Annotated in this window: 55 protein-coding genes and 1 riboswitch (1 of these 56 running past the window's edge); of the genes, 21 read left to right on the top strand and 34 right to left on the bottom strand. The window is 67.3% G+C overall.

Annotated features, from left to right (window positions below; translation table 11 throughout):
• The 3 genes from B6S44_RS29665 to B6S44_RS15120 form a co-directional block, all read left to right on the top strand.
• On the top strand, window positions 1–191 hold a 191-nt coding region (locus B6S44_RS29665; protein WP_206735171.1), incomplete at its 5' end, for a hypothetical protein.
• Between the two features lie 213 nt (window positions 192–404).
• Window positions 405–896, top strand: coding sequence for a (2Fe-2S)-binding protein (locus tag B6S44_RS15115; RefSeq protein ID WP_129157724.1), 492 nt, complete (start codon window positions 405–407; stop codon window positions 894–896).
• Window positions 893–4,426 (top strand): molybdopterin cofactor-binding domain-containing protein, encoded by a 3,534-nt coding sequence (locus tag B6S44_RS15120; protein ID WP_129157725.1) that lies wholly within the window; start codon window positions 893–895, stop codon window positions 4,424–4,426. Before B6S44_RS15115 ends, B6S44_RS15120 begins: the two co-directional genes overlap by 4 nt.
• Before the next feature lie 631 nt (window positions 4,427–5,057).
• Here the strand turns inward: B6S44_RS15120 and B6S44_RS15125 are convergent.
• Genes B6S44_RS15125 through ugpB form a run of 5 tightly spaced genes read right to left on the bottom strand, consistent with a single transcriptional unit; the run spans window position 5,058 to window position 10,009 of the window.
• A complete protein-coding gene (locus B6S44_RS15125; RefSeq protein WP_129157726.1) occupies window positions 5,058–6,137 on the bottom strand; it encodes a sn-glycerol-3-phosphate import ATP-binding protein UgpC in 1,080 nt (359 codons plus the stop codon).
• Window positions 6,138–6,144: 7 nt separating this feature from the next.
• Window positions 6,145–6,993, bottom strand: coding sequence for a sn-glycerol-3-phosphate ABC transporter permease UgpE (gene ugpE, locus B6S44_RS15130; RefSeq protein ID WP_126114339.1), 849 nt, complete (start codon window positions 6,991–6,993; stop codon window positions 6,145–6,147).
• The gene (locus B6S44_RS15135; protein WP_129157727.1) at window positions 6,993–7,751 is read right to left on the bottom strand and encodes a creatininase family protein; all 759 of its coding nucleotides are present in this window, start codon (window positions 7,749–7,751) and stop codon (window positions 6,993–6,995) included. Before B6S44_RS15135 ends, ugpE begins: the two co-directional genes overlap by 1 nt.
• Window positions 7,751–8,632 carry a sn-glycerol-3-phosphate ABC transporter permease UgpA gene (gene ugpA, locus B6S44_RS15140; protein ID WP_126114337.1) on the bottom strand — a complete coding sequence of 294 codons (882 nt, stop codon included), beginning with the start codon at window positions 8,630–8,632 and terminating at the stop codon, window positions 7,751–7,753. Before ugpA ends, B6S44_RS15135 begins: the two co-directional genes overlap by 1 nt.
• A gap of 60 nt (window positions 8,633–8,692) precedes the next feature.
• Window positions 8,693–10,009: a sn-glycerol-3-phosphate ABC transporter substrate-binding protein UgpB gene (ugpB, locus tag B6S44_RS15145; RefSeq protein ID WP_129157728.1), complete on the bottom strand. Its 1,317-nt coding sequence runs from the start codon at window positions 10,007–10,009 to the stop codon at window positions 8,693–8,695.
• A 202-nt stretch (window positions 10,010–10,211) separates the two neighbouring features.
• On the opposite strand from ugpB, the gene B6S44_RS15150 reads away from it, so the two are divergent.
• The 3 genes from B6S44_RS15150 to B6S44_RS15160 all read left to right on the top strand — a co-directional run bounded on the left by B6S44_RS15150 (window position 10,212) and on the right by B6S44_RS15160 (window position 14,380).
• Window positions 10,212–11,390, top strand: coding sequence for a fumarylacetoacetate hydrolase family protein (locus B6S44_RS15150; protein WP_129157729.1), 1,179 nt, complete (start codon window positions 10,212–10,214; stop codon window positions 11,388–11,390).
• Window positions 11,387–12,409 (top strand): proline racemase family protein, encoded by a 1,023-nt coding sequence (locus B6S44_RS15155; RefSeq protein ID WP_248309614.1) that lies wholly within the window; start codon window positions 11,387–11,389, stop codon window positions 12,407–12,409. Before B6S44_RS15150 ends, B6S44_RS15155 begins: the two co-directional genes overlap by 4 nt.
• A 285-nt stretch (window positions 12,410–12,694) precedes the next feature.
• Window positions 12,695–14,380, top strand: coding sequence for a hypothetical protein (locus B6S44_RS15160; protein WP_129157731.1), 1,686 nt, complete (start codon window positions 12,695–12,697; stop codon window positions 14,378–14,380).
• On the opposite strand, the gene thiE is transcribed toward B6S44_RS15160, so the two are convergent.
• The 15 genes from thiE to B6S44_RS15235 all read right to left on the bottom strand — a co-directional run bounded on the left by thiE (window position 14,381) and on the right by B6S44_RS15235 (window position 29,302).
• Window positions 14,381–15,049 (bottom strand): thiamine phosphate synthase, encoded by a 669-nt coding sequence (thiE, locus tag B6S44_RS15165; RefSeq protein ID WP_129157732.1) that lies wholly within the window; start codon window positions 15,047–15,049, stop codon window positions 14,381–14,383.
• Window positions 15,046–15,813 carry a hydroxyethylthiazole kinase gene (locus B6S44_RS15170; RefSeq protein ID WP_129157733.1) on the bottom strand — a complete coding sequence of 256 codons (768 nt, stop codon included), beginning with the start codon at window positions 15,811–15,813 and terminating at the stop codon, window positions 15,046–15,048. The genes thiE and B6S44_RS15170 overlap by 4 nt, the downstream gene beginning before the upstream one ends.
• Before the next feature lie 40 nt (window positions 15,814–15,853).
• Window positions 15,854–16,825 (bottom strand): HesA/MoeB/ThiF family protein, encoded by a 972-nt coding sequence (locus B6S44_RS15175; RefSeq protein ID WP_129157734.1) that lies wholly within the window; start codon window positions 16,823–16,825, stop codon window positions 15,854–15,856.
• Between the two features lie 14 nt (window positions 16,826–16,839).
• Window positions 16,840–17,610: a thiazole synthase gene (locus tag B6S44_RS15180; protein ID WP_129157735.1), complete on the bottom strand. Its 771-nt coding sequence runs from the start codon at window positions 17,608–17,610 to the stop codon at window positions 16,840–16,842.
• Window positions 17,611–17,614: 4 nt separating this feature from the next.
• Entirely contained in the window at window positions 17,615–17,812 is a 198-nt protein-coding gene (thiS, locus tag B6S44_RS15185; protein ID WP_129157736.1) for a sulfur carrier protein ThiS, read from the bottom strand.
• Entirely contained in the window at window positions 17,781–18,782 is a 1,002-nt protein-coding gene (gene thiO, locus B6S44_RS15190) for a glycine oxidase ThiO (protein WP_129157737.1), read from the bottom strand. The genes thiS and thiO overlap by 32 nt, the downstream gene beginning before the upstream one ends.
• Before the next feature lie 5 nt (window positions 18,783–18,787).
• The gene (gene thiC, locus B6S44_RS15195) at window positions 18,788–20,665 is read right to left on the bottom strand and encodes a phosphomethylpyrimidine synthase ThiC (RefSeq protein WP_129157738.1); all 1,878 of its coding nucleotides are present in this window, start codon (window positions 20,663–20,665) and stop codon (window positions 18,788–18,790) included.
• Between the two features lie 77 nt (window positions 20,666–20,742).
• A riboswitch (TPP riboswitch) is annotated at window positions 20,743–20,846 on the bottom strand.
• Between the two features lie 102 nt (window positions 20,847–20,948).
• Window positions 20,949–21,149, bottom strand: a complete 201-nt coding sequence (locus B6S44_RS15200) for a putative motility protein (protein ID WP_129157739.1) — start codon at window positions 21,147–21,149, stop codon at window positions 20,949–20,951.
• A gap of 82 nt (window positions 21,150–21,231) precedes the next feature.
• On the bottom strand, window positions 21,232–21,513 hold the full coding sequence (locus tag B6S44_RS15205) for a hypothetical protein (RefSeq protein ID WP_129157740.1): 282 nt from the start codon (window positions 21,511–21,513) through the stop codon (window positions 21,232–21,234).
• Window positions 21,514–21,636: 123 nt separating this feature from the next.
• Window positions 21,637–22,755: an OmpA family protein gene (locus B6S44_RS30135; protein ID WP_349236375.1), complete on the bottom strand. Its 1,119-nt coding sequence runs from the start codon at window positions 22,753–22,755 to the stop codon at window positions 21,637–21,639.
• 1,242 nt (window positions 22,756–23,997) lie between these two features.
• On the bottom strand, window positions 23,998–24,891 hold the full coding sequence (locus B6S44_RS15215) for a polysaccharide deacetylase family protein (RefSeq protein ID WP_129157741.1): 894 nt from the start codon (window positions 24,889–24,891) through the stop codon (window positions 23,998–24,000).
• A gap of 119 nt (window positions 24,892–25,010) precedes the next feature.
• Window positions 25,011–26,732: a dipeptide ABC transporter ATP-binding protein gene (locus B6S44_RS15220; RefSeq protein WP_129157742.1), complete on the bottom strand. Its 1,722-nt coding sequence runs from the start codon at window positions 26,730–26,732 to the stop codon at window positions 25,011–25,013.
• Window positions 26,729–27,607: an ABC transporter permease gene (locus tag B6S44_RS15225; RefSeq protein WP_129157743.1), complete on the bottom strand. Its 879-nt coding sequence runs from the start codon at window positions 27,605–27,607 to the stop codon at window positions 26,729–26,731. Before B6S44_RS15225 ends, B6S44_RS15220 begins: the two co-directional genes overlap by 4 nt.
• Window positions 27,607–28,578 (bottom strand): ABC transporter permease, encoded by a 972-nt coding sequence (locus tag B6S44_RS15230; RefSeq protein WP_129157744.1) that lies wholly within the window; start codon window positions 28,576–28,578, stop codon window positions 27,607–27,609. Before B6S44_RS15230 ends, B6S44_RS15225 begins: the two co-directional genes overlap by 1 nt.
• Window positions 28,579–28,600: 22 nt before the next feature.
• Window positions 28,601–29,302, bottom strand: coding sequence for a creatininase family protein (locus B6S44_RS15235; RefSeq protein ID WP_129157745.1), 702 nt, complete (start codon window positions 29,300–29,302; stop codon window positions 28,601–28,603).
• A gap of 95 nt (window positions 29,303–29,397) precedes the next feature.
• Between B6S44_RS15235 and B6S44_RS15240 the strand changes: the two genes are divergently transcribed.
• The 11 genes from B6S44_RS15240 to B6S44_RS15290 all read left to right on the top strand — a co-directional run bounded on the left by B6S44_RS15240 (window position 29,398) and on the right by B6S44_RS15290 (window position 41,417).
• Window positions 29,398–29,949, top strand: coding sequence for a MarR family winged helix-turn-helix transcriptional regulator (locus B6S44_RS15240; RefSeq protein WP_164985839.1), 552 nt, complete (start codon window positions 29,398–29,400; stop codon window positions 29,947–29,949).
• Complete coding sequence (locus B6S44_RS15245; RefSeq protein ID WP_129157747.1) at window positions 29,946–31,550, top strand: ABC transporter substrate-binding protein; 1,605 nt, start codon at window positions 29,946–29,948, stop codon at window positions 31,548–31,550. Before B6S44_RS15240 ends, B6S44_RS15245 begins: the two co-directional genes overlap by 4 nt.
• A gap of 171 nt (window positions 31,551–31,721) precedes the next feature.
• On the top strand, window positions 31,722–32,672 hold the full coding sequence (locus B6S44_RS15250) for an isoaspartyl peptidase/L-asparaginase family protein (RefSeq protein WP_129157748.1): 951 nt from the start codon (window positions 31,722–31,724) through the stop codon (window positions 32,670–32,672).
• Window positions 32,669–33,709: a ketopantoate reductase family protein gene (locus B6S44_RS15255; protein WP_129157749.1), complete on the top strand. Its 1,041-nt coding sequence runs from the start codon at window positions 32,669–32,671 to the stop codon at window positions 33,707–33,709. Before B6S44_RS15250 ends, B6S44_RS15255 begins: the two co-directional genes overlap by 4 nt.
• Entirely contained in the window at window positions 33,682–34,437 is a 756-nt protein-coding gene (locus tag B6S44_RS15260; protein ID WP_129157750.1) for an SDR family NAD(P)-dependent oxidoreductase, read from the top strand. The genes B6S44_RS15255 and B6S44_RS15260 overlap by 28 nt, the downstream gene beginning before the upstream one ends.
• Window positions 34,438–34,570: 133 nt before the next feature.
• Window positions 34,571–35,695: a TIGR03364 family FAD-dependent oxidoreductase gene (locus B6S44_RS15265; RefSeq protein WP_129157751.1), complete on the top strand. Its 1,125-nt coding sequence runs from the start codon at window positions 34,571–34,573 to the stop codon at window positions 35,693–35,695.
• The gene (gene phnX, locus B6S44_RS15270; RefSeq protein WP_129157752.1) at window positions 35,692–36,531 is read left to right on the top strand and encodes a phosphonoacetaldehyde hydrolase; all 840 of its coding nucleotides are present in this window, start codon (window positions 35,692–35,694) and stop codon (window positions 36,529–36,531) included. Before B6S44_RS15265 ends, phnX begins: the two co-directional genes overlap by 4 nt.
• Window positions 36,532–36,751: 220 nt before the next feature.
• Entirely contained in the window at window positions 36,752–37,960 is a 1,209-nt protein-coding gene (locus B6S44_RS15275) for an ABC transporter substrate-binding protein (protein WP_129157753.1), read from the top strand.
• Between the two features lie 105 nt (window positions 37,961–38,065).
• Window positions 38,066–39,958, top strand: a complete 1,893-nt coding sequence (locus B6S44_RS15280; protein WP_129157754.1) for an ABC transporter permease — start codon at window positions 38,066–38,068, stop codon at window positions 39,956–39,958.
• Window positions 39,955–40,716 carry an ABC transporter ATP-binding protein gene (locus B6S44_RS15285; RefSeq protein ID WP_129157755.1) on the top strand — a complete coding sequence of 254 codons (762 nt, stop codon included), beginning with the start codon at window positions 39,955–39,957 and terminating at the stop codon, window positions 40,714–40,716. Before B6S44_RS15280 ends, B6S44_RS15285 begins: the two co-directional genes overlap by 4 nt.
• Window positions 40,713–41,417 (top strand): ABC transporter ATP-binding protein, encoded by a 705-nt coding sequence (locus B6S44_RS15290; RefSeq protein ID WP_201303087.1) that lies wholly within the window; start codon window positions 40,713–40,715, stop codon window positions 41,415–41,417. The genes B6S44_RS15285 and B6S44_RS15290 overlap by 4 nt, the downstream gene beginning before the upstream one ends.
• A gap of 255 nt (window positions 41,418–41,672) precedes the next feature.
• On the opposite strand, the gene B6S44_RS15295 is transcribed toward B6S44_RS15290, so the two are convergent.
• The 5 genes from B6S44_RS15295 to B6S44_RS15315 are packed head-to-tail and all read right to left on the bottom strand — an operon-like array spanning window position 41,673 to window position 44,729.
• The gene (locus B6S44_RS15295; RefSeq protein WP_129157757.1) at window positions 41,673–42,470 is read right to left on the bottom strand and encodes a MetQ/NlpA family ABC transporter substrate-binding protein; all 798 of its coding nucleotides are present in this window, start codon (window positions 42,468–42,470) and stop codon (window positions 41,673–41,675) included.
• A 43-nt stretch (window positions 42,471–42,513) separates the two neighbouring features.
• Complete coding sequence (locus B6S44_RS15300) at window positions 42,514–43,179, bottom strand: methionine ABC transporter permease (RefSeq protein ID WP_129157758.1); 666 nt, start codon at window positions 43,177–43,179, stop codon at window positions 42,514–42,516.
• Window positions 43,169–44,278: a methionine ABC transporter ATP-binding protein gene (locus B6S44_RS15305; RefSeq protein ID WP_129157759.1), complete on the bottom strand. Its 1,110-nt coding sequence runs from the start codon at window positions 44,276–44,278 to the stop codon at window positions 43,169–43,171. Before B6S44_RS15305 ends, B6S44_RS15300 begins: the two co-directional genes overlap by 11 nt.
• 7 nt (window positions 44,279–44,285) lie before the next feature.
• Entirely contained in the window at window positions 44,286–44,480 is a 195-nt protein-coding gene (locus B6S44_RS15310) for a hypothetical protein (RefSeq protein WP_129157760.1), read from the bottom strand.
• Between the two features lie 9 nt (window positions 44,481–44,489).
• Window positions 44,490–44,729 (bottom strand): hypothetical protein, encoded by a 240-nt coding sequence (locus B6S44_RS15315; RefSeq protein WP_129157761.1) that lies wholly within the window; start codon window positions 44,727–44,729, stop codon window positions 44,490–44,492.
• Between the two features lie 465 nt (window positions 44,730–45,194).
• On the opposite strand from B6S44_RS15315, the gene B6S44_RS15320 reads away from it, so the two are divergent.
• Window positions 45,195–45,920 carry a hypothetical protein gene (locus tag B6S44_RS15320; protein ID WP_129157762.1) on the top strand — a complete coding sequence of 242 codons (726 nt, stop codon included), beginning with the start codon at window positions 45,195–45,197 and terminating at the stop codon, window positions 45,918–45,920.
• Window positions 45,921–45,923: 3 nt separating this feature from the next.
• On the opposite strand, the gene B6S44_RS15325 is transcribed toward B6S44_RS15320, so the two are convergent.
• Window positions 45,924–46,142: a hypothetical protein gene (locus B6S44_RS15325; RefSeq protein WP_248309615.1), complete on the bottom strand. Its 219-nt coding sequence runs from the start codon at window positions 46,140–46,142 to the stop codon at window positions 45,924–45,926.
• A 118-nt stretch (window positions 46,143–46,260) separates the two neighbouring features.
• Here B6S44_RS15325 and B6S44_RS15330 point away from each other — a divergent pair, with 118 nt between their 5' ends.
• Entirely contained in the window at window positions 46,261–46,647 is a 387-nt protein-coding gene (locus tag B6S44_RS15330) for a SpoIIAA family protein (RefSeq protein WP_129157764.1), read from the top strand.
• A gap of 143 nt (window positions 46,648–46,790) precedes the next feature.
• Window positions 46,791–47,087 (top strand): hypothetical protein, encoded by a 297-nt coding sequence (locus B6S44_RS15335; protein WP_129157765.1) that lies wholly within the window; start codon window positions 46,791–46,793, stop codon window positions 47,085–47,087.
• Window positions 47,088–47,251: 164 nt separating this feature from the next.
• Here the strand turns inward: B6S44_RS15335 and B6S44_RS15340 are convergent, their stop codons facing one another.
• The 5 genes from B6S44_RS15340 to B6S44_RS15360 form a co-directional block, all read right to left on the bottom strand.
• Window positions 47,252–47,890, bottom strand: a complete 639-nt coding sequence (locus tag B6S44_RS15340) for a thioredoxin family protein (RefSeq protein WP_129157766.1) — start codon at window positions 47,888–47,890, stop codon at window positions 47,252–47,254.
• A 40-nt stretch (window positions 47,891–47,930) separates the two neighbouring features.
• Window positions 47,931–50,054, bottom strand: a complete 2,124-nt coding sequence (locus tag B6S44_RS15345) for a protein-disulfide reductase DsbD family protein (protein WP_206735172.1) — start codon at window positions 50,052–50,054, stop codon at window positions 47,931–47,933.
• A 174-nt stretch (window positions 50,055–50,228) separates the two neighbouring features.
• On the bottom strand, window positions 50,229–51,284 hold the full coding sequence (gene rfbB, locus B6S44_RS15350; RefSeq protein ID WP_129157767.1) for a dTDP-glucose 4,6-dehydratase: 1,056 nt from the start codon (window positions 51,282–51,284) through the stop codon (window positions 50,229–50,231).
• Complete coding sequence (rfbC, locus tag B6S44_RS15355; protein ID WP_129157768.1) at window positions 51,281–51,859, bottom strand: dTDP-4-dehydrorhamnose 3,5-epimerase; 579 nt, start codon at window positions 51,857–51,859, stop codon at window positions 51,281–51,283. The genes rfbB and rfbC overlap by 4 nt, the downstream gene beginning before the upstream one ends.
• A gap of 73 nt (window positions 51,860–51,932) precedes the next feature.
• Window positions 51,933–53,075: an anhydro-N-acetylmuramic acid kinase gene (locus tag B6S44_RS15360; RefSeq protein ID WP_129157769.1), complete on the bottom strand. Its 1,143-nt coding sequence runs from the start codon at window positions 53,073–53,075 to the stop codon at window positions 51,933–51,935.
• Window positions 53,076–53,194: 119 nt separating this feature from the next.
• On the opposite strand from B6S44_RS15360, the gene B6S44_RS15365 reads away from it, so the two are divergent.
• On the top strand, window positions 53,195–53,545 hold the full coding sequence (locus B6S44_RS15365) for a PepSY domain-containing protein (protein WP_129157770.1): 351 nt from the start codon (window positions 53,195–53,197) through the stop codon (window positions 53,543–53,545).
• Window positions 53,546–53,547: 2 nt separating this feature from the next.
• On the opposite strand, the gene B6S44_RS15370 is transcribed toward B6S44_RS15365, so the two are convergent.
• The 3 genes from B6S44_RS15370 to B6S44_RS15380 all read right to left on the bottom strand — a co-directional run.
• Window positions 53,548–53,769, bottom strand: a complete 222-nt coding sequence (locus tag B6S44_RS15370; RefSeq protein ID WP_129157771.1) for a hypothetical protein — start codon at window positions 53,767–53,769, stop codon at window positions 53,548–53,550.
• Window positions 53,770–53,856: 87 nt separating this feature from the next.
• A complete protein-coding gene (locus tag B6S44_RS15375) occupies window positions 53,857–55,440 on the bottom strand; it encodes an ABC transporter substrate-binding protein (protein ID WP_129157772.1) in 1,584 nt (527 codons plus the stop codon).
• Window positions 55,437–55,598, bottom strand: the end of a protein-coding gene (locus tag B6S44_RS15380; RefSeq protein WP_129157773.1) for a serine hydrolase domain-containing protein. It continues 1,365 nt past the right edge of the window; 162 of the gene's 1,527 nt are visible here — the last part of the coding sequence; its start codon lies off the right edge, out of view; its stop codon occupies window positions 55,437–55,439. The genes B6S44_RS15375 and B6S44_RS15380 overlap by 4 nt, the downstream gene beginning before the upstream one ends.

Raw genomic sequence — 55,598 nt, forward strand, 5'->3', positions numbered from 1 at the left:
GGGTCGATGGATCGGCAGGCGAAGACCCTGGCTCACCCACGGGCTTGCTGTCCCTGAGGGTCGTCGGTCTTCCGCCTGCCACCGCACCCGCCAGTGTAGCAGATGAGGCAAAATCAGAGTTACAAGGTGTTCGGACTGAAAACGTTGGCCTGAACCCGACCGCGGGGTTGGCGATTGCGAAACTGGTCTGACCACCTACACCTCACCCTGCCCTCTCCTTACAGGAGAGGGTTCCCCGCGCCTTTCTCGCTCAGGTCGCGTTGCGGCGGCACGGCGTGCCTCCGCCGCTGAAATCCCGCTTGCAGCCCACTTCGCTTTGTCATTATTCTCATTCGTATACGAACGATCTCGGTGGCCGTGACGATCAGGATGAACAGGCGCGCCTCGCCCCGCCTGGGCGAGCCATGAGGGCGACGCGGCGCTTTGCGCTTCGCGTCAACGGCGCGAGCCATGAGGTCGAGGGCGAAGCCCAGACGCCGCTGCTCTTCTTCCTGCGCAACGATCTTGCACTCAACAGCCCGAAATTCGGCTGTGGCCTTGGCGAATGTGGCGCCTGCACGGTGCTGATCGACGGCCAGGCGGCGCGCGCGTGCGCCCTGCCGGTCAGGCTGGCGGCGGATCGTGAAATCGTCACGCTCGAAGGGCTCGGCAGCGTCGAGGCGCCGCACCCGCTGCAGCAGGCCTTCATTGATGCGCAGGCCGCGCAATGCGGCTACTGCATCGCCGGCATGGTGATGACGGCGAAGGCCTTCCTCGATGTTCGCCCTGACCCTAGCGAGACCGAGGTGCGCGAGGCGCTGCGCCATAATCTTTGCCGCTGCGGCACCCATGTCGAGATCGTCAAGGCCGTGATGCTCGCTGCCGAGCGCGGCCGGCAGGACGCGACCACATCATGAGCGAGCCGGCTGCTCCCCTCTCGCGCAAGACGCTGCTGAAACGCGGCGGCGTGATCGGTGTGGTGGCGCCGCGCAAGTGCGCCCCGGCCGATGCCGCGCCTGAGGACGGGCTCGACCTGCATGTCTGCCTGACGGCGGAAGGCCGCGTCCTCGCCTTCAACGGCCATGTCGATCTCGGCACCGGCATCCGCACCGCCCTCGCCCAGATGGTGGCGGAAGAGCTGGATTTCCCGTTCGCCGCCGTCGAGATGGTGCTCGGCGACACCGCCGAGACGCCCGATCAGGGGCCGACCATCGCCAGCGAGACGATCCAGGTCACCTCGCTGGCGATACGGATCGCGGCGACGCAGATCCGGGCCAGATTGATCACCCTCGCAGCCGCGGCGCTCAGCTGCGGCGAGGACGAGATCGCGCTAAGCGATGGCGTGATCTCGCGCAGGGGTGAGGCGGCGCCCGCCATCGCCCTCGACACACTGCTCGCCAATGAGCGCATCCTGTTGCCGTTGGCTGAAAGCGCCGAATTCAAGCAGGTCGATCAGCACAAGCTCGTCGGCCGGTCGGTCGCCCGTGTCGACATTCCGGCCAAGGTCACCGGCAGCTTTGCCTATGTCCATGATGTCCGCGTGCCCGGCATGCTGCATGGCCGGGTGGTGCGCCCGCCCTATGCCGGCATGGATGTCGGCGACTTCGTCGGCAGGAGCCTGATCTCGGTCGATCGCGACTCGATCGCCGATGTGCCCGGAGTCCGCGCGGTCGTGGTCGAGGGCGACTTCATCGGCATCGTCGCCGAGCGTGAGGAATGGGCGGCGGAAGCTGCCTTGAAGCTTAGGACGCAATGGCGCGACTTCACGCCGCCCGACCTCTCCGATCTCGGGCAGGCGCTGCGCACCCACCCCTCGACGCCGCGCCTCCTCGCGGAGGAGGGCGATGTCGAAGCGGCACTGGAGAGCCTCGAGACGCGGCTCGACCGCACCTATGTCTGGCCCTACCACATGCATGGCTCGATCGGCCCGTCCTGCGCCGTCGCCGATGTGCGCGAGGACGGGATCACCGTCTGGACCGGCAGCCAGAACCCCTATCCGCTGCAGAACGACCTTTCCGTGCTGACCGGCCTGCCGAAGGAGCGGATCGACGTCATCCGCTTCGAGGCCGCCGGCTGCTATGGCCGCAACTGCGCCGACGATGTCGTCGCCGACGCGGTTCTGCTCGCGCGCGCGGTGGGGGGGCCGGTGCGTGTCCAGCTCACCCGCGAGCAGGAGCATCTCTGGGAGCCGAAGGGCGCGGCCCAGCTGATCGACATCAAGGGCGGGCTCGGGCCGGGCGGCTCGCTGAAAGCCTATGACTTCCACACCTGGTACCCGTCGAACGCCGCCCCGACCCTGGCGCTGCTGCTGACCGGACGCATCCCGAACCAGCCGGCGGCGCTCAGGATGGGCGATCGCACCGCGGTGCCGTCCTACACCTACGAGAACATGCGATTGACGGCCTATGACATGCCGCCGATCGTGCGGGCGTCCTGGCTGCGCGGCGTCTCGGCCATGCCGAACGTCTTCGCCCATGAGAGCTATATCGACGAGCTCGCGCATGAGGCCGGCGTCGACCCCGTCGAATTCCGGCTGCGCCACATCAATGACGAGCGCGCCGCTGAATTGACGCGGGCGACCGCCGAGCGGGCGAACTGGCAGCCGCATGTCGGCCCGCGCATGGAGGCCGATGGCGACATCCTGCGCGGGCGCGGCTTCGCCCAGGCGCGCTATGTCCATGGCAACTGGCCGGGCGTCGCCGCCGCCTGGGCGGCCTGGGTCGCCGATGTCGCGGTCAACCGCGCGACCGGCGAGGTCACCGTCTCCCGCGTCACCGTCGGCCAGGACACCGGCATGATGGTCAATCCCGCCGGGGTGACGCACCAGATTCACGGCAACGTCCTGCAATCGACCAGCCGGGTGCTGCGCGAGGAGGTGACGTTCTCGCAGACCACCGCCGTCGCCAGCCGCGACTGGGGCTCCTATCCGGTGCTGACCTTCCCGGAATTGCCGGCGATCGACGTCATGCTGATGGACCGGCAGCATCTGCCGCCGATGGGCGCGGGTGAGTCGGCTTCCGTCCCGAGCGCGGCGGCAATCGTAAACGCCGTCTTTGACGCGACCGGGGTGCGCTTCCGCGAATTGCCGCTGACACCGGAGCGGGTGCTCGCCGGCCTCAACGGGACACCGCTATTGAAGGCGCCGCCGCGCGAGCCGGACAGGCGCCTGCCCTGGTGGAGCAAGCTTGGCGCCGCTGTGGCGGGCGCCGCGAGCTTCGCCGCCGTCTCGTTCGCTTTTGCGCCGTCGATCGCGCCGATCGCCCGGCCGGAACCATCGACCTGGTCGGCGGCGACGATCGAGCGCGGTCGCCAGCTTGCGGCGCTCGGCGCCTGCGCGGTCTGCCATACGGCTAAGGACGGCAGCGCTTACGCCGGCGGGCTCGCCCTGCCGACCCCGTTCGGCATGGTGATGACCACCAACATCACACCCGATGTCGAGACCGGCATCGGCAGCTGGTCCTATGCCGCCTTCGAACGCGCGATGCGCGCCGGCCTGCATCGCGACGGCCGCCAGCTCTACCCCGCATTCCCCTATCCGAGCTTCGCCAAGGCGAGCGAGGCCGATCTGCAGGCGCTCTATGCCTTCCTGATGTCGCAGCCGGCGGTGCGGCAGGAGAACGAGCCAAGCCGGCTCACTTTCCCCTTCAACTTGCGCCCGCTCATGGCCGGCTGGAACCTGCTGTTCAACCGGCAAGGCGAGCTGAAGCCCGATCCGACCCGCTCGGCCGAATGGAATCGGGGGCGCTATCTCGTCGACGGACTCGGCCATTGCGGCGCCTGCCACACGCCGCGCAATGCGCTGGGCGCCGAGAAGAGCGGCAGCGCCTATCTCGCCGGCGGCGAGGCGGAGGGCTGGGAAGCGCCGGCACTGACGAAGCTCTCGGCCGGGCCGATCCCGTGGAGCGAGGCGCAGCTCTACGCCTATCTGAAGACCGGCACCTCGCAGCATCATGGCTCGGCGGCGGGGCCGATGGCGCCAGTCATTGCCGAGCTCAGGGAACTGCCCGACGCCGATATCCGGGCGATGGCGAGCTATCTCGCCTCGTTGAACGAGCCTCTACCCGCAGCTGAAGCGAAAGCGCTGGCGGCGAATATCGCGCAACGGACAGCGCGAGCTGCCAACCCAGCAACCTCGCCTGTCGCGCGCCTCTATGAGGGCGCCTGCGCCGCCTGCCATGAGACCGGCCGCGCCGCGCCGCTGCTCAATGCCGGGCCGGCGCTCGGCCTGTCGTCGAAGCTGCATGCGGCGTCGCCCGCCAATCTCGTCAACATGCTGCTCGAAGGCGGTCAGCACGGCATCGGCTCGATGCCCTCCTTCGCGACGGCGCTCGACGACCGGCAGCTGGTGGAACTGGCGGCCTATCTGCGCGGGCGGTTTGCGCCCGGGAAGCCAGGCTGGGAGGGGATCGAGGCGGCGGTGGCGCGGGCGCGGAAGGCCGGGAAGTAGGCGCAAGGATCCTCGACAGAAAACCCCTCTCCCATCCGGGAGAGGGGTTCCGCGTCGCGGTTCCCACGCCCCGCGGGGATAGACCGCAACCTTATCCCCGCCCTTCCAACTTCCCATATAATCGCGGCTATCCCATCCCCGAGGGGCGGCCATCCGGAGGCATGTCGTTTGGCGGGGTGGGTGCGGCGCCTGCGGGCGAGGGTTGCGCCTCGCTCCCGGGAGGTTTCGGGAACCGACCTGGGGACATTACGATCCCTGCGCGAGGAGCTCGCTAGCTGGGCGGCCCGCCGATGACCAACCGCCCGGCCGCCGACGCGACGACCCGATGAGGGACACTGGCGAAGGCGGCGGGCGGGATCGGCGGCCGATCCGAAAGAAGCGCGGCCCGGAGCTTTAAAATCGCCGAAGGCGGAGCGCCACGGGGCGTGCGGAGGGTGGCTCAATCCCTTCGCGCCGCTTCCTGGCTCAATGGAAGCGGATCACCAAACCAGCGCCTCGCGGCGCTCCGCTGCCCCTCATTGCGAGAACGCCCGCGGCATGAGCCTGCGGGCGGGGATGACGCTTGGGCGCCTTCCTTCTCCCCCGAGGGGAGAAGGAGGCTAATCGGAGAGGAGGCTCCCGCGCTCCGCTCTCAGCTCCGCCCGAGCCGCACGCCGCTTTCGGCGTCGAAGACGTGGACCTTGTCGGGGTCGACGGAAATCCAGAGCCGGCCGGGCTGCGCCGCGACCTCGCCGGTCGCCGCCTGCATGACGAAGGGCTTAGCCGCGAGCTGGCCGTGGAAGAGCTGGGTCGCGCCGAGTTCCTCGATGAACTCGACATCGAAGGGCAGCGAGCCGGCGGCGCCCTCCGAGGCGATCTCGATGTCCTCGGGCCTTAAGCCCACCTCGACGGCAGTGCCTACGGCTAAGTCCTCGCGCAGGTCGCGCGCCTGCAGCAGGGCGTCGCCGAGCGCGATGATGCCGGCGCCGTCGACCTTGGCCGCCAACAGGTTCATCGGCGGCGAGCCGATGAAGGTGGCGACGAAGCGGCTCGCCGGCTTGCGGTAGACCTCGGAGGGCACGCCGATCTGCTCGACCTGGCCGCCATTCATCACCACGAGCTTGTCGGAGAGCGTCATCGCCTCGACCTGGTCATGGGTGACGTAGATCGCGGTGACGCCGAGCGCCCGCTGCAGCTTCTTGATCTCGACGCGCATCTGCACGCGCAATTTGGCGTCAAGATTGGAGAGCGGCTCGTCGAACAGGAAGACCTGCGGCTTGCGCACGATCGCCCTGCCCATGGCGACGCGCTGGCGCTGGCCGCCCGAGAGCTGGCGCGGCCTGCGCTGCAGGAAGGGCTCGATCGCGAGGATGCGGGCGGCCTCGGCGACTCGGCTTTCGATCTCGTCCTTGGGCGTGCCGCGATTGCGCAGGCCATAGGCCATGTTGTCGTAGACGCTCATATGCGGATAGAGCGCGTAGTTCTGGAAGACCATGGCGATGTCGCGGTCGGCCGGCTCGACCTGGTTGACGACGCGGCTGCCGATCGCGACCTCGCCGGCCGAGATCGTCTCGAGCCCGGCGACCATGCGCAGAAGGGTCGACTTGCCGCAGCCGGACGGGCCGACGAGGACGCAGAAGCCGCCATCGGGGATGTCGAAGGAGACGCCCTTCACCGCCTCGACGCCGCCGGCATAGATCTTCTTGACGTTGTTCAGCGTGACCTGAGCCATAAGCGGGCTACTTCTCTGTCTCGACGAGGCCCTTCACGAAGAGCCTCTGCATGGCGATGACGACGAGGACCGGCGGCAGCATGGCGAGCATGGCGGTCGCCATGGCCATCTGCCATTCGGTCAGGGCGTCGGAGGTGGTGATCATCTTGCGGATGCCGATGACGATGGTCTGCATCGAGTCCTTGGTCGTGATCAGCAGCGGCCAGAGATACTGGTTCCAGCCATAGATGAACTGGATGACGAACAGTGCCGCGATCGTCGTCAGCGACAGCGGCAGCACCGTATCCTTGAAGAACTTGAACGGGCCGGCGCCATCGATCTTCGAGGCTTCGAGCAGCTCGTCCGGGATGGTCATGAAAAACTGCCGGAACAGCAGCGTGCCGGTGGCCGAGGCGATCAGCGGCACGGCCAGGCCCTGATAGCTGTCGAGCATGCCGAGATCGGAGACGACCTTGAAGGTCGGGAAGATGCGGACCTCGACCGGCAGCATCAGCGTGACGAAGATGATCCAGAACGCCGCCATCCGGAACGGGAAGCGGTAATAGACGATGGCGTAGGCCGAGAGCACCGAGATGAAGATCTTCCCGAGCGCGATCGTCATCGCCATCACGAAGGAGTTGAACATCATGCTCGCCACCGGCTCGCGGGTCGAGCCGGAGGTGCCGACGAAGAGGATGCGGTAGTAGTTCTCGAAGAAATGCGGGCCGGGATAGAGCGGCAGCTGCCCGTTGATGATGGTGGCGTTGTCCCAGGTCGAGGCGACGAAGGTCAGCCAGACCGGAAAGGCGCAGATGAGCACGCCGATCGTCAGGATCACATAGGCGATCGCATCGCCAAGACGGCGGTCCTCGACCATCAGGCATGTCCTCCGCGGTCATTCAGAAGCTTCGCCAGCGCATCCGCCGCCGCGTCGAGGAAGGCGGTGCCCTTCTCCGGCGTCGCCTTGCGGGCATCGCCGATCACGCCGGTCTCGGTCATCTCGCGAAAAGGCTGGTAGCGGCCGACAGTCGGGCGCGTCAGCGCCGTCAGGTCGGCATCCAGCATGCCGAACGCCTCGGCGAGCCGCTCGTGCCGCACCGTCTCCGGCGCCAGCACCATCATCATCGAGGTCTCGACCTCGCAGGCGTGCAATACGCTGACCTGATCGTCCATGAACGGCGCCATCGCCTCCTGCGCCAGCAGGAAATAGGTGGTGGCACGGACCTGGAGCGAGGTCTCGCGGGCGAAATCCGGCAGGAAGGCGGCGAGCGCGGCGATGTTGCCGCCATGGCCGTTGACGATGACGACGCGGTGGAAGCCGTGCCGCTCGAGGCTCTTCAGCAGAGCGAGCAGGACGGCGCGGTAAGTCGGGATGTCGAAGGTGAAGGTGCCGCCGAAGGCCATGTGGTGCTCGGCCATGCCGCACCACAGGGTCGGCGCGACGACGACGTCAACATCCCCGGCGCGCTCGGCCGCGAGCTTGCAGACGCCGCCGCACAGGATGGTGTCGACGCCGACAGGCAGATGCGGGCCGTGCTGCTCCATCGAGGCGACCGGCAGCACGACGACGGCGTCCTTCGCCGCCTTCTCGCGCAACTCCTCGGCGGTGAGCTCCTGCCAGAGTACGGAGCCCATCAGTAGTTCACCTTGCGCTCGATGAAGCGGAACTGGAAGGCGGTCATGCCGATCACCATGATCAGCAGGATCACCGATTGCGCCGCTGAGCCGCCGAGATTGGTGCCGCCCTTGCCGTCGGAATAGACCTTGTAGACCAGCGTCTCGGTTGCGCCCGAAGGGCCGCCGCCGCTGATGGTGTCGATGATGCCGAAGGTGTCGAAGAAGACGTAGACGAGGTTGACGACGAGCAGGAAGAAGGTCGTCGGCGAGAGTAGCGGGAAGACGATGGTCCAGAAGCGCCGCATCGGGCGGGCACCATCGATCACCGCCGCCTCGATCACGCTCTTCGGGATCGACTGCAGGCCGGCGAGGAAGAACAGGAAATTGTAGGAGATCTGCTTCCAGGTCGCGGCGAGGATGACCAGCGTCATCGCATCATTGCCGTTGAGGCGCGGATTCCAGGCGACACCGAGCGATTGCAGGCCGCGGGCGAGCATGCCGAGCGAGGGATCGAACATGAAGATCCAGAGCACGCCGGCGATGGCGGGCGCGACGGCATAGGGCCAGATCAGCAGCGTCTTGTAGATCTCGGCGCCGCGGATCTGCCGGTCGGCCATCACAGCGAAGAGCAGCGCCAGCGAGAGCGAGAGCAGCGCGACGAAGACCGAGAAGATGCCGGTGTTGATCAGCGCCTTGTAGTATTCCGGCTTGGAGAACAGATCGCGATAGTTCTCGAACCAGACGAACTCGGTCGAGATGCCGAAGGCGTCCTGCAGCAGGAAGCTCTGCCAGACAGCCTGGCTCGCCGGCCAGTAGAAGAAGACGACCGTGATCGCGAGCTGCGGCAGGAGCAGCAGCAGCGGGATCGTCAGCCCCTTGAAGTGAGCATATTTCTGCATCGGCCAGCCCGGCGGGAAAGAAAGGCCGGGACGAAACGTCCCGGCCCCCGATCGTCTCTTTTACTTCGCGGTGCGCTCGAACTGGCGCAGCGCCTGGTTGCCGCGCTCATTGGCCGCGTCGAGTGCCACCTTCGGCGTTTTCTGGCCGTTCAGCGCCGCCTCGATCTCCTCCGACCAGATGTCGCGGATCTGGACGAGGCCGCCGAAGCGCACGCCACGCGAGTTTTCGGTCGGCTCCTTGTTGTTGAGCTCCAGCAGCGGGGTCTCGAGATAGGGGTTCTGCTTGTAGAAGCCGGACGCCTTGACCTTCTCATAGGCCGCCTTGGTGATCGGCAGATAGCCCGACTCGGTGTGCAGCTTCACCTGCCGGTCGACATCCGAGAGGAAGGTGAAGAACTTGGCGACGCCCTTGTACTCGTCGGCCTTCTTGCCGCCCATGACCCAGAGCGAGGCGCCGCCGATGATCGAGTTCTGCGGCGCGCCGGCGACATCCGGATAATACGGCATCGGCGCGTTCGACCAGTCGAACTTGGCGTTGGCCTTGACGTTGCCGAAGAAGGCCGAGGAGGTCAGGAAGAGCGGGCATTCGCCAGAGGTGAAGCGGCCCTCGCCGGTGTTGGTGCGGCCGGAATAGGAGAACACGCCTTCCTTCTGCAGGTTGGCGAGGTTGGTCAGGTGCTTGACGAAGAGATCGCTATTGATGCGGAACTCGGTGTCGAAGCCGTCGAAGCCGTTGGCCTTGGTGCCGACCGGCACGTTGTGCCAGGCGCCGAGCTGCTCGATATTGGCCCAGGTCGTCCAGGCCGTGGAGAAGCCGCATTTGTCGAAGCCGGCGGCCTTAAGCTTCTTGGCGGCCTCGAAGACTTCCGGCCAGGTCTTCGGCGGGGCTTCCGGCAGGCCGGCCTTCTTCAGCGCGTCCTTGTTGTACCACATCACCATCGAGGACGAGTTGAACGGGAAGGAGAGCATCTCGCCCTTCGTCGTCGAATAGTAGCCGGTGATCGCCGGCAGATAGCTCTTCGGATCGAAGCTTTCGCCGGCGTCCTTCATCACGTCGGCGACGGGCTTGATCGCACCCTTAGCCGACATCATCGTCGCGGTGCCGACCTCGAAAACCTGCATGATGTGCGGCGCATTGCCGGCACGGAAGGCGGCGATGCCGGCGTTCAGCGTGTCGGGGTAGGAACCCTTGTAGGCGACGACGACCTTGTAGTCCTTCTGCGAGGCGTTGAACTCCTCGGCCAGCTTGACGACGACGTCGTTGTTGGCGCCGGTCATGGCGTGCCACCACTGGATCTCGGTCTGCGCCAGAGCCGGCGAAGCAGCGGCGAGCGCGAACGCGCCGACCGCGGTCAGGGTCTTCAATTTGAAGGTCATGATCAGCTCCCTCTAAGCCCCCGATATGCGCGGGCGTTCTTGTCGTTGGTGCGCAAGCTAGCATGAAGCCGGGGCGACAGTTCAATGACAAAACGATGACATTTCTGCCCCGTTGTGGACGCGCATCGGCGCACTTGCGATTTTCCGCGGAAGCGGCTGTTCTCCTCAGCCTTCCTGCACACTGCACACAGCCGGATCAGCCATGCCCTCGCTCTCGCTTACGCCCGCCAACACTCTGCCGGCCGATGCCGACCGCGCCGCGCTGGCCGGCCGGGTCTGGCGGCCGGAACTCGCCGGGCCGTCGGTGGTCAAGCTCAAGGGCGACGAGGTCATCGACGTCACCGCGGCTTTTCCGACCATGCGCGATCTCTGCGAGACCGCCGATCCGGTAATAGCGCTGCGCGCAGCAGACGGCGAAAGCCTGGGCTCGCTTGCCGATCTCCTCGCCAACAGCTCGGTCACTTCCCGCAATGACGGCAAGCCCTGGCTGCTCGCCCCGGTCGACCTGCAGGCGGTCAAGGCCGCCGGCGTCACCTTCGCCGTTTCGATGCTGGAGCGCGTCATCGAGGAGAAGGCGCGCGGCAACCCGGCCGCCGCCGCCGAGATCCGGACCGAGATCGGAAAACTGATCGGCGACGACCTCTCCAAGCTCAAGCCCGGCTCGCCCGAGGCGATGAAGCTGAAGGAGGTGCTGATCGCCCAGAACAGCTGGAGCCAGTATCTCGAGGTCGGCATCGGGCCGGACGCCGAGATCTTCACCAAGGCGCCGCCGATGTCGGCGGTCGGCACCGGCGCCGACGCCGGGCTGCACCCGGGTTCGAGCTGGAACAACCCCGAGCCGGAGATCGTGCTCGTCGTCGCCTCGGACGGCCGGATCGTGGGCGCCAGCCTCGGCAACGACGTCAATCTGCGCGACTTTGAGGGCCGCTCGGCGCTGCTGCTGGGCAAGGCCAAGGACAACAATGCGGCCGCCGCCATCGGCCCGTTCATCCGCTTCTTCGATGGCGATTTCTCGCTCGATCATGTCCGCAAGACGACGGTGAGCCTCGCCGTTGAGGGCGAGGACGGCTTCACGCTTGAGGGCTCGTCCTCGATCGCCATGATCAGCCGCGACCCGGCCGATCTCGCCGCGCAGATGCTCGGCCCGCACCATCAATATCCGGACGGGGCGGTGCTCTATCTCGGCACCATGTTCGCGCCGATCAAGGACCGCGATGCGCCCGGCGGCGGCTTCACCCATAAATATGGCGACATCGTCACCATCGCCGCGCCCGAGCTCGGCGCGCTGGTCAACCGGATGCGCCGCACCGACGAATGCGAGCCCTGGCGCTTCGGCGCCTCGCATCTGATGCGCAACCTCGCCAAGCGCGGGCTGCTGTGACGCGCCTGAGCTACATCGACTACCACACCTGTGGCGAGCCGGTGCGCATCGTCGCCTCGGGCTATCCCGCGCTCGCCGGCGCGACCATTCTCGACAAGCGCCGGCAGGCCCGCGAGCGCTACGATCACCTGCGACGCGCGATGATGCTGGAGCCGCGCGGGCATGACGGCATGTACGGCGTCATTCCGGTCGCGGCGAGCCATCCCGAGGCGGCCTTCGGCGTGCTGTTCACGCACAACGAGGGCTATTCGACCATGTGCGGTCACGCGACCATCGCCCTCGGCCGCTATGCGATCGAACAGGGGCTGGTGAGGGCGACCGAGCCGGTGACCCGCTTCGCCATCGAGGCGCCGTGCGGCCTGCTGCGCCTTGCCTGCGAGGTTGCTGATGGCAAGGTCGACGCGGTCAGCTTCGAGAGCGTCCCGGCCTTCGTCGAGGCACGCGACCTCGTGGTTCCGGTGCCCGGCTATGGCGATGTCACCACCGACATCGCCTATGGCGGCGCCTATTACTGCATCCTGCCAGCCTCGCGCTTCGGGCTCGACCTGATGCAGACGCCGGTCGAGGAGATCGTCGCGGCGGCGGGCGCGCTGACCGACCAGGTCCGGGCGAGCGTCTCGATCACACATCCGACTGAGCCCGATCTCGGCTTCCTCTATGGCACGATCGTCACCGACGAGGCCGGGCCGAATGAGGACAGCTTCAATCTCTGCGTCTTCGCCGAGCGCCAGATCGACCGCTCGCCGACCGGTTCGGGCGTCACCGCCCGGATGGCGCTCGACCACGCCAAGGGGCTGATCTCCGCCGGCCAGAGCCGCAGGATCCGCAGCATCACCGGCGGCGCCTTCACCGGCAAGGTGATCGGCCCGGTCGATTTCCCGGCAGCAGGCGCGGTCACGGTCGAGGTCGGCGGCCGCGGACATCTTTCCGGCGAAGGCAGCTTCGTCATCGAGGCGGACGACCCGCTCGGCCACGGCTTTGTCCTGCCGAAGCGCTTCGCCGAGATCGAAAGCTCATGAGCCGGCTCACTCCGGCTGACGAAAGTTCAGGGATCTCGCGCCAGCGCGGATGGCGGTGCCATATTGTCCCACCCATCATAAAGACGCAGAGAATCGTGGCCCGCCGCGCGGCTCCAGCGAATGCCAACTCGGCATCGGTATAGCCTCGCAATTTCCGGAGAAAGCCAAGCTTCCCCGTCGAGGTAAACCCGCTTTTCATCTTGCCCAGAAGGAGCACGGTAAGATTCTGCTGCTACTTTGCCGTGCGTGACGCTGGAACGAACCATGGATGCGAGCCCGGACCGAATGGCCGCTGCAACAGCTGCGAAGGTGCTCGTCGCCGCACGCCCCTGGGCCGGTCCGGCGATCTGGCTCGCAGCCTTCCTCGCTTTCGTCCTCGCTGGCCTGCTGCTGCCGCTGCGCCTGCCGCTCGGGTCGTATTACTGGGACACGGCGGTCTATCTCGACGCAGCCCAGCGCATCCGCGAAGGTCAGGTTCCGAACATCGACTTCTTCGCCCCGGTCGGCCCGCTCGGCTACTACCTCGTCGCCGGCCTTGACCGACTGTTTCCGAATGCCCACCCGCTCCTGGCCGCGAATTGGAGCCTGCTGCCGATCGCGCTGCCGTTGCTCGCGATCCTCGTCTTTCATGTCGCTCAGCATTCGCGAGGGCTCGCGCTGGCGCTGCTTTTACCCTTCCTGCTCTTCGCTTCGCTGCCAATCAACCTGCACGAGGTCTATCCGCTGCCGGGCTTCGACGGCTACGGCCATTACAACCGGCACGTCGCGCTGCTGCTCTACATCCTGATCGCCGTGCTGATGTTCGTGCGCGAGCGGGCGCTGACGATTTGGCTCGTCGCAGCGCTGATGCTGACGCTGTTCCTGGTCAAGGTCACCGGCGCTGTCGCTGGGGTGATGCTGGTCGGTTACGCCGTCCTCACCGCCCGGATGCGCCTGCGCGACGCCTGCCTCGCCGCTGTCGCTGTGATCGGCGCGCTCGCCATTGTCGATCTTGCGAGTGGCGGGCTGATCCGGGCTTATATCGACGACATCCTGACCCTGCTGAAGCTCAACACCGGCGCGCTGCTGCCGCGGTTCCTCACCGTTGCCTCGTTCAAGTTCGAGGTCGTCGGACCGACGCTCGTGCTTATCGGCCTGCTCGTCTACTCGTCCTGGCAGGCGAGGCCGGCGGGCCTCCTGTCCTGGCTGCGCGAGCTTGCCATCTCGCCGGTGGGTTGGCTCGCAATCGGCCTACTGGCGCTGACCTTCTTCGAGACGCAGAACACCGGAAGCCTCGAATTCATCGGGCTCTGGCCGATCCTGCTCGTGCTCCTGCTCGACTGGCGCCGGCGCAACGACAGCCTGCGGCCAGTGGTGATGCTGCTGATCTGCGTCGTCGCGGCGCCTTCCGCCGTGAACTTCATCGAGCGCAGCGCCCGAGCCGCCCTCGGCGCGCCGACCTATTTGCCGCTCGCGGTTGACAATGTCGGCAAGCTCGGCCGGGTCAGCGTCAAGCCCGAGATCGCCGAGCGGGCTCCGATCATGCTGCAGCACTACGCCAGGCATCAGCCAGCTTATGCCGATCTCGCCGCGACCGGGCAGAAGCCTTCGGTCACGCTGTACTCCGAGATCGACCACCACGCGATCTGGCTGCTCGAGGTCGAGCAGGGCATAGCGGCGATCAAGGCCTGGGAGCATGCCAACAGGCGCGAGCTCAACGGCGTCTTCACCCTCGACTTCGTCGACATCATGAACCGCCTGCTCGATCGCCGGCCACCGCGCCATGTCCCGATCGGCATCGATCCGAAACGGAGCAATCCGCAGCTCGAAGCGCAGATGATCGAGAGCCTGCACCGGACCGATGCGATCCTGGCGCCGAAATGCCCGCTGACCTCGATCCGCGCAACGATCTTCAAGCACTTCGCCCAGACGCTCGAAGGTCGCAGCAAGGTCGCGCTGGCGCCCTGCTGGGACATGTATCTGAAGCCCTGATCAGGGGCTCGCGGTGACCCGCTGCGACAGGGCGGTCTCGATCGAAAGCCTGAGATCGCGCGCCGCGGCCGCAATGTCGTCACCGCCGAACAGCGATCCGATCACGGCGACGCCATCGGCCCCCGCTGCAATGACCGAGCCGGCATTGGCGGCGGTGATGCCGGCGATGGCGCCGACCGGCAAGGCACCGAGCACGCGCGCAGCCGCCTGGCGCAAGTTCAAGAGCCCGTCCAGCCCGAGCGGCGCGTCGGCATTGTCCTTGTGCGCTGTCGGGAAGACGCCGCCGATACAGGCATAGTCGATTTTCGCGGAGGCGAGCTCGGGCAGTTCACCCTCATGCTTCAGCGTCGCGCCGATGATGGCGCGCGGCCCGAGCAGGCGGCGGGCATCGACCAGCTTCATGTCGTCGGCGCCGAGATGGACGCCGTCGGCGCCCGAGGCGAGTGCGACGTCGACGCGATCGTTGATCAGCAAGGGCACATTGGTGCCGTGCAGGGCCGAGCGGATGGCGCGCGCCTCGCGCACCATCTCGCGCGTCGTCTCGGTCTTGGCGCGAAGCTGGATCAGCGTCGCACCGCCTTCGACTGCCGCGCGCGCCATATCGGCCATGGAGCGGCCATTGGCGATCTGGGGATCGACGATGCCGTAGAGGGTGATGTCGACGCTCATCGTCCGGTTTCCATTCGTGCAGCCAGCGTCGCCGCGTCCATCGCAGCGACCGCATCGATCAGCTCGACCTCGAAGCTGCCGGGGCCGCGGCAGCGCTCGGACGCGATTTCGCCGGCAATGCCATAGGCGGTCAAGGCCGCTGCCGCCGCGACCGCCTTGTCGGCCTCGACGGCGCAGCAAGCCGCGATCAGCGCACCAGCGGCGCAACCGATGCCGGTGACCCTGGTCATCAGCGGGTGGCCATGCGCGACGGAGAAGTTCGCCGTGCCGCTCTCGATCCGGTCGACCTTGCCGGTGGTGACGCGGGTGACACCCTGCGCGGCGGCGAGATCGACGGCGAGCGCCGCCATCTCGGTGGCGTTACCGCGTACGAGAATATCGGGCAGGCGCAGTACCTCGCCAGCGATGTGCCGGCGCAGCGGCGAGAGCTCGACGAAGACCGGATCGAAGACGACAGGCTTGCCGCGGTCGCGCGCCACTTCGAGCAGCTTGGGAATGGCGAGCTCGCTCTCGGCATTGATCGTGCCGATATTGATCAGGATCGCGCCTGCACCTTCCGCCATCGCCGCGACCTCGTCGACATGGATCGCCATCGAGGGGATCGCGCCGAAGGCGAGCAGCATGTTGGCGGTGATGTTCTGCGCCACCGTATTGGTCAGGCACTGCACCCGCGGACGGCTCTGCGCCACACGGGCGAGGACGGAGGCGACCTCCTGCGGCTGCAAGGTCCGCGCCGGCATGATCTCGGTAGTGTCGCTCGTCATCTCGTCTCCATTGGGCTCGCCAAGGGATATGGGAAAGAAACTAGCCTAGCGCCATCAGGGCCAGATCGCTGACGCCACGCGCTGCAAGCTTACCGGCGGCGCGCGCCGCCCTGATACCACTGCGGCAGCAGAGCACGATGCGTCGGCCGTCGGTTTCATCCAGCGATAGCCGATCGATCTCATCGACCGCGAGCCTGATGGCATCGGGCGCAGCTGCCACGGGCGCCTCCTCGACGCCGCGCAGCTCGACCACGATGTCGCCGGCTGAGAGCTGCGACGGCGCGATGAAGCGGAAGGAGCCGGCGAGCGGTTCCTGTGCCGCGGCGAAGGAGAAGCCGCCGAAGGCGAGGCGGCGCGCGTCGAAGCTGATCACTCGGCCGAGCGGAGATGGCTCAAGGCCCAGCGCCAGCAGCAAGGCCATCTGCGCCTGCAGCAGGCCGAGGCTGGCGACCGCCGGGCCGAGCACGCCGGCCGTGGCGCAATCGGCGGCGCGGGCCGGCATTTCCGGGAAGACCGCGCGGTAGCTCGGCCCACCACCGCAGAAAGCGCCGACATAGCCGGAAAGGCCGGCGATCGAGGCGCTGACCAGCGGTTTGCCGGCATCGCGGCAGGCATCGCTCAGAACATAGGTCGCGGCGAAACTGTCGGCGGCATCGACGACGATATCGGCACGCGCCACCAGCTCCGCGGCATTGTCGGGCGCGAGCCTGAGTGCCAAGGCCTCGACCTCCACACCGGGATTATACGCGGCGAGCGCCTCACGCGCCGCCTCGACCTTGGGCCGACCGACATCGCTCATCCGGTAGAGCGGCTGGCGGTGCAGATTGCTTTCCTCGACCCGGTCGGGATCGATCAGCAGCAATCGGCCGATGCCGGCGCCGGCGAGATAGGACAGCACGGGGCAGCCGAGCCCGCCGGCGCCGACGACGAGGACGCTGGCGCGGGCCAGCCGTGCCTGCCCCTCGGGGCCGACCTCCGGCAGTACCATCTGGCGGACATAGCGATCGGTCATGGCTTCCTCCCGCATCATCCCAGCAAGGCCCGGCCGAGCACCGGGGTTGAAGGCGCGGCCATGTCGCGCGGCTCCATCGGCCCGGCTTCGAAGGCGAGGCGCCCGGCCTCGACCGCCCGGGCGAAGGCGGCGGCCATCGCTGCCGGATCGCCGGCTTTCGCCACCGCGGTGTTCAGGAGGACGGCGTCATAGCCGAGTTCCATCGCCGCGGCCGCATGCGAGGGCAGACCGATCCCGGCATCGACGACGAGCGGGATATCGGGGAAATGCGCCCGCAGCGCCCGCAGGCCGTAAGGGTTGTTCAAGCCCTTGCCGGTGCCGATCGGCGCGCCCCAGGGCATCAGCACCCGGCAGCCGGCCTCGACCAGCCGCTCGGCCACGACGAGATCCTCGGTCATGTAGGGGAAGACCTCGAAACCCTCGGCGCAGAGGATGCGCGCCGCCTCGACCAGACCGAACACATCGGGCTGGAGCGTGTCGGCCTCGCCGATCACCTCCAGCTTGATCCAGGGCGTGCCGAAGACCTCGCGCGCCATCTGCGCCGTCGTCACCGCTTCCTTGACCGAATGGCAGCCGGCCGTATTAGGCAGCACTTTGACGCCAAGGCCACGGATCAGCGCCCAGAAATCTTGGCCGCCGCCGAGCCGGCCGGCCTCGCGGCGCAGCGAGACCGTGACGACATCGACGCCGGCCGTCTCGACCGCCCGCTGCAGCACGGCCGGCGAGGGATATTGCGCCGTGCCCAAAAAGAGGCGCGAGCGTGGGGTGAAACCATAGAAATCCATCGCCTCAGCCTCCCTGCATCGGCGCGAGGATCTCGAGCCGATCGCCGTCTGCGAGAATCGTCTGCGCCCGTGCAGTTGCGGACACGAAGGTCTCGTTCACGGCCGTGGCGACGACTGTGCCGGCATAGCCCAGCTCTGCCAGCGCCTCGGCCAGGATCGGGGTGGCGACCTCACGCGTGTCGCCGTTGACGATGATCTGCATCGGACAGCTCCTGGGATGCGAGGAGACGATCGGCCGCCTGCCGGGCCAGGGCCGGCGAGAGCAGGAAACCGTGGCGGAAAAGGCCGTTGAAACGCAGGACCCGGCCATCCTCGACGATGCGGGGAAGATTGTCGGGAAAGGCCGGGCGGACATCGGCGCGCAGCTCGACGATTTCGGCCTCGCCGAAGGCCGGATGCAGCGCATAAGCGGCGCTGAGCAATTCGATCGCCGAGCGGGCGCTGACACGGCTGCGATCATCGCTCTCGATCATCGTCGCGCCGATCATGAAATGCCCGTCGGCGCGCGGCACGACATAGAGCGGGATGCGCGGATGCAGCAGCCGCACCGGACGGCTCAGGCTGATCTCATTGGTGCGCAGCACCAGCATCTCGCCACGCACGCCACGCAAAGCGCCCAGACGGTCGCGGGCGGAGAGACCACGGCAATCGACGATGCGATCGGCATCGAGCGCCGCCTCGTCAGCCTCGACGCCATATTGGATCGGCACATCGGCTGCCTGAAGCGCCTGCGCCAGCGCCGCCATGGCCAGGCGCGGGTCGAGATGAGCCTCTTGCGCGAAGAACAGGCCCTGCCGGAAGCGGCCGGCGAGATCGGGCTCCAGCGCGGCAACGCCGTCGGCATCGAGCCGCTCGAAGCCGCTCGTCCGTGCGGAAAAACGCGTCAGCTCGCCGGCATCGCGGGCCGGGGCAAGCACGAGCGTGCCATGGGCGAGCGTGCCGGGATAATGGCGCGGCCACCAGTCGAGCGCCTGCCGGCCCAGGGTGACGACGGCTTCCTCGGCGCTCTCGCGCTCGCACCAGGGCGCCAGCATGCCGCCAGCGGACCAGGAGCAAGCCTGCTCGCCGAGCCCGGCGGCGCGTTCGAACAGCTCGACCGCGACGCCCCGCTCGGCCAGTTCGAGCGCCGTCACGAGGCCGGCGACACCGGCCCCGATCACAGCAACGCGCATGGTCCCTACTCCGCCGCCGGCAGATAGAGATTGCCGCCCTTCTTGAGGAACTCCTCCGACTTCTCCGCCATGCCCTGTGAGGCCATCGCTTGGAGCGCCGCACGCTCATTGTCGCCCATCGCCAGCACTTCGGCGCGCAGGTCCTGGGTGATCTTCATCGAGCAGAACTTGGGCCCGCACATCGAGCAGAAATGCGCGACCTTGTGGGCATCCTTCGGCAGGGTCTCGTCGTGGAAAGCGCGGGCCGTGTCCGGATCGAGCGCCAGGTTGAACTGATCCTCCCAGCGGAAGTCGAACCTCGCCCGCGATACCGCGTCGTCGCGGATCTTCGCCGCGGGATGGCCCTTGGCGAGGTCGGCGGCATGGGCGGCGATCCGGTAGGTGATGACGCCGGTCTTGACGTCGTCGCGATCCGGCAGGCCGAGATGCTCCTTCGGCGTGACGTAGCAGAGCATGGCGCAGCCGAACCAGCCGATCATCGCCGCGCCGATGCCCGAGGTGATGTGGTCATAGCCAGGCGCGATGTCGGTGGTCAGCGGTCCCAGCGTATAGAACGGCGCCTCGCCGCATTCGCGCAGCTGCTTGTCCATGTTCTCCTTGATCTTGTGCATCGGCACATGGCCGGGGCCCTCGATCATCACCTGGCAGCCCTTGTCCCAAGCGGTCTTGGTCAGCTCGCCCAGCGTCTCCAGCTCGGCGAACTGGGCGCGGTCGTTGGCGTCAGCGATCGAGCCGGGCCGCAGGCCGTCACCGAGCGAGAACGAGACGTCGTATTTGCGCATGATCTCGCAGATCTCGTCGAAGCGCTCATAGAGGAAGCTCTCCTTGTGATGCGCGAGGCACCAGCGGGCCATGATCGAGCCACCGCGCGAGACGATGCCCGTGACCCGCGATGCCGTCAGCGGGACGTAAGGCAGCCGCACGCCGGCATGGATGGTGAAATAGTCGACGCCCTGCTCGGCCTGCTCGATCAGTGTGTCCTTGAAGACCTCCCAGTCGAGCTTGATCGGATCGCCGCCGACCTTCTCCAGCGCCTGGTAGATCGGCACCGTGCCGATCGGCACCGGCGAGTTGCGCAGGATCCAGGAGCGGATGTTGTGGATGTTGCGGCCGGTCGAGAGGTCCATCACGGTGTCGGCGCCCCAGCGGATCGCCCAGACCAGCTTCTCGACCTCCTCGGCGGCGCCGGAGGTGACGGCCGAATTGCCGATATTGGCGTTGATCTTGACCAGGAAATTGCGGCCGATCGCCATCGGCTCGAGCTCGGGGTGGTTGATGTTGGCCGGGATGATCGCTCGTCCGCGGGCGATCTCGTCGCGGACGAATTCCGGCGTGACAAACTCGGGAACCGAGGCGCCAAAGCTCTCGCCGTCGGCATGGCGCTCCTTGGCGCCCTCCAGCATGGCGGTGCGGCCGAGATTCTCGCGATGCGCGACGTAGACCATCTCGGGGGTGATGATGCCGGCCTTGGCGAACTCGTATTGCGTTGCCATCTGGCCGGGCTTCGCTTCCAGGATCGGGCGCTGCGCCGGGCAGGCCGGAACGAGTTGCGCTTCGTTGATATGGCCGTTGTCGGCGGCCGTGACGGCGCGGCCGGGCACGGTCTGGAAACCGCGGGCGTCGAGCCAGGCGCGGCGCGGCTGCGGCAGGCCGGCATTGAGATCGATCGAGACGTCGGTCTCGGTGAAAGGGCCGGAGGGGTCGTAGATTCGCACCGGCGGCTCGGAATCCGTGGTGAGCTGCACTTCGCGGAACGGCACCCGCATCTCGGGGTGCCCGGGCGGCGCGACATAGATCTTGCGTGAGCCGATGATCGGGCCGGTCGTCACCGTCTGCGGCGCGGCCTTGACGCTGTTCTTCTGGGGTTTGGTATGAGCGTTCATCTTAGGATCTCCTCCCTCTCAGGTTCAGGAGATCCGGGGCGTCTGACGGTCCAGTCGCTGTCTGCGGATGCACTTGTGGCGCAGCCGCGTTCCAGTCCCTCCGCCGGTATGACCCGGATCAGGTTCGATGGGTTCGGCCGTCAGGCCATCTCAGCTCTTGCGAGCACCCCTCGGAACGAGGTGGAGGTTAGAACCGTCGTGATCTCCGCGCAACTGGCAAAGAACCGCCGGCCGACGCTGCGCCGGCATGCGTCAGGGGCATTGCGCTGGTAAGGACAGGAGTTCAGGCCGTGATGTCGAGATTGCCGCCCTGGCCAGCGGGAAGCGTCGCCTGCTGCTGCTCGGCAGCCTGCTGGAGCATGGCGACGAGGGCCTGGTCGGCATCGGCGTTCTGCTTGACCATTTCGACCTGCAAGGCCTGCTGCGTCGCAGCCGACTTCATGCTGACCAGGCTTTGGGCGATCGCGACCGACATATCACTCATGGCAGGCTCCTCGCCGCGACCATAGGCGGCGAGCCTTACCCGAATCTGAATCCGGAACTGCGACCTTTAAGGCCGGTTCCGATCAAGGTGCGATGATCGACGGCACCGGCTTCGGCATCGGAATCTCGCGGTTCGGCTCCGGTGGTCCCGAACGGTCTCGCGCCAGCCGCTCACGCTCGCGCCTGGCCTCGACGCGATCGGAGCGCGGCTCGAGCTTTTGCACCTCGCTCGCATTCGGGGCGATTGGCACACCGGGGGCACGCTGACGCTGGGGCTGCGGCGGGGAGGACTGCGCGGCGGCGGCGTCCGCCACGATCAGCCCGGCGGCGATCAGTCCGAGGAGGACCCATGGGTTCTTGCGCATGGCACTTCTCCAGTCGGGCAGGCGCAAGACAAGCCTGCCCCAAGAAGAAACGCCATGCAGGCCGGGATTGTTCCATGGCCCGACGAGAAAGGCGGGGCGGCTCGCAAGCCGCCCCTCTTCACCTCATTGCTGGTTCTGGCCAGTGAGCAGCGGCGTGATCCGGCGCAGCGTTACGCGCCGGTTCTCGCGCGAATCGCCTTGCGTCTGGACCTTCGGGTACTGCTCGCCATAGCCCTGCGTCGTCAGGTTTTCGGCGGGAACCCCAAAGTCGCGGGTCAGAATCTCGGCGACCGACTGCGCCCGCCGATCCGACAGCGAGAGATTGTCGACATCCGGTCCGACCGCGTCGGTATGGCCCTCGACCATGAAGACCTCGTTCGGCGCGCGTTCGACTGCCTGGCGCACTGCCTGCGCGATCACCCGCAGGCGCCCGGCTTGATCCTGCGTGATGGTCCAGGAACCGGAATCGAAGTTGATCGTGTCAACGTCGACGCTGCGCATATGTGCGCGCAGATCGGGCGAGTAGCGGACTTCGTCGAGCGTGTAGCGGCGCGGCACCGGCGCGACCGGCGGGGCGGTGATCGTCTCGTAGATCAGCCGCTCATCGGCGCGCTCGGCGTCGACGATGTAGCGCTCGCGCGGGATGCGCAGCGGCGGCGGCGGCAGTTCGACCACCTCCTCGGCGAAGCGGGCCTGCGGCCCGTCGCGGCGGACATTGTCGATGATGACGAATTCGCCGCCGTCGCGCTCGCGCCGTGAGCGACGGATCAGCCGGCCTTCGGTGTCGGTCACCGTGACGATCTGCGTGCCATCGGGGCGATTATAGATCGTCACATTCTCCTCGCCACGGCGCTCGCTGCGGGTGTCGAGGCCGAGATCGCGGAAGCGCTGGGTCTCGTCGTAGCGGATGATGGCGCGGTCGTCGTCGCCGCGGATGATGGTGCGGCCGGGCTCGCGGATGATGGTGACATCGCCCTCGCGGCGCTCCTCGCGCCGGCCGCGGATATCATCGAGCCGCGTCGCCCCCTGCGTCGCCATGATGCCGCCGATCGCGGCGGCGCCGAGACCGATCGCGGCCGCGCCGCCAAGGCCGATGCCGCCGCGGCGTCCCTGCCGGTCAGGCATGGGCTGGCCGGCCGGCGCCTGACCTTGGGGAGGTTGCACCTGCCCGGGAGCAACGCCCGGCCGCAAGGGCGTGCCGGGCGGCTGCTGGCCGACGCCGGGCGCCGCTTGCGACGGCACCGTTCCTGGCTGGGCAGGAATGCCCGGCGCAGCTCCGGTATTCGGGGCGACAGGCGGCTGGCCGGGAACGGCCTGTCCAGGCACGGCCTGAGCCGGGGCGGCCTGGCCGGGCTGGCGGCTGGGGCCGCCCGGTGGTTGGGACGGAGCCGTCTGAGTGGGTGCAGCAGTCCCGGGCTGCGAAGGTACAGTGCCGGGCTGCGCCGGGGCTACCGGGGTGCGGCCGACCGGCGGTACGGCTGAAGGCTGTCCCGGCTGAGGCTGGCCGGCCCTCGGCGCAGTGCCGGGGGCGGGAACCGTCTGTCCCGGCGCGGGCTGGCCCGGAGCCGCCTGGCCGGGCTGGCGAGCCGGCCCCGGCGATGGTTGCGGCGGGGTGGGCTGCGACGGAGCCGCTCCGGGCTGCGGCGGAACTCCCGGCGGCCGGCCGGCGCCGGGCGCGGGCTGGCCGGGCTGCGGCTGGGTGCTACCACTGGGAGCGAGCTGGCCCGGCGCGGGGCGAGTGGGCGTTGTCGGCGACGAGGGAGCGGCTCCGGGAGGCTGGCCTGGAGCCGTCTGCGAGGGCGCAGGGCGACGCTGAGTGCCGTCACCTGACGGCGCTCCCGGCGCACTTGGCTGGGTCGACGGCGCAATCGGCCGCGCGGGCGAAGGCTGCGGGGCGATCTGGCCCGGAGCGGGACGCGGCGGTGTGGTTGGCGCGACCGAGGGAGCGCGCGGGGCGCCTTGCGGTGCGGGTGGCGCGACCTGACCGGGTGCGGGGGCCGCAGGCGGCGCGGGACGGCGCGGCTGCTCGGGCTCGGCCCGGCCTGCCGGAGGCACTGCCTGCGGCGCGGAGGGCGGACGTGGTGCGCTCGGGGCTGCTCCGGCCGGGCGTTCCGGAGCAGCAGGGCGAGCCGCAGGCGGCTGGCCCGGTGCAGGAGGCTGGCCAGGTGCGGGGCGAGCGCCGGGAGCAGGGCGCTCCTGACCACCGGGAGGCCGCTGGCGGCGCGGATCAGGCCGCTCGTCATCGCCCGACTGAGCCTGGGCAAGCTGGAGCGATGGAGCGGCGAAACTGGCCTGCGACAGCGTGATGGCGGGGATGAGGGTGCCGAGCAGGAGCAGGTTTTTCGTGCGCATCATGACATCCGTTTCCAGTTGTTCTTCCGGAGATGAACGCCCCCGCGCCCTGAATTCCGAATGAACCGAAAACGGCTGAAATCGGGCACGGTTCCGCTGACCCAGCGGCAACCGGCCGTTATTTTGCGTCTGTCAGAGCCCCGCCTGCGCCTTCACATAGGCCGCGATCTCGGCATGCGTCGCGAACCAGACATCGCCCTTCGCCTTGGCGTGGCGCACCAGTTCCTCGAGGATCCAGAAGCGCGAGCGATAGGTGATGATGTGCGGATGCATGGTGAGCAGGAAAAGCCCGCCTTCCGCATAGGCGCCGTCGAATTCGCGCTTGAAGATGTCGAACACCGCCTCGGGCGCCGTATAGGGTCGCAGCGCCTGGAAGCGGTTCATGTTGAAATAGACCGCATCGTCGCGGATCCACTCGACCGGCAGTTCGACCATGCCGGTCGGCTCGCCCTTCTCGATCAATTCATAGGGGTCGTCGTCGGCGAAGAGTGAGGAATCGTAGATCAGGCCGAGCTCGCGCTCGATGGCGAGCGTCACCTCGGAAAAATCCCAGGACGGCGTGCGCATGCCGACCGGCCTGACGCCTGTGATCTTCTCCAGCGTATCGGCCGAGCGCAAATGCAGTTCGCGCTCCTGGTCGGGCGGCACCGCGGTGTTGACCTCATGGATCCAGCCATGCAGGCCGATCTCGTGGCCTTCCGCGACGACGCGGCGCTGCTCGTCGGGATAGAGCAGCGCGGTCACCGCCGGAACGAAGAAGCTCGCCTTGATCTCCTCGCGCGCCAGCATGGAGAGGATGCGCGGCATGCCGACGCGGTTGCCGTACTGGCCCCAGGACAGCCGGCCGACCGACTTGCCGCCATCGCGCAATTCGTTGGTCTCATGGTCGACGTCGAAGGAGAGCGCCACGGCGCAGCGCGCCCCGCCCGGCCAGCTTTTCGGCTTGAGATTGCGGCCAGCACGGACCTGCTCGACCTTGCCGCGCCAGGTCTCCTCCGGCCATTGCCAGGGTTGGAGCTGGGTCATGTCGATTCTCCTCTAGCATCGGACCGAAAAGTGGATTCCACTTTTCGGAAGAATCCGATGCGATAACAACGTGATAGATCATCGTGATCGCGTCCGTTCGGACACGCGATGATCTATGCTCACGCAGCCGCCTCGGGCAGTACCGGCACCGCCGCGAGCAGCCGCTTGGTGTAGTCGTGCTGCGGGTTGTCGTAGACCTCGCCCGCCGGCCCCTCCTCGACGATGCGGCCGCGATACATCACCGCGACCCGGTCGCAGAGATGCCTGACCACCGAGAGGTCGTGCGAGATGAAGATCAGGGTCAGACCGAGCTCGGCCCGCAGGCGCATCAGCAAATTGATGATCTGCGCCTGGATCGAGACGTCGAGCGAGGCGACCGGCTCGTCGCAGACGACGAGATCGGGCTGCATGGCGAGCGCGCGGGCGATGGCGACGCGCTGGCGCTGGCCGCCGGAGAACTGGTGCGGATAGCGGTCGGCGAAGGCCGGATCGAGCCCGACCGCGGCGAGCCAGTCGCGGACATAATCGCGAGCACCGGCCTTGCCGACGAGACTATGGGCGAGCGGGCCTTCGGCGATGCCGTCGCCGATGCGCATGCGCGGATCGAGCGAGGCGAACGGGTCCTGGAAGATGGTTTGGATGCGGGTGGTGAGCTTGCGCGCCTCCTGCCCCTCGCTCATCACCGGCCAGCCCTCGAAGCGGACAGTGCCTGATGACGGTGCGTAGATGCCGGCAGCCATGCGCCCGAGCGTCGACTTGCCGGAGCCGGATTCACCGACCAGCCCGAGCGCCTCACCGCGCGGCACGGTCAGGCTGACCTCGTCGACGGCCATCACGGCGGGAGGGGGCTGCACGAGGCCAAGTTTCACGCCGAACCCGCGCAGCACGCCGGGCCGCGTCTCGAAGCGCTTGCTGACGCGATCGGCAACGAAATAGGCCGCGCCGGGCACCTGCGCGGCGACCGCTGCCGCCGGCTTGCGGGCGGGCGGAGCCGCATCGGGAACGCCGCCGCCGCGCAGCAGGAATTCACCGGGCTTGGCGCGCGAGGGCAGCGCATCGAGCAAAGCGCGGGTGTAGGCGTGTTGCGGGCGCGTCAGCACGTCGAGCACCGGCCCAGCCTCGACGATCTTGCCGAGCCGCATCACCGCGACGTGCTGGGCGATCGAGGCGACGGTGGCGAGGTCATGGCTGATCCAGATCAGCGCCGTCCCGAGCTCGGCGACGAGCTCCTTCATCTCGACGAGAATCTCGGCCTGGATCGAGACGTCGAGGGCCGTGGTGGGCTCGTCGCAGATGATCAGCTTTGGGTGGTGCAGCAGCGCAATTGCGATCGCGACGCGCTGGCGCATGCCGCCGGAGAGCTGGTGTGGGTAATAGTCGACGGTCGCCTCGGGGCGCGGGATGCGGACCTGGGCAAGGCCTGCGATGGCGCGCCGACGCGCCTGCGCAGCGGAGACCTTTTCGTGCGCTTCGAGCGCCAGCCTGATCTGCTCACCGATGGTCAGAACCGGATTCAGCGTCATCAGCGGGTCCTGGAAGACCATCGAGACGACGCGACCGCGCAGCTTGCGCAACTCATCCGGCGGCAGACCGACGAGTTCGCGGCCATCGAGCTTCACCGAACCGCCGGCGACGCGACCGGGCGGATCGATCAGGCCGATGATCGAGAAGCCGGTGACACTCTTGCCCGAACCGGATTCGCCGACGAGCCCCATCACCTCGCCGCGCCGAAGCGAGAAGGACACGCCATCGACCGCCTTCACCACGCCGGCACGGGTGAAGAACTGCGTGGTGAGGTCGGCGACCTCGAGCAGCGGCGCTGCGGCCGCGCCAGTGCTCATCGCTTCAGCCTCGGATTGACCTGGTCGCGGATCTGGTCGCCGACCAGGTTGATCGCGACGATCAGCAGGATCAAAGCGAGGCCCGGATAGATCGAGATCCAGTAGCGGCCCGACAGCATGTACTGGAAGCCGTTGGCGATCAGCGATCCCAGCGAGGGTTCGGTCACCGGCAGGCCGACGCCGAGGAAGGAGAGCGTCGCCTCGAGCGCGATGGCGCTGGCGACCTGCACCGTCGCGACCACGATTAGTGGCGGCAGGCAATTCGGCAGGATGTGGCGCCAGATCACCTGCCGCGCCGGCAACGGTGTCGAGAGAGCAGCCTCGACATAGTCCTTGCCGCGTTCGGCCGAAGCCGCGCCATGGGCGGTGCGGGCGAAATAGGCGTATTGCGCTGCGACCAGCGCGGTGATGAGCTGCGCCTTGCCCTGGCCGAGCAAGGCCGAGATCACCAGCGCCAGCAGGATCGCCGGGAAAGCGAGCTGGAGATCGATGACGCGCATGATGAAGGCCTCGCGCCGCCCGCCGACATAGGCGGCGGAAATGCCGAGCGTGACACCGATAGCGAAGGCGATCGCGCCGGCGACCAGCCCCATCTGGAGGGAAATGCGCAGACCGTAGAGGATGGCCGAGAGCAGATCGCGCCCCTGCGCGTCGGTGCCGAGCCAGTGCGTATAGCCGCTGGAGCCGACATAGCCGGGTGGGCGGCGCGCGTCGGAGAGGACGAGATTGGCGAGATCGTAAGGGTTCTGCGGCGCGATCAGCGGGGCAAGCAGGGCGACGCCGATCATCACGACGACGACGATGAGCGCTGCGACGGCGACGTGGCCCTCCCTGAACTCGTTCCAGAAGCGGGCGATCGGCGTTTCCGTCCGCATCACGCCCGTCCCTTTCGCAAGCGCGGATCGAGCGCGAAATAAGTCAGGTCGACCAGGAAGTTGATCATGATGAAGACGAAGGCGACCAGCATCAGATAGGCGACCATTACCGGCCGATCGAGCGACTGGATCGAATCGATGATCAGCTTGCCGATGCCGGGCCAGGAGAAGATCGTCTCGGTCACCACCGCGAAGGCGAGCGTCGAGGCGAATTCGAGGCCGAAGACGGTGACGAGCGGAATCGAGATCAGGCGCAACACGTGCCGGCGCAGGATGACGCTCTCCGAGATGCCGGCGGCCCGGGCGAACTTCACCGTGTCGGTCAGCATGATCTCGCGCGTGCCGGCCCGTGCCAGGCGTGTCATCAGCGCGAGCTTGAAGAAGGCGAGGTTCAGCGCCGGCAGGAAGAGATGCGAGAGCCCGTTGAGGGTCAGGAAGCTCCACTCGACGCCGAAGAGCAAGGCGGTCTCGCCGCGCCCGCCGGCCGGCAGCCATTGCAGCTCGACGGCAAAGGTCATGATCAGGACGAGGCCGATCCAGAAGGTCGGCACCGAGAAGCCCAGAATGGAAAGCGCCATGATCGTCTTGGAGAGGACACTCTCCGGCCGGTAGCCGGCATAGATGCCGGCGGGAATGCCGATCAGCGCCGCGCTCAGCACGGCCGCGAGGGTCAGTTCCAGCGTCGCCGGCAGGCGCGACAGGATGAGCTGGAGCACCGGCATGCCGAAGACGAAGGAGCGGCCGAAATCGCCGTGCAGGACACGGCCGAGAAAGGTGAAATACTGCTCCCAGAGCGGTCTATCGAGACCGTAGCGGGCAATGGTTTCGAGCCTGATGTCCTGGCTGACATCGGGGCCAATCAGCACGTCGATCGGGTTGCCGATCGCATAGACGCCGACAAAGACCAGCACCGACATGACGAGCATGACGGCGAGGGCTTGCAGGATACGCTCGGCGATGTGGGTCAGCATCGATGCCGTCCCATGGAGAATCTCACGGCCAGGTCTCGACCATGGCGGCGCGCGTCTCCTCGACCCCGACCGCCCAGAGCGCCAGCATCTCCTCGTCCGGGCGCTGATAGCGGCCGTGGAAATTGCCGTCGCCGAGGATCTCGCGTTTCCGCTGCGGATTGGCGGCGTGATAAAGCGCAGCGTTGAAGGGCGGTTTCACCGCATCCGGCAGGGTTACGCCCTCGAGGCGGGTCCAGGGGAAGTTCTCCATCCAGGAGGCGTGCGAGGCGGCCGGATCGACCGCCTTCACCGCTGCCTGGAAGCGCGGGCCGGCCCACCAGTTGTGCATCTTGACGCTGGCGTCGGGGCGCTTGCCCATCCATTCGATCACCGCCGTCATCACTGGCGAATTGCCGCCATGGCCGTTGACGAGCACGATACGGCGGAATCCGGAACGATAAACACCCTCGAGCAGATCCTCGATCAGCGCAATGTAAGTGGTCATCCTGAGCGAGATCGTGCCAGGATAAGCGGTGAAGCCCGGCGTCATGCCATAGGCCTGCACCGGGAAGACCGGGATGTCGAGCGGCTCGGCCGCCTCGGCCGCGACGCGCTCGGACAGGATCGCATCAGTGGCGAGGCTCAAATAAGCGTGTTGCTCGACGCAGCCGAGCGGCAACACGCAGCGATCGTCGCGCTTCGCCTGCTCTTCGATCTGCATCCAGTTCATCTGGGCGACGAGCACGGTGCTGATCCTTGCGTTTCGGCGAGACCGCGTCATCCTTGACAGCGGTATAAGAGACCGTCAAGTTCCATATGGAACTAAATAGGATGTCCGAGATGGCACGCGCCCCGACTTCCTTGTCCAAACTCGATCGCGACCGGGAGGTGGCGCTGCGCGAGCTCGATCCGCTGATCGTCACCAAGCTCTGGGACAATCCCTGCTGGCTGTCCTTCCGGCTGAATTTCATCGCCTTCCGCTTCAACGATCCGGTCTACCGCTGGATCGAGACGCGCTACGGGCTGGTGCGGCCGGAATTCGTCGCGCTTTACGCCGTCGGACTCAAGGGCGGCGTCGCGGCCAAGAATATCGTCTCCTCCTCCGGCCTGCCGAAGAACACGCTCTCGCGCGCGATTCAGAAGCTGCTGCAGCGACGGCTTCTCAAGCGCGAGACCGATCCGGACGATTTGCGCAGCTATGTGCTGGCGCTGACGCCGGCCGGACGCGCCATCTTCGACGAGACCATGCCGATGATGGAGGGACAGCAGACCGCGATGCTGTCCGCCCTCACGGAAGCCGAGCAGAAGCAGCTTTGCGAACTGATGGACAAGATGGTGATCGCCTCCTCGACCTGGCCTGCCGATCTGGAACCCGAAGGGACCTCAACATGACCAAGCCGCTGTCGCACCGGTCCCCGCTCTGGCGGACCGTCGCCCTCGCCGCCCTCATCGGGCTGCCGCTCTCCGGCGCCGCAATGGCGCAGACGCTGACGATCGGCGTCCGCGCCGGCCCTGAATCGATCGACCCGCACTTCACCGCGACCGGCACCCATGCCGAGGCGCTGAAGCATGTCTTCGACACGCTGACCTGGTCGGGCGACAAGCTGCAGATCGAGCCGCGCCTCGCCTTGAGCTGGAAGGCGATCGAGCCGAGCGTCTGGGAGTTCAAGCTGCGCCCCGGCGTCAAGTTCCATGACGGCTCCGACTTCACCGCCGAGGACGTCAAGTTCTCGATCGAGCGCATTCCGGTCGTCGCCGGCCCCAACCCGACGACGATCTATGTCCGGCGCGTCAAGGAGGTGAAGATCGTCGATCCGCTCACCGTCCACATCGTCACCGACGGGCCGGCGCCGAACCTGCCGAACGATTTCATCCGGCTGTTCATCGTCTCGCACAAGGCGGCGGCCGGGCTGACCAAGGACAATGCCAACGACGCCTTCAACACCGGCAAGGCGGCGATCGGCACCGGTCCCTACAAGTTCGTGTCCTGGACGCCGAAGGACCAGCTCGTGCTCGAGCGCTTCGACGGCTACTGGGGCGAGAAGGAGCCGTGGCAGCGCGTGCTGCGCAAGGAACTGCCGAACGACGCCGCCCGCGTCGCCCAGCTCAAGGCCGGCCAGGTCGATATCATCGTGCGCGCACCGGCCTCGGACGTGCCGACGCTGAAGCGCGACACCAAGCTCTCGGTCACCACCATCGACACGGTCTATGTCTTCAACATGGAGCTCGACATGCGGGACAAGTCCCCGCAGGTCAGCGCCAAGGATGGCTCAGCCCTGCCGAAGAACCCGCTGCAGGACGCCAAGGTGCGCGAGGCGATCGACCTCGCCATCGACCGGCCGGCGCTGGTGGAGATCGCGATGGAAGGGCTCGGTTCGGCCGTCAGCCAGCTGGTGACGCCCGATATCGCCGGCTACAACAAGAGCCTGCCACCGCTGAAGCCGGATCTCGCCAAGGCGAAGAAGCTGATGGAGGAGGCCGGCTATCCGAACGGATTCAAGGTCTCGTTCTCCTTCACCAATGACCGCCTGCCGGGCGATCGCCAGGTCGGGACCTCGATCGCGCAGATGCTGGCGCGCATCGGCATCGAGGTGAACGCCAACGCCCAGCCCGGAGCGGTCTTCTTCCCGGCGCGGACCCGCGGCGAGTTCTCGCTGGCGATGTCGGGCTGGGGCACGCTGACGGGCGAGGCGAACTACACGCTCTCCTCGGTGGTGCACTCGAACGATCCGGCCAAGAAGCTCGGGGCCTTCAACGTGCTCGGCTACAAGAACGCCGACCTCGACAAGCTGATCGAGGACGCCGCGATCGAGATGAACGAGGCCAAGCGCAACGATCTGCTGGCTCAGGCCAACGCCATCGTCGCCAAGGACCGGCCGCGCCTGCCGATCCTCGCCGTCGGCTCGGCCTGGGCGATGCAGAAGGCCAAGGTCACGATCCGCCCGCGCGTCGACGAGGACACGCTGGCGATGGACATCAAGCCTGTGAAGTGAGGCTCCCTTTCCTTCTCCCCTCCGGGGGAGAAGGTGTCTGCAAAGCAGACGGATGAGGGCAGTGCGACCGGGTGAGGCGGCTTTCGGCTTGCCCGTCCTTCCCTCATCCGTCAGCGCTTCGCGCTGCCACCTTCTCCCCCGAGGGGAGAAGGATTTCTCGCCAAGGATTTCATCATGACCATCGCCCTCGCCATCCATGGCGGCTGCGGCACCTTGCCCAAGGCCGAGATGTCCGACGCCGAATGGGCCGAGGCCAAGGCCCATCTCGCCAAGTCCCTGCGGGCCGGCTGGGCGATCCTGAGCAAAGGCGGCAGCGCGGTCGACGCGGTCGAGGCCGCCGTGCTGGTGATGGAGGACTCGGTCCATTTCAACGCCGGCCATGGCGCCGCCTTCAATGCCGATGGCGAGCATGAGCTCGACGCGTCGATCATGGACGGCGCGACGCTGGCCGCCGGCGCGCTCTGTGCGGTCAAGCGCATCCGCAATCCGGTCAGCGCCGCAAAGGCGCTGATGCATCACGGCGACCCGCTGCTGCTGACCGGGCCGGCGGCCGACGCCTTCGCCCAGACCGAAGGGCTCGATATCGTCGAGAACGAGTATTTCTCGACCGAGCGGCGGCGCAAGAACCTCGCCTCGATGAAGATCCGCGAGCTCGTCGGCACGGCGGACGAGGCGAGCGAGGCCGAGAAGCACGGCACCGTCGGCGCGGTCGCGCTCGACGCCAACGGCCATCTGGCGGCTGCGACCTCGACCGGCGGCTACACCAACAAGCCGCCTGGACGCGTCGGCGATTCCCCGATCATCGGCGCCGGCACCTATGCCCGCGACGGGCGCTGCGCGGTGTCGGGTACCGGCAAGGGCGAGTTCTTCATCCGCTACTGCATCGGCCACGAGATCGCGTCGCTGATCGGCTATGCCGGCCTCTCCCTGAAGGAGGCATCCGATCGCGCCATCGCCGAGTTGACGACGCACAGGATCGGGGCAGGCCTCGTCGCCATCGGCGCCGACGGCACGATCGTCGCGCCGCACAACACCGACGGCATGTATCGCGGCTGGGTGACGCCGGACGGGCTCGTCCATGTCGGAACCCATGCCGATGTCGAGGTGATGGGGCAGGCATGAGCGACGAACCGATCCTGATCTGGGGCGCCGGCGCGATCGGCGGCACGCTCGGCGCCTATTGGGCAAGGGCCGGGGTGCCGGTGCTGCTGGTCGACATCGTCCCCGAGCATGTCGAGGCCTGCCGGACATCAGGGCTTGCGATCACTGGGCCGGTCGAGGAGTTCCGTCAGGTCGTGCCGGCGGTGACGCCGGATGAGCTGACCGGCAGTTATTCGCGCATCGTGCTCGCTGTGAAGGCCGGCGCCACCGAAGCCGCGCTCGCCGCCCTGAAGCCGCATCTCGCCGCCGATGGCTTCGTGCTCTCGGCCCAGAACGGGCTCAACGAGATCGTCATCGCCAAGGCGATCGGCGAGCAGCGGACGATGGGCTGCTTCGTCAATTTCGGCGCCGACTGGCATGGGCCGGGCGAGATTCTCTACGGAAATCGCGGCGCCGTGGTTGTCGGCGAGCTCGACGGGGCGATGACCGACCGGGTGCGCGAGATGCACCGGCTGCTCGCGCTGTTCGAGCCGGGTGCGATCCTGACCGACAACATCTACGGTTATCTCTGGGGCAAGCTTGCCTATGGCGCGATGCTGTTCGGCACGGCCCTGACCAATGACTCTATGTCGGCGAACTTCGCCGATCCGGAGCGGCTGCCGGTCTGGCTGGCGCTCGGGCGCGAGGTCGGCGCGGTCGCCGCAGCACGCGGAGTGAAATCGCTCGGCTTCGGTGATTTCGATCCGTTGGTCTTCGCGCCGGGCGCACCCGAAGGCCCACAGGTCGAGACGATCGCCTGGCTCGCCGACTACACCTCCAAGACGGCCAAGACCCATTCCGGCATTTGGCGCGACCTCGCCGTACGCAAGCGCAAGACGGAAGGCCAGCCGCAGATCGGCATTATCTCGGCGCTCGGCCGCGAGGTCGGCGTCGCCACGCCGGCCTTGGAGCTTCTGGTCGCCCTGATCCGCGACATCGAGGACGGGCGCCGTCCGATGTCATCAGACACGCTGAAGGTATTGATCGACCAATGCAGATCCGCTTCGACGGCCGCGTAGCCCTCGTCACCGGCGCAGCGCAAGGTATCGGCCGCGCCATCGCCGCCGCACTTGTCGAGGCCGGCGCCCGCGTTCATCTCGCCGATCTCGATGCGGACGGCGTCGCCGTCAGCGCTAAGGCGCTCGGCGCGAGCGCCCATGTCGCCGATCTCGGCGGCCCGGAGGCGACGCGGGAGCTGGTCGACGCGATCCTCGCCACCGAGGGGCGGCTCGATCTCCTGGTCAATGCCGCCGGCGGCGTGCGCGGCCAGGTCGGCCGGCCGATCGAGGAGATTTCCGAGAGCGATTGGCGCACCGTCTTCGCCGCCAATGTCGACGCCGCCTTCTTCCTGTCGCAGGCGGCCGCTCCCGCGATGAAGCAGGCCGGATACGGCCGCATCGTCAACATTTCCTCGGGCGCCGGGCTGCGGCCGAGCCTGACCGGCATCCAGGCCTATGCCAGCGCCAAGCACGCTTTGGTTGGCTTGACCAGGCAGCTCGCCTGGGAGTTCGGCCCGCATGGGATCACCGTGAATTCGGTCGCGCCCGGCTTCGTCCGCTCCAATCCGGCGACCGAGCGGCAATGGGAATCCTATGGCCCGGATGGCCAGAAGCGGCTGATCGAGGGCATCCATACCCGCCGGCTCGGCACGGCTGAGGACATTGCCCATGCCAGCCTGTTCTTCCTCTCCGAGCAGGCAGGCTGGATCACAGGGCAGATTCTTTCGGTCGACGGTGGGCGCTCCTGAGCACGGCCTGCCGCACGCCTGACGTGCAGTGAGCCGGCTGCGAACCGCGCTTCGTCACAGTTCTGCATTGAGCGCCCCTTAAGTCGCCCCGATTGGCAAGGGCGCGAATCGCAATGCGCGGGGAGGAATAACGTTGGAGCGCAGTTTCGATCTCGCCATTGTCGGCGCCGGCATCGTCGGCCTCGCCCATGCGCTTGCAGCGGCGCAGCACGGGCTGAAGGTCGTAGTCATCGACCGTGATGCGCAGGCGAACGGCGCCTCGATCCGCAATTTCGGCTTCATCACGGTGACCGGCCAGCAGGCGGGCGAGACCTGGCGGCGGGTGAAGCGCTCGCGGGATGTCTGGGCCGAGGTCGCGCCGAAAGCCGGTATCGCGATCGCCCATGCCGGGCTGTGTACGACCTCGCGCCGGCCGGAGGCGACCGCTGTGCTCGAAGCCTTCCTCAAGACCGAGATGGGTGAGGGCTGCGATCTGGTCACCGGCTCCGCGCTCGGCGAGCGTTTCCCCTTCCTCGTCGGCCAGGAAGCGGCGCTGTGGAGTCCGCATGATCTGCGCGTCGAATCGCGCGAGGCGATCCCGCTGCTCGCCGCTCATCTCGAACGCGATCTCGGCGTCACCATCCTGCGCCGGACCACAGTTCACGGCGTCGCGCTGCCGGTGATCGAGACCTCGGCCGGGCCCTGGCGCGCTGAGGCCGCGATCATCTGCCCGGGCGACGATTTCACCGGTCTCTATGCCGATGAGCTCAAGGCTGCCTATCCCGAGCTGACACGCTGCAAGCTGCAGATGCTGCGGGTCCGGACCGCGGCCACCGGCCCCGATTTGCCCTGCGCGGTGATGTCCGATCTCTCGCTGGTGCGCTATCTCGGCTATGCCGAGCTGCCGGAGGCCGCGTCCTTGCGCGCCCGGCTAGAGCGCGAGCAGCCGGAGCAGCTCGCCAACGGCATCCATCTGATCACTGTCGCCTCCGCCGACGGGACGCGCGTCGTCGGCGATTCCCATCACTATGCCGCGACGCCCGATCCGTTCGGCGATACCGATGTCGATGAATTGATCCTCGACGAATACGCGGCGGTGTTCGGCGCCCGCCCGCCGGTCGAGGCACGCTGGCTCGGCACCTATGCCAGCCTGCCCGACCGGCCGATGCTGCGCGAGACGGTCTCCGACCGCGTCGGCCTCGTCATCGTGACCTCGGGGACGGGAGCGTCCACTTCCTTCGCCATCGGCGAGGAGACCATTGCGGAGATGTTCGGATGAGCGCTCAGTCCCTGCTTCCCTTTCACGTCGTCAAGGCGGTGGTGCTCGACTGGGCCGGTACCGTCGTCGATTTCGGCTCGCGCGCGCCGATGGGCGCCTTTGTCGAGGTTTTCGCCCGCTTCGGCGTCACGATCACGATTCCCCAGGCGCGCGGCCCGATGGGTCTGCCGAAGCGCGCCCATATCGCTGCGCTGATGGCCGAGCCGGCGATCGCGCAGGCCTGGCGGGCAAAGCATGGCGAGGTACCGGGCGAGGCCGCGATCGATGCGGTCTATGAGCAATTCGTGCCACTCAACGCGTCCGTCGTCACCGACTACGCCGATCTCATTCCCGGCGCCGCCGACAACATCGCCAACCTGCGCCGGCGCGGGCTGAAGATCGGCTCGACCACCGGCTATACCCGCGAGATCATGGAACGGCTGCTGCCGGCCGCGGCGGCGCAGGGCTATGAGCCCGACAACCTCGTCTGCGCCGGCGACCTCGCCGAGGGCCGCCCGAGCCCGCTGATGATGTATCGCTGCTTCGCCGATCTCGGCGTCTACCCGCCCTCCAGCGTGATCAAGGTCGACGACACCGAGCCCGGCATCGCCGAAGGCGCCGCTGCCGGCACCTGGACGGTGGGGCTTGCCGTCTCCGGCAACTGTGTCGGCCTCTCGCTGGCCGAGTGGAACGAATTGCCCCTGCTCGAGCAGCAGAAGCTGCGCGGCGAGGCAGCGGCAAAGCTACGGGCGGCCGGCGCCGACTATGTCATCGACAGCATCGCCGAGCTCGTCGGCGTGGTCGAGGCGATCGAGGCGACACTCGCCGCCCGGCAGGGCGTAAAGCAGTCGGCCTGACACTCTGCTGGCCGACCCAATGGTGCGCCGCTCAAGCGGGCAGCAGCGCCGCCTGTTTTTCGACGATTGACAAACTGCGAAACGCAGCGGAGATTTCATACGCATACAAACGAATTTCCACCCCGGCTTGTTGCATCGCACTACACTGGCCTACGGTAGGAAATCGCGCAGCGAGGGGCTGTGAATGCGTAAGTCGAGCGATCAACGGGAGAGCCATCGAATGGACCGTCGCCAATTCGTCAGCGGAGCTGCGCTCGGCGCCGTCACGCTGGCCACGCCGTCGCTGCTGCGCGCCCAAAGCGCGCCAATCAAGATCGGCGAGATCAACAGCTACACCTCGCAGCCGGCCTTCCTCAAGCCCTATCGTCAGGGCTGGGAGCTGGCGCTGGAACAGGTCAACGCCGCCGGCGGCGTGCTCGGCCGCAAGGTCGAGACCCTGTTCCGCGACGATGCCGGCAAACCCGAGGATTCGGTGCGCCTCGCCGGCGAACTGATCAACGCCGAGAAGGTGGATCTGCTCTCGGGCGGCTTCCTCTCCAATGTCGGCCTCGCCATCGCCGACTACGCCCTGCAGAACAAGCGGCTCTACGTCGCCTCCGAGCCGCTCTCGGACGCGATCGTCTGGGCCAAGGGCAACCGCTACACCTTCCGCCTGCGCCCATCGACCTACATGCAGGCGGCGATGCTGGTCGAGGAAGCGGCCAAGCTCCCGGCCAGGAAATGGGCGGTCGTGGCGCCGAACTACGAGTACGGCCAGTCGGCCGTGAAGTGGTTCAAGGAGTTGCTGAAGAAGGCCAAGCCCGACGTCGAGTTCGTCGCCGAGCAGTTCCCGGCGCTCGGCCGCATCGATGCCGGAGCGACCGTGCAGGCGCTCGAGGCTGCCAAGCCCGATGCGATCTTCAACGTCACCTTCGCCGCTGACCTCTCGAATTTCGTCCGCCAGGGCAACACCCGAGGCCTGTTCGAAGGGCGCACGGTGGTCTCGATGCTGACCGGCGAGCCGGAATATCTCGACCCGCTCGGCGCCGAGACGCCGGTCGGCTGGATCGTCACCGGTTATCCGCATGCCGACATCCAGACGCCGGATCACGTGAAGTTCCGCGACGCCTACAAAGCCAAGTACAACGATTACCCCCGCCTCGGCTCGGTGGTCGGCTTCGACACCATGAACGCCATCGCCACCGGTATCGCCAAGGCGGGCACGACCGAGAACGAAAAGCTCATCGATGCTCTGAAGGGGCTGAAGTTCACCTCGGCCTTCGGCCCGGTGGAGTTCCGCGCTTCCGACCATCAGTCGACGCTCGGCGCCTATGTCGGCAAGACCGCGGTCAAGGACGGCAAGGGCGTGATGGTCGATTGGCGCTACGCCGACGGCGCCAAGTACCTGCCGTCCGATGCAGAGGTGAAGACGCTTCGCCCGGCGGGCTGAAGCGCCAGGCTTCGACCTGATCTAGACTGGGAGACCCGGCCGCGGCACGCCGCTGCGGTCGCGGGAGGATTGCGCCCTTTTTCGCCTGTTTCGATGGAACCTCGCATGATCGATCTGATCTTCGCGCAGACGCTCAACGGCCTGGCCTCGGCCTCGTCGCTCTTCCTCGTCGCCTGCGGGCTGTCGATCATCTTCGGCGTGACGCGGATCGTGAACTTCGCGCATGGCTCGTTCTACATGCTTGGCGCCTATCTCGCCTTCACACTGGTCTCCCGCTTCGGCCCGGCCGACGTGCTCGGCTTCTGGGGCGGCGTGCTCTTGGCGGCGCTGATCGTCGCGGCGCTTGGCGCCATCGTCGAGATCGTGATCCTGCGCCGGATCTACCAGGCGCCCGAGCTGTTCCAGCTCCTCGCCACCTTCGGGCTGGTGCTGATGGTGCAGGACATCGCGCTGGGCATCTGGGGGCCGGAGGACAAGCTCGGCCCGCGCGCGCCCGGCTTCAAGAGCTTCGTCGTGCTGATGGGCAGCCGCTTCCCGAGCTACGAGCTCTTCCTGATCGTGGTCGGGCCGATCATGCTCGGCCTGCTCTGGTTCCTGTTCCAGAAGACGCGCTGGGGCACCTTGGTGCGCGCCGCGACGCAGGACCGCGAGATGGTCGGCGCGCTGGGCGTCAACCAGCGCCTGCTCTTCACCTCGGTCTTCGCCTTCGGCGCCGGCCTCGCCGCGCTCGGCGGCGCGCTGCAGCTCCCGCGCGAGGCGGTCAACCTGCACATGGACCTCTCGATGATCTCGGAGGCCTTCGTGGTCGTGGTCGTCGGCGGACTCGGCAGCGTCACCGGCGCCTATCTCGCGGCCGTGCTGATCGGCATCATCCACGCCTTCGGCATCCTGATCTTCCCGAAGATCACGCTGGTGCTGGTCTTCCTGGTGATGGCCGTCGTGCTGGTGATCAAGCCCTATGGGCTGATGGGCAAGCGTCCGGTCGGCAGCGCCCATGCCCATGGCCCGGTCGAGCCGCTGCTTCTGCCGGCGAGCCACAACGTCAAGCTGATCGGCCTCGCTGCGCTCGCCGTATTGCTGCTCGCACCCTTCATCGTCGCCGATCATTGGCTGCTGACGCTGACCGAGCTCTCGATCTTCGCGCTCTTTGCCGCATCGCTGCACTTCATGATGGGGCCGGGCGGCATGGCCTCCTTCGGCCACGCCGCCTATTTCGGGCTGGGTGCCTATGGCGCGGCGCTGGCGGTGAAGTGGCTGGGCATGCCGATGCTGCCGGCGCTCGCCTTTGCGCCCTTCCTCGCCGGCATCGCCGGTTTCGTCTTCGGCTGGTTCTGCGTCCGGCTCTCCGGCGTCTACTTGGCCATGCTGACGCTGGCCTTCGCCCAGATCGCCTGGGCAACCGCCTTCCAATGGGTCGACGTCACTGGCGGCGACAACGGCATTCTCGGCGTCTGGCCAGCGGCCTGGGCGAGTTCGAAGCTGGTCTATTATTACCTCGCCCTGGCGGTCTGCGTCGCGGCGATCCTCGCTCTGCGCGTCGTCGTCTTCGCGCCCTTCGGCTATGCGCTCCGGGCCGGCCGCGACAGCCCGCTCCGGGCCGAGGCGATCGGCCTGCCGGTGATGCGCATCCAGTGGATCGCCTTCATCATCGCCGCCTTCGCGGCGGGCATCGCCGGCGCCCTCTTCGCCTTCTTCAAGGGCTCGGTCTTCCCGACCTATATGGCAATCCCGCGCTCGGTCGACGGCCTCCTGATGGTGCTGCTCGGCGGCGTCCAGACCGTGTCGGGGCCGATCGTCGGCGCCTTCGCCTTCATGGGGCTGCAGGAGCAATTGATGAAGGCGACAATGTACTGGCGCTTCGTCCTCGGCGCCTCGATCGTCCTGCTCGTCATCCTGTTCCCCCGCGGCCTCGTCGGCACGGCGCTCGCCTTGTCGGAACGCCGCCGCGAGGCCGAGCCGGCCACACCTGTCGCCGTCGCGCCGGAGCCCGCCCGATGAGCCCGGTCCTTGAAGTCCGCAATCTCGGAAAATCCTTCGGCGGCGTGCGTGCCGTCGACGATGTCAGCTTCTCGGTCGAGGCCGGCAAGCTTTTGGCGCTGATCGGCCCCAACGGCGCCGGCAAGACCACCTGCTTCAACATGCTGAACGGCCAGCTGCCTTCCGACCGCGGCGAGGTCATCTTCGACGGCAAGATAATCACCGGCCTCAAACCGCGCGAGGTCTGGCGCCTAGGCGTCGGCCGCACCTTCCAGATCACCGCGACCTTCGCCTCGATGAGCGTGCGCGAGAACGTTCAGATGGCGCTGATCTCGCATGCGGGTGAAACCTGGACGCTGTTCGGCCGGGCCAAGGATCGCCACGTCGCCGAAGCCGATGCGCTGCTGAAGCAGGTCGGCATGCTCGACCAGGCCGAGCGCGCCTGCGGCGTGCTTGCTTATGGAGACTTGAAGCGGGTCGAGCTCGCGGTCGCGATCGCTAACAAGCCGAAGCTCCTGCTGATGGACGAGCCGACCGCCGGCATGGCGCCGCGCGAGCGCATCGCCTTGATGGCGTTGACCGCCGAGATCGCCAGGGAGCGCGGCATCGCCGTGCTGTTTACCGAGCACGACATGGACGTGGTCTTCGCCCATTCCGACGCGATCCTGGTGCTCGACCGCGGCAAGCTGATCGCCAAGGGCCGGGCCGAGGAGGTCCGCAACGATCCGGCCGTGCGCGCGGTCTATCTCGGCTCCGGCGCGACCTCGGGAGGCCACTGATGCTCGAGATCGAAGGGCTCAATGCCTATTACGGTCGCGCCCATATCCTGCACGGCGTCGGCTTCTCGATGGGCCGCGGCGAGGTGCTGGCGCTGATGGGCCGCAACGGCGCCGGCAAGTCGACGACGATGAAGGCGGTGATGGGGCTGGTGCCGCCGCAAGCGGGCCGCGTCGTCTTCGAGGGACATACCATCGTCGGCCGCGAGCCGTTCGAGATCGCCCGCCTCGGCATCGGCTATGTGCCGGAAGAGCGGCGGGTCTTCTCCGAGCTCAGCGTGATGGAGAACCTCTCCGTCGCACAGCGGCCGAAGCGCGAGGGCGCACCGCACTGGACGCCGGAGCGCCTGTTCCAGCTCTTCCCCAATCTCGGGCGCATGCGCGACCGGCCGGGCGGAGCGATGTCCGGCGGCGAGCAGCAGATGCTGACCATCGCCCGCACGTTGATGGGCAATCCCAAGCTCGTCCTGCTCGACGAGCCCTCGGAGGGCCTCGCCCCTGTCATCGTCGAGGAGATGGCCAAGACCATCCTGGCGCTGAAGGGCGAAGGGCTCTCGGTGCTGATCTCCGAGCAGAACCTGCACTTCGCCGGCTCGGTCGCCGACCGCGCCACCATCATCGAGAAGGGCCTGATCCGCTTCACAGGCACGATGGACGAACTCAAGGCCGACGAGGCGGTGCGGGCGCAGTATCTGTCGGTTTGAGCGGCCTATCGCGGAACCACTTCGTCTTTCCGGGGCGCCGCGCAGCGGCGAGCCCGGAACCCAGAACCGATACCGCCTCAGGACAGACATCCAGCCGCCCAGCTTCACTGAGCCGCCGCACCGGTTCTGGATTCCGGGCTCTTCGCTGCGCGAAGCCCCGGAAAGACGGCAAGGGCGCGCCCAAACGAAAAACCCCGGAAGCTTGCGCTTCCGGGGCAGGTGCCCGGCCGTGACCACGGCCTGGGGGGAGGAGCCTTACCAGCCGGCGAGGACCGAGCCCTTGAAGCGCTCGGCGACGAAGGCCTTGATCTCGGGGGTGTGATAGGATTCGAGCAGCGCCTTGACCCAGGGCTTGTCCTTGTCGACCTCGCGCACGGCAATCAGGTTGACATAAGGGCCCTTCGGGTCCTCGCGCAGGATCGCCGAGGTCGGCTCGATCTTGGCGTCGACGGCGTAGTTGGTGTTGATCGCGGCAGCAGCGACGTCGGGGAGCGAACGCGGCGTCTGGGCCGCCTCGATCTCGATGATCTTCAGCTTCTTCGGGTTGCCGACGATGTCGGCGACGGTCGGCTTGAAGCCGACGCCGTCCTTGAGCTTGATCACACCCTTGTCCTGCAGGAGGAGGAGCGAGCGGCCACCATTGGTCGGGTCGTTCTGGATCGCGACGGTGGCGCCATCTGGCACCTCGGCCCAGCTCTTGTACTTCGACGAGTAGATGCCGAGCGGGAAGTTCACGGTCAGGCCGACGCTGACCAGCTTGAAGCCGCGATCCTTCACCTGGTTGTCGAGATAGGGCTGGTTCTGGAAGGAATTCGCCTCGAGCTCGCCGGCGGCCAGCGCTTGGTTCGGCACGACATAGTCGGAGAACTCGATGATCTTGAGGTCGAGTCCCTTCTTGGCGGCGATCGGCTTCACCTTCTCCAGGATCTCGGCATGCGGGCCGGGCGAGGCGCCGATGCGGACGACCTGGTTCTGCTGGGCGAGCGCCGGGGCAGCAAGGACGAGCGAGGCGGCAAAGCCGAGCGCGAGGCGGCGGCTGAAGAGGACGGACATGGTAGCTCCTTGGTGAACTGAACGGGTTGGAAACGAAAATCGATCAGGCGTGACGCAGGCGCTTGTTGAGGTGGCGCGACAGGCGATCGCCGACGCTCTGCACGGTCTGGACGAGGACGATTAGCACTGCGACGACGATCGCCATCACATCCGGCATGAAGCGCTGATAGCCATAGCGGATGCCGAGATCGCCGAGCCCGCCGCCGCCGACCGCGCCGACCATGGCCGAGAAGCCGAGCAGGCTGACGAGAGCAAGCGTCAGGCCGAGCACGATCGCCGGCAGCGCCTCGGGCACCAGCACCTTGCGGACGATCTGCAGCGGGCTCGCGCCCATCGAGCGCGCCGCCTCGACCAGGCCCTGATCGACCTCGCGGATGGCGCCCTCGATCAGGCGGGCGATGAAGGGCGTCGCGGCCACGGTCAGCGGCACGGTCGCGGCGAAGGTGCCGATCGAGGTGCCGGCGATCAGCCGGGTGAACGGGATGATCGCGACGACCAGGATGATGAAGGGCGTCGAGCGCGTGGCGTTGACCAGCGCACCGAGCACCGCGTTGACCGCGGGCGCGGCGAAGAGCTCGCCCTTTTTGCTGGTAGCGAGGAAGACACCGAGCGGCAGGCCGAGCGCGGTGCCGAGCCCGGCCGCGATCGCGACCATCAGCAGCGTGTCGCCGGTCGCCTCGACGATCAGTCGGATGAGTTCAGGAGACATGGCCGACCAGCTCCGCCTTGAGACCGAGGGATTTCAGCGCGCCGAAAACGGCGGCGAGCTCAGGCTCGCTCGCCGGCACCGAGACCAAGAGGCTGCCGAACGGCTTGTCGCCGATCGCATCGATGCGGCCGGCAAGGATGTTGACGTCGACGCCGATGACGGCGCTGAGGCGGCTGATGACCGGGGTGGTTGCGTTCTCGCCAGTGAAGGCGATGCGCAGCACGGCACTGTCGCCGGCGAGCGCCTGCGCATGGATGCGGCCGGCAAGGTATTCGGGCACCTCGACGCCGGTCACCGCCTCGACGAAGCTCGCCGTGGTCGGGTGGCGCGGCCGGGTCATCACCTCGAAGGTCTCGCCCTCCTCGACGATGTGGCCGCCCTCGATCACCGCGACGCGGTCGCAGATCTCCTTGATCACCGGAATCTCGTGGGTGATCAGGAGGATGGTGATGCCGAGCTCGCGATTGACCTGCTTGAGCAGGGCCAGGATCGCGCGCGTCGTCTCGGGGTCGAGCGCCGAGGTCGCCTCGTCGCAGAGCAGCACCTTCGGCTCGGTTGCCAGCGCCCGGGCGATGCCGACACGCTGCTTCTGGCCGCCGGAGAGCTCGGCCGGGTAACGCTCGCGCTTGTCGGCAAGCCCGACCAGATCCAGCAGGCGACTGACCTGGGCCTCGATCTTCGCCTTGGGCACGCCGGCGATCTCCAGCGGCAACGCGACATTGTCGAACACGGTGCGCGACGACAGCAGGTTGAAATGCTGGAAGATCATGCCGGTGGCGCGCCGACGCTCGCGCCAGCCGGCCTCGGTCAGATTGGTGACGTCCTCGCCCTCGATCAGGATGCGGCCGGCGGTGGCGCGCTCCAGCCCGTTGACGAGGCGGATCAGCGTCGACTTGCCGGCACCAGAGCGGCCGATCACGCCGACGATGCTGCCACGCGGCACGACCAGGTCGATGCCGGCGAGCGCCGTCACCGGCTCCTGGCTGTCACGGCTGGCAAAGGTCTTGCCGACGGCTTCGAAGCGAATGATCGCATCGGCCGGTGGCGTCGGAAGGAGGGCCTCGACGCGAAAGGCGTCGGGCTTCACGGGGGCGTTCATCATGACCTCAGAAATGCGTGTGGCACGACCAGTGCGCAATGCCTAATTGCTCGAGCGTGACCTCGCGGATCGAGCGGCGGCGTTCCTCGGCACCAAGCTCGGCGAGGGAGCGCTCCAGCCAGCGCGACTCCCTCGGTTCGACGGGCACCGCCCGCTCGAACCAGGCGGCGAATGCCGCGCGCAGTGTCTCGAACAGCGTCACCGGCTCGCCTCAGGCCGCCAAGCGCAGGCCGGGACGCGAACGGACGAGCTGGCGCGCCGCCAATTCGGCCGCGACCGGCGTCGCGAAGCGCTGGCCTTCGAGCCGATCGAAGGCCGCGGAGGCGGAGATAAAGGTGAAGAAGCGCTCATCGGCGCCGCGGGCGACGAGGCCCGCCTGGGTTTCGCCGACCTCGATGACATAAGCCTGGCGGGTCGGCGGGTTGGAAATGACCTGGGACTGGAACGACATGACGATCTTCGCCGCGTTGCGGCGCCCTGTACTGAGTGATGTCGGAAAAGACGCCGGTGGCGGCGTCAACGCTGGATCAGCGGCGACAACAGCACATCATCGAACGGCGGAGCTGTTCGGCAGGGCGGAGCGGGAAACCGGTCATGTTCATCTCCTCAAAGCCAGGAGCCCACGACCACGTCGTGGCGCTTTAGCGTTTGGTGACGCGGCGCAAGCTGCTCGCTCAAATCTCCGCGGCCATCGGTGAACCGACGACGTCCGTAATTTAGGAAAGCTCGTTCTGCATGTCAATCCAAACGTTCTTTTAAAGGTACGCGGCGATTAGGAAGAGCCTTTCGCCGAACGGGCGGAGAAGGAAATTTTCTTTTCCGGCGTGGCCCATACCACCCCTGGCGTAGAACAACCTGCCAATCTGGCATCGCCCGGCCGACCTGCTATCGTCGCACCGACTCAAGGCGGGGCGGGATGAACGACAGGACGGACAGCGCCAGCATCGTGGACGGGCGGATGACGCTGCCGGGGGTGGCCGGCGCCTTCGTCCAGGACGCGGCGAAGCTGCTCGCCTTCACGGCGGAGGGGCTCGTCGTGGTCTCCGGGCACGACTGGCGCGACGGCGCGTTGCACGACGCCGGACGTATCGAAGCCCACGCCCGGCCGAACGGCGCGCGGCTCGCCCGGATCGACCAGCCGGAGCCAGCGCAGGACCTGTCCCTGACGATCCGCTCCTTCCCCGGCGAGAATGCGCCGTTGCTGCGCCTCAGCTCAGCCGCCGGGGCACAGGGCGATCTCGACGACCGGCTCGCGGCCGAACTCTTCCTCCCGCATCCCTTGTTCGCAGGGCTGCGGAAAGACCTCACTGACGGCCGCGCCGGTCATCTCTCCTTCGCCGCGACGACCAATCTCTGGCTGCGCGAGGGCAGCGCGGACGAGGAGCCGCCGCTCTTCCACCTCGCGCCAGAGGCTGATGGCCGTCCGCGCCAGGCGCATGGACGGGTGCAAAGCATCAGCTGGCGGGCCGCCGCGAACGAAGCAGCTGGCGACCCGGCCTTCCTCGCAAGGCAACCGGATCAGCCGGCCGAGACCGAGCCGCCGGAGGACCCGGTCGCCGAGCAGCTCAGGCGGATCAACTGGAGCCTGAAGCAGGTCCTGATCGTCCTCGCCTTCCTGATGCTAATCATCGCGTTGAAATAGGGCTCATTCGTCCTGCGAGCGCTGGTTGGCTTGCGTCTCGTAGACCTGCTCGTTCTCGATCCACTTGCCGTCGAGGCCGCGCCCGCGGTTGAGCTGCGTCTTGTCGCGATTGGAGAGCACTTTGTGGTCGGGCAACGAGGCCGGCCGCGTGCTCGTCGCGCCGGTGCCGTCTCCCTTGCCCTTGATGCTCGGACCGAGCTTCCCGCCAGCATTGGCCATCATCGTCTCCTGTGCGCGCGTCGAGCCCCCATGCTTTGCCAACGCCTCGGCTCAGCGATGGTTCGGCACGAACTTCAGCCGCACGCCTGCGTTGTTTCCAGCGCAAGCCAGGAGCCCATCCATGCTCGACATCCTTCCCGCCCCTGACCATGTCGCGGCCTTCCGCATCACCGGCACGCTTTCCGAGCCGGATTTCGACACGCTGATCGCCGAGATCGAGAGCAAGCTCGAACGTCACGAAAAACTTGGCATCCTCGCCGACCTCAGCGGCTTCGAGGACATGACCTTCCGCGCCGGCCTCAAGGATGCGCGCTACGGCTTCGGCAAGATCCTGCAATGGCGCCGCTTCCCGCGCGAGGCCGTCGTCACCGACAAGGGCTGGATCGAGACGCTGGTCGCGATCGCGAGCCCGCTCGTGCCCTTCGTCGAGGTCAGGAGCTTCAAGCCCGACGCCTTCGACGCAGCGCTCGCCTGGGCGAGCGAGATCGAGGGCGGGCCGAACGCCTGAGTTCAGGCGGCACCCAGGGCATGCCGGCCTCCCGACGCTGTGGCGAAAACATGGCGCGCAGATGAACGGCAGCCGACTGCCCCGTTCAGGCGGGGTTCCAGCCGAATGCGCTTCAATAGCGACAACTCAAAAGGAGATGCCCTATGCGCCACCTTCTCATCGCCGCGGCGATCGCGCTCGGCGCGGCCGTCACTCCGGCGGCCGCCAGCGAAGCCTTCAGCGGCGCTGCCGCCCTCGACAAGGTCGAGGCGACCTACACCCGCCACACCCGCGAGCACCGGATGTGGGAAATCCAGCGCAATATGGAACGCCAGAACCGCTATGGCGGCCACCATCGCGGCTATGACCGTGGCTACGGTTATGGCCGCCACCGTGGCGGCCCGCCGCCCTGGGCCCCGGCCCATGGCCGCCGCCATCACGACCGCTACGACCGCTGGTAGAGGCGGTCCGTACCCCGCGCCCTTCGCCACCCTGTCCCCCAGGGCGAAGGGCGCGGGTTTTTTATTGAAAGGGCGCGAAAACCGCCACGCAAAGCCACCCGCGCCCGAATGTCTCCTGGATGGGCGAGGGGCTGCGCTCTTGCCTTCGACGGCTGAGCCAGATTTCAGCTCACCGGCGCGTATTTCACCACGCAGCCATAGGCCTTGGTCGCAGACTCCGAGACGGCCTTGCCGGCCTTGAGCTCGGCCACCGCCTGGCGGACATAACTCTTGGCGCCGGTCAGGCTGGAGGCGCTCGACGAGGGCTTGTCGTCGATCGCGCCGGCATAGGCGAGCGTGCCATTGGGATCGATAATGTACATGTGCGGCGTGGTCTGGGCGCCATAGGCGCGGGCCAGCTGGCTCTTCGGGTCGAGCAGGATTGAGGCCGGGGCGGCGTCGCGCGTCTTGGTCAGCTCCTTGGCCTTGGCTGCATCGACATGGCCCTGCTCGCCCGCAGGCGAGGAGATCACCGAGAGCCAGACGATGCCATCCTTGGCCATGTCCTTCTGCAGTGTCTGCATGGTGGCACTGTTGTAATGCTTCCGGACATAGGGGCAGTCATGGTTGGTCCATTCGAGGACCACCGTCTTGCCGGAATAGTCCGAAAGCTTCTGCAGCTTGCCGTCAACGTCGACCACCGAGAAATCGGGGGCCTTGGCACCGGTCTTGGCCGCGCTCTGGGCAAAGGCTGCGCCCGAGGTGAGCGCCAGTGCGGTGGCGGCAAGGCCGGCGAGGAAGGTCTGTCTGCTCACGGCTTTCATCGTCAGTCTCCTTCTGAGGTTGAAACGTCGGGGCTTGGCTTCACTTCTGGCTTGATGCGGTCTTCACCTCTTTGCCGGCGGCGCGCTGAGCGGCGCTGACCACGGTCTCGGGCGTCAGCAATTGCGGCAGCACCTCGGCCTGCGCGCCCTTCGTTCCCGGATAGAAAAGATAGAGCGGCACGCCGGCCCGGCCATACTCCGCCAGCGTCGCGGCGATCTCGGCATTGCGATTGGTCCAGTCGGCCTTGAGATAGGCGACGCCGAGCTTGGCGAAGGCGTCCTTTACCTCCTGCCGCGACAGCGCGACGCGGTCATTGGCGAGGCAGGTGATGCACCAGGCGGCGGTGAAGTTGACGAAGACCGGCCGCCCTTGCGCCTGCAATTCGGCGACCCGCGCCGGCGACCAGACGCCCGGCGCTTCCGCTCCGGCCTGCGCCGTAGGCTGCGCTGAAGGTGTCGCACTCTCGATCACGAAGGCCGAGGTCGCGCCGACAAGCAGGATGGCCGCCAGACCTGCTGCGATCCGCAAGCCACGGCCGCTTCCGCGCGTCACGCCAATCAGCCAGAGCGCGAGGCCGGCAATGAGGATCGCGACCAGTGCGGCGAGTGCCCCGTCGGCGCCGGCCTGCATGGTCGCGACCCAGATCAGCCAGATCGCGGTCGCGAACATCGGGAAGGCAAAGGCCTGCTTCAGCACGATCATCCAGCGTCCCGGCTTCGGCAGCAGGCGCAGCAGCCCTGGCGCGAAGGAGAGCGCGACGACCGGCGCAGCGAAGCCGAGCGCCAGCGCCATGAAGATCGAGAGCGCTGCGGCGGGCGGTTGCGTCAGCGCATAGCCCATCGCCGCGCCCATGAACGGGGCGGTGCAGGGCGTTGCCACCACGACGGCGAGCGCGCCGGTCATGAAGGCGCCGACCGGCCCGCTGCGGCTGGCGAGCCCGTCGCCGACGCCCTGCATGCGGCCGCCGATCTCGAAGGCGCCGATCAGGTTGAAACCGATCAGCGTCATCAGCACGGCGAGCAGGATGACGAGCGGCGGCGACTGCAACTGGAAGCCCCAGCCGGCGCCGAGGGCGATGACCAGTGCGCCCAATATCAGGAAGGTCGCGAGCACGCCGGCGAGGAAGAGCAGCCCCTGCTGGCGGACCTCGCTTCGGCTGGCCTGCGCGACCTGCGCGAAGCCGAGCGCCTTGATGAACAGCACCGGCAGCACGCAAGGCATCAGGTTGAGGATCAAGCCGCCGGCGAAGGCAAAGGCCAGCGCCAGCCAGATCGTCAGGTCTTCGGCCGGAGGCGGCGGCAGCGTCACTTTCGCTAACGGCTGCGACGGAGCGGCAACCGCCTGCAGCAAGGCCGGCTCGACCTCGGCGCTGAGCGCGAGCGCGCGCCTGGCGCCGCCTTCCTCGAAGGTGAGGACGCCGTCGGTCATCGGCGTTCCGACCTTGAAGGCGGTGGAGCGTGTCAGCGTCAACGCGCCGCCATCAGCCGGCTGCGCGGCCGCATGCTCGATCAACGTGTCCAGGATCGGGAAGAAGCGGATATCGCTGGCGCCGGCCGGAAGATCGGGCAGGGTCAGCGTGAGCTTGTCCTCGCCCTTCGCCGTCAGCTTGCCGGTGAAGCCCGCCGGCCTTGGCAGGGCGGCGCGAGCCTGCTCGATCCGCGCCTCAGCATCGGCATCGACTGCGCTCGTCGCCGCGATCGGCAGGTCGAGCGTGAAGGCGCCCTCTTCGGGAATGCAGATCTTCTCGCAGACCAGCCAGGTCGCCTTGGCCGAGAGCGTCAGCGTTTCGCCCGGCTTGGCGTTCGCCGGGACCGAAATCTCGACCGGCAGCACAACATTGTCTTCGAAGCCGAAATTGACCAGCGGCTCGACACGGATCGCCTTCGGCGCCGGCCACTGGATCGCGCCGGCGCTCACGCCCTCCGGCAAGGTCCATTCGATCCGCGTCGCTTCGCCGGAATCGCCCGGGTTCTGCCAGTAGCTGTGCCAGCCCGGCGCGAGCTTCTGGGTCAGGGCGATCTGGAAGCGCTCGCCCGGTGTGACCGCATCGCGGCTCGACAGCAAGGTGGCGGTGACGCGCGGCGAGATCACGGCGGCGGATTCGGCGGCGAGCAGCGGCGCAGGCGCCAGCAAGGCGAGTGCCATGGTGGCGCGTTGCAGCAACCGGTTAGCGGTCCGGCGTGATAGGCTCGTCGCGATCATGCCCACCAGATGCCCGCTTCCATCGCGAAAAGCCAATGACAAGCGGGTGATAGCGGCGCGAGGTCGCAGGCTCTGGATCTTTGTTTTATCGCATTTTCTTCACGCGAACCGGTATCCACTTCGCTCGAAAATGCTCTACGCCGCCCCGAGCCGCTCGCCGCGATAGACGCCGGAGCGGATCCTGCTCCACCAGTCGCGGTTCTCCAGATACCAGGCGACCGTCTTGCGCAGCCCGCTTTCGAAGCTCTCCTGCGGCCGCCAGCCGAGCTCGCGCTCGATCTTGGAAGCATCGATTGCATAGCGCTGGTCATGGCCCGGCCGGTCGGCGACGAAGCGGATCAGGTTTTCGCGTGGGCCTTTAGCGGCATCGGGCGCAAGCTCGTCCATCAGCGCGCAGATCGCCTTGACCACCTGAAGATTGCTGCGTTCTGCCGAGCCGCCGACATTGTAGCTCTCGCCGATCCGGCCGCTCTCGGCGATCAAGGCGAGCGCGCGGGCATGGTCCTCGACATGCAGCCAGTCGCGGACATGGGCGCCGGAGCCGTAGACCGGCAGATCCTTGCACTCGAGCGCGTTGAGGATCATCAGCGGGATCAGCTTCTCGGGGAAGTGATAGGGCCCGTAATTGTTCGAGCAATTCGAGAGCACGACCGGCAGGCCGTAGGTGTGGTGCCAGGCCCGCGCCAGATGGTCGGAGGCCGCCTTCGAGGCCGAATAGGGCGAGTTCGGCTGATAGGGTGAGCTCTCGCTGAACAGCCCGTCCTCGCCGAGCGAGCCGAAGACCTCGTCGGTCGAGATCTGGTGGAAGCGGAAGCCGGCCCGCTCCACCGGCGGCAGCGAGCGCCAGTGCCGCAGCGCCTCCTGCAGCAGCACGAAGGAGCCGACGATATTGGTCTCGATGAAGGCGGCCGGCCCATCAATCGAGCGATCGACATGGCTCTCGGCCGCGAGATGCATGACGATGTCGGGCGCGAATTCGGCGAAGGCCCGCCGCATGGCCGCTGCATCGCCGATATCGGCCTCAAGGAAGGCAAGGCGCGGATCGTTCGTGACAACGCTTAGATTGTCGCGATTGCCGGCATAGGTCAGTTTGTCGACGACCAGCACCTGATGCGGCGTCTGCCGGATCAGGTGGCGCACTACGGCGGAGCCGATGAAGCCGGCGCCGCCGGTGACGAGATAGCGCTTCACGCGAAGTCCTCATAGCGGAACGGGCTGACGAAGCCGGCAAAGCCGGGCAGGGCTACGTCCCTGCCGGAAAGCTGCGCCTCGGCCTCGGAGACCGGCCAGTCGATCGCAAGCTCAGGGTCGTCCCAGGCAATTCCGCCCTCGGTCTGCGGCGCATAGGGACCGTCGACCTTGTAGACGACCTCGGTATCGGGCTCGAGCGTGCAGAAGCCATGGGCGAAGCCGTGCGGCACGAAGAGCTGCTCGGCGCCATCCGCAGTGAGCGTCGCCGCACACCATCTGCCGTAGCTGGGCGACCCCCGGCGAATATCGACCGTGACGTCGAAAATCGCGCCTTTCAGCACCCGGATCAGCTTGGCCTGCGCCGCTGGCGGGGCCTGGAAGTGCAGGCCGCGGACCACGCCGCGTGCGGCCGAGAGCGACTGGTTGTCCTGCACGAAGACGGCACCGATGCCTGCCGCCGCGAAGTCCTGTGCGCTCCAGGTCTCCATGAAGTAGCCGCGTGCATCGCCGAACTTCTTCGGGCGGATCAGCACGACGGCGGGAATGGCGAGGGGCTCGAAGGCGAACTTGCTCATGGCGTCCTTGAACCCTCGCTGGCGCGCGCCGTCAACGCCCGCTCTAACTCAAAGTGAGAGACGGGTTCACCGATCAGATTGATTCAATCTGATCGGATCCGGCTCTCGCGATCCGCCCGCCCGTCATTGGTTCCGCCACGCCCGTTGTCAGCGGAAAGCTGATCGGCAGCTCGGCCTTGCGGCGCATGGCGAGGAACGCGAAGCACTCCGCCTCGATTGCATCGCCGCGCCAGCCGACCGCCTCGGCCGGAACCGCCTCGGCACCAGTGCGGGCATTGAGCGCCGCCATGATCGCCGGATTGCGCCGCCCGCCACCGCAGACGATCAGCTTTCTCGGCCTGACCGGAAGCAGGTCGAGTCCGCGTCTGACCGCGCCGGCAGTGAAGGCGGTCAGGGTTGCCGCCCCGTCCTCGAAGGAGAGGCCCTCGGCCATGGCGGCGGTGAAGTCATGGCGGTCGAGCGATTTCGGATAGGACGCGAAGAGATAGGTGTGTTCGAGCAGGCGCGCGAGCCTCTCCTCGTCCACTGTTCCGGCCAGCGAGAAGGCGCCGTCACGGTCCATCTCGCCCTTGTCGTGCTGCTTGATCCAGTCGTTCAGTGGCGCATTGCCCGGCCCGGTGTCGAAGGCGAGCACATGGTCGGCATCGGCGAAGGCGCTGAGATTGCCGACGCCGCCGAGATTGAGAACGGCGGTCTCCTGCCCGGCGCCGATGCTGCGCATCAGCGCGGCATGATAACTCGCGACCAAGGGTGCGCCCTGGCCGCCGGCGCGGACATCGGCCGTGCGGAAATCATAGACGACATCGATGCCGAGCCGCTTCGCCATCAGCGCGCCGTCGCCGAGCTGGCGGGTATCGCCCTTGCGTTCAGACGTCGGGGCGCGATGCAGCACTGTCTGGCCATGGAAGCCGATCGCTGCGACCTCGCTCGCAGCGATGCCCTCGGCGGCGAGGAATTCAGCGACCGCCTCGGCCTGCGCCAGGGTCAGGGCGCGCTCGGCCTCGGCGAAGATCGCCGGCTCCGCCCCCTCGAAGCGCCAACCGAGCGCCGCCTGCACCGCCTCAGTCAGCAGGTCGCGAACCTCCTGGCGATAGGGCGAAAGCCGCCATGGGCCGAACTCGGCGACCGCTGAGCCGTCCGTCCGGATGGCGGCGATGTCGATATTGCCGTCGAGGACCGTTCCGGTCATCAGGCCGATCGCCCAGGCTGGCTGCATGCTCTGCATCTCCTCTTGCCCGGCGCGATGCCTGTCACAGGCAAAGTCCGCCCGCAATCCCGACCCGATTCCGACCCAATCGCCACCTACCCAAAGGCGAACCCGCCCTGGAGACCGGCATGCTGACCCGTCGCTTCGTCTTGATCGCCTGCCTGGGTCTCGTTCCGACCGCGCCGGCTCTCGCACAGATATCGAGCGGCGAGATCGGTGCGCCGCCGCTCGACGTTCCGTCCTCCGACGCACCGACGGCGCCACCATACCCGCCCCGGCCGCCGGAAGCCGACGATGATGACTACGGCATCAGCCGGCGCGAGGCCGTGCGGATCGCCCGCCGTAGCGGTGTGGTCGATGTCGAGAGCGTCCGTCGCCGTCGCGGAGTCTGGATCGTCTCGGGCACCGATGATGACGACGAGGACATCCGCGTCGTCATCAATGACGAGGGTTATGTCGTCGCGGTCAGGCGCGACTGAGGTCAGCCGACCCGCAGCGCTGCGTCAAAGGCGTCCTGCAGCATCTCCCGACACTGCCTGGCCTGCTCTCGGCTGGGCTCGTGCAGGATATGCGGCGTGATGTCGGCGAGATCGCGCAGGGCGAAATCGATCGCCGACATGAGGTCGAGCGCATCGCCGTCATGCTCGACGACCGGCGGCTTCAACCGGAACTGCAAAACCTGACCCATCAGGACCTGACCCATTACGCGTGTCTCACGAGACTGGAAGGCGAATCGTTCTGCTGAGTCTCGCCCGCAATCGGTCAGGAACCGGTTAACGCCGCGTCGGCGTCATTTCTTTTCGATGTTCCAGAACAGCATCACCGGCGCTGCCAGCACGCCCGAGACATTGGCGCGCCTGGCATAAGGCTGATCGAACTGACCCAGAACGCGATAAGGCTGCATCTCGGCGAGCCTTCTGTGCAGCGCCTCGACCGCCGCCTTGCGGGCGGCATCGTCGGGCGCATCGACCACCGCGCCGCGCAGTTTCTCCGCTTCGGCGTCGCAGGGCCAGCCGGCCCAGGCTTTCTCGCAGGCCATGTTGGTGCCGATATTGGTCATGGGCGACTGCATGGTCGCGCCCGAGGCATAGGTCACGAACAGGTTCCAGCCGCCCTGGTCCGGCGGGCTCTTGTTCTGCTGGCGCGTGGTAACGGTGCCCCAGTCGGAGAACTGGACGGCGACATTGACGCCGGCCTTCTTCAGCTGGGCGGCGGCGACCTCGGCCATTCGGCCGATCGCGGCGATGTCGTTGCTGGTGGTCAGCACCAGCTTCTCGCCCTTGTAGCCGGCCTCCGCCAGCAACTGCTTCGCCTTGTCCAGATCGGGCTTGGCGTAAGCCTCCGTGCCGGCCTGCGTGCCGTTTGGCCCGCCGCAGATGAAGTAGGCGGCGCAGCGCTTCCACCATTCCTCGTCGCCGAAGCCGCCGGCGAGGAACTCGGCCTGGTCGGTGGCATAGGCGAGCGCGAGTCGTGCCTTCGGGTTGTCGAAGGGCGGATGCAGACTGTTCGGCCGCAGCATCACCTGGTTGGCGAGGTTGGAATAGCGCTCGACCTTGACGTCCTTGGCCGCCGCGACCACCGGGATCAGGTCCTGGCTCGGCTGTTCCCAGATATCGATCTCGCCGGTCTGCAGGGCGGCCGCCGCCGTTGCCGCATCCGGCATGATCAACCATTCGACCCGGTCGACCTTGACGACGCGGCCGCCGGCGAGCCCGTCAGCCGGCTCGGAGCGCGGCGCATAGTCGGGGTTCCTGTCGTAAACGACCTTGGCGCCGCTGCGCCATTCGGCGCGATTGAACTTGAACGGGCCCGAACCGATCGTCTCGGTCACCGGCTTCATCGGGTCGGTCGCGGCATCGGCCTCGCGCATGATCACCGGAATCTGGCCGACCGCAGAGCCGAGCGCAAACGGCACCAGCGCCATCGGCTTCTTCAGCTTGAGCACGAAGGTCCTGTCGTCCTTCGCCTCCATGCCCTCGGTGTACTCGCCGAGCTTGCCGCCGATCGTGTCGCGCTTCATCCAGCGCGTCAGCGAGGCGATCACGTCGCGCGTCGTCACGGGCTGACCATCGTGGAATTTCAGGCCCGGCCGCAGTGTGAAGGTCCAGCTGAGCCCGTCCGGCGCAGTCGAGAAACTCTCGACCATCTGCGGCTTCGGCTGGAGGTTGGCGTCCCAGGCAAACAGGGTCTCGTAGATCATCAGCCCGTGCATGCGGGTGATCACGATCGAGGCGGCGACGGGATCGAGCGTCTTGAGGTCGGCGTGCGGCGCGACCCGCAGCACGGATTTGGGCGCCGGCTGCGCCTGTGCGCCGGCGGAGAGCAGCAGTGCCGTCGCGCCGATGAGTGTCGCGGCAAGGCGGGATCGGATCATGGCTGACCTCCCTGGTCGATGCGGGTGAAATGCAGGATGCGCGAACGATGGCCGGCGAGGCGCAAGCTTCCGTCCCCTTGCAGCCAGAGGCAAGGCCGGTGCTGCCACGGGCCGTGCGCGAGATCGGCCAGCGTCCGCCCGCCGGGCAGTGGCGTTAG

It is taken from the genome of Allobosea sp. Tri-44 (assembly GCF_004123845.1).
Classification (GTDB): Bacteria; Pseudomonadota; Alphaproteobacteria; order Rhizobiales; family Beijerinckiaceae; genus Allobosea.

What these genes read in the sequence shown, in the direction of transcription:
- B6S44_RS15180 (WP_129157735.1), bottom strand. Translation starts at nt 17,610, where the DNA reads ATGGATTTCTATGGTTTCACCCCACGCTCGCGCCTCTTTTTGGGCACG.
- B6S44_RS15160 (WP_129157731.1), top strand. Translation starts at nt 12,695, where the DNA reads ATGGCCGCTGCAACAGCTGCGAAGGTGCTCGTCGCCGCACGCCCCTGG.
- B6S44_RS15360 (WP_129157769.1), bottom strand. Translation starts at nt 53,075, where the DNA reads ATGCAGCCAGCCTGGGCGATCGGCCTGATGACCGGAACGGTCCTCGAC.
- B6S44_RS15230 (WP_129157744.1), bottom strand. Translation starts at nt 28,578, where the DNA reads ATGCTGACCCACATCGCCGAGCGTATCCTGCAAGCCCTCGCCGTCATG.
- B6S44_RS15225 (WP_129157743.1), bottom strand. Translation starts at nt 27,607, where the DNA reads ATGCGGACGGAAACGCCGATCGCCCGCTTCTGGAACGAGTTCAGGGAG.
- B6S44_RS15295 (WP_129157757.1), bottom strand. Translation starts at nt 42,470, where the DNA reads ATGTCCGTCCTCTTCAGCCGCCGCCTCGCGCTCGGCTTTGCCGCCTCG.
- B6S44_RS15275 (WP_129157753.1), top strand. Translation starts at nt 36,752, where the DNA reads ATGGACCGTCGCCAATTCGTCAGCGGAGCTGCGCTCGGCGCCGTCACG.
- rfbC (WP_129157768.1), bottom strand. Translation starts at nt 51,859, where the DNA reads ATGAGCAAGTTCGCCTTCGAGCCCCTCGCCATTCCCGCCGTCGTGCTG.
- B6S44_RS15315 (WP_129157761.1), bottom strand. Translation starts at nt 44,729, where the DNA reads ATGTCGTTCCAGTCCCAGGTCATTTCCAACCCGCCGACCCGCCAGGCT.
- B6S44_RS15255 (WP_129157749.1), top strand. Translation starts at nt 32,669, where the DNA reads ATGAGCGACGAACCGATCCTGATCTGGGGCGCCGGCGCGATCGGCGGC.
- B6S44_RS15340 (WP_129157766.1), bottom strand. Translation starts at nt 47,890, where the DNA reads ATGAAAGCCGTGAGCAGACAGACCTTCCTCGCCGGCCTTGCCGCCACC.
- B6S44_RS15170 (WP_129157733.1), bottom strand. Translation starts at nt 15,813, where the DNA reads ATGACGAGCGACACTACCGAGATCATGCCGGCGCGGACCTTGCAGCCG.
- B6S44_RS15325 (WP_248309615.1), bottom strand. Translation starts at nt 46,142, where the DNA reads ATGATGGCCAATGCTGGCGGGAAGCTCGGTCCGAGCATCAAGGGCAAG.
- B6S44_RS15125 (WP_129157726.1), bottom strand. Translation starts at nt 6,137, where the DNA reads ATGGCTCAGGTCACGCTGAACAACGTCAAGAAGATCTATGCCGGCGGC.
- B6S44_RS15220 (WP_129157742.1), bottom strand. Translation starts at nt 26,732, where the DNA reads ATGAGCACTGGCGCGGCCGCAGCGCCGCTGCTCGAGGTCGCCGACCTC.
- B6S44_RS15285 (WP_129157755.1), top strand. Translation starts at nt 39,955, where the DNA reads ATGAGCCCGGTCCTTGAAGTCCGCAATCTCGGAAAATCCTTCGGCGGC.
- ugpA (WP_126114337.1), bottom strand. Translation starts at nt 8,632, where the DNA reads ATGCAGAAATATGCTCACTTCAAGGGGCTGACGATCCCGCTGCTGCTG.
- B6S44_RS15240 (WP_164985839.1), top strand. Translation starts at nt 29,398, where the DNA reads ATGGCACGCGCCCCGACTTCCTTGTCCAAACTCGATCGCGACCGGGAG.
- B6S44_RS15335 (WP_129157765.1), top strand. Translation starts at nt 46,791, where the DNA reads ATGCGCCACCTTCTCATCGCCGCGGCGATCGCGCTCGGCGCGGCCGTC.
- B6S44_RS15205 (WP_129157740.1), bottom strand. Translation starts at nt 21,513, where the DNA reads ATGCGCAAGAACCCATGGGTCCTCCTCGGACTGATCGCCGCCGGGCTG.
- B6S44_RS15330 (WP_129157764.1), top strand. Translation starts at nt 46,261, where the DNA reads ATGCTCGACATCCTTCCCGCCCCTGACCATGTCGCGGCCTTCCGCATC.
- thiO (WP_129157737.1), bottom strand. Translation starts at nt 18,782, where the DNA reads ATGCGCGTTGCTGTGATCGGGGCCGGTGTCGCCGGCCTCGTGACGGCG.
- ugpB (WP_129157728.1), bottom strand. Translation starts at nt 10,009, where the DNA reads ATGACCTTCAAATTGAAGACCCTGACCGCGGTCGGCGCGTTCGCGCTC.
- B6S44_RS15115 (WP_129157724.1), top strand. Translation starts at nt 405, where the DNA reads ATGAGGGCGACGCGGCGCTTTGCGCTTCGCGTCAACGGCGCGAGCCAT.
- thiE (WP_129157732.1), bottom strand. Translation starts at nt 15,049, where the DNA reads ATGAGCGTCGACATCACCCTCTACGGCATCGTCGATCCCCAGATCGCC.
- B6S44_RS15370 (WP_129157771.1), bottom strand. Translation starts at nt 53,769, where the DNA reads ATGGGTCAGGTCCTGATGGGTCAGGTTTTGCAGTTCCGGTTGAAGCCG.
- ugpE (WP_126114339.1), bottom strand. Translation starts at nt 6,993, where the DNA reads ATGGTCGAGGACCGCCGTCTTGGCGATGCGATCGCCTATGTGATCCTG.
- B6S44_RS15260 (WP_129157750.1), top strand. Translation starts at nt 33,682, where the DNA reads ATGCAGATCCGCTTCGACGGCCGCGTAGCCCTCGTCACCGGCGCAGCG.
- B6S44_RS15135 (WP_129157727.1), bottom strand. Translation starts at nt 7,751, where the DNA reads ATGGGCTCCGTACTCTGGCAGGAGCTCACCGCCGAGGAGTTGCGCGAG.
- thiS (WP_129157736.1), bottom strand. Translation starts at nt 17,812, where the DNA reads ATGCAGATCATCGTCAACGGCGACACGCGTGAGGTCGCCACCCCGATC.
- thiC (WP_129157738.1), bottom strand. Translation starts at nt 20,665, where the DNA reads ATGAACGCTCATACCAAACCCCAGAAGAACAGCGTCAAGGCCGCGCCG.
- B6S44_RS15300 (WP_129157758.1), bottom strand. Translation starts at nt 43,179, where the DNA reads ATGTCTCCTGAACTCATCCGACTGATCGTCGAGGCGACCGGCGACACG.
- B6S44_RS15320 (WP_129157762.1), top strand. Translation starts at nt 45,195, where the DNA reads ATGAACGACAGGACGGACAGCGCCAGCATCGTGGACGGGCGGATGACG.
- B6S44_RS15215 (WP_129157741.1), bottom strand. Translation starts at nt 24,891, where the DNA reads ATGACCCAGCTCCAACCCTGGCAATGGCCGGAGGAGACCTGGCGCGGC.
- B6S44_RS15280 (WP_129157754.1), top strand. Translation starts at nt 38,066, where the DNA reads ATGATCGATCTGATCTTCGCGCAGACGCTCAACGGCCTGGCCTCGGCC.
- B6S44_RS15150 (WP_129157729.1), top strand. Translation starts at nt 10,212, where the DNA reads ATGCCCTCGCTCTCGCTTACGCCCGCCAACACTCTGCCGGCCGATGCC.
- B6S44_RS15375 (WP_129157772.1), bottom strand. Translation starts at nt 55,440, where the DNA reads ATGATCCGATCCCGCCTTGCCGCGACACTCATCGGCGCGACGGCACTG.
- B6S44_RS15305 (WP_129157759.1), bottom strand. Translation starts at nt 44,278, where the DNA reads ATGAACGCCCCCGTGAAGCCCGACGCCTTTCGCGTCGAGGCCCTCCTT.
- B6S44_RS15200 (WP_129157739.1), bottom strand. Translation starts at nt 21,149, where the DNA reads ATGAGTGATATGTCGGTCGCGATCGCCCAAAGCCTGGTCAGCATGAAG.
- B6S44_RS15365 (WP_129157770.1), top strand. Translation starts at nt 53,195, where the DNA reads ATGCTGACCCGTCGCTTCGTCTTGATCGCCTGCCTGGGTCTCGTTCCG.
- B6S44_RS15245 (WP_129157747.1), top strand. Translation starts at nt 29,946, where the DNA reads ATGACCAAGCCGCTGTCGCACCGGTCCCCGCTCTGGCGGACCGTCGCC.
- phnX (WP_129157752.1), top strand. Translation starts at nt 35,692, where the DNA reads ATGAGCGCTCAGTCCCTGCTTCCCTTTCACGTCGTCAAGGCGGTGGTG.
- B6S44_RS15120 (WP_129157725.1), top strand. Translation starts at nt 893, where the DNA reads ATGAGCGAGCCGGCTGCTCCCCTCTCGCGCAAGACGCTGCTGAAACGC.
- B6S44_RS15175 (WP_129157734.1), bottom strand. Translation starts at nt 16,825, where the DNA reads ATGACCGATCGCTATGTCCGCCAGATGGTACTGCCGGAGGTCGGCCCC.